Below are 57,671 nucleotides of genomic sequence, written 5' to 3'. Positions count from 1 at the left end.
GAAATAACCTCCTAGTGGGACTTTCACCCCTTGGTGAAATATAAGGGACTCGTACCCTGACCATCCCATAACTGTTTATATGTCCCAACGTTTGGTATAGAAATATACAAAACAAGGCAGGGAACTCAAGGTCAAAACGCCCAACTGGAAATATTAATGATTCCTTAACAATTGCGTTGAGAGTAACGGCGATAGCCACCCCCAGTTTTGGGAATCATAACCCCAGGATTGAAGCGGGGAACGGAAGGCGTGAAGTAGAACCTACTACCAAATGCGACCACTGCCAACCATCCATGATTAGGGAAACCGAATGTCCGGCTTGAACCATCGTAATGATTTAGCAGCGAAACAGGTTGATACGCTGCGTTCAAAAGAGCAAGGGGAAAAGTAGGGTAATCATGACATCACCTACACAGACTTTTAAAAGTACCCCGGTGGAGAGGACAAATCTAAAGATGGAATGCCCGTATAAACGGAACGTTTAAACCCCTTTTAGGCTCTCAAGTGGCAGGATGTACCTGCGGAGTAGTGAAAGTGTAAGCGTATACCTTTAAGGGGAAAGGATGTGACTGAAAGCCAATGCCTAACTGTAATGGTTAGGATATGCCCACTAGTCACGGTGTGGATATAGAGACTGCGACAATTAGGAGTGTTTACGACGAAAGCGAGTTTAAACACTACGATGTTGTATTTAGCTCCAAAAGTTGAAATCACAAAAGCAGGGAGTCGTTACCCTGTTCCCGATGTCAAAAGGGGTATCCACATCAGGAGCCGTGTGATGTGAAAGTATCAAGCACGGTTTTGAATTGGAGTTGGGGAAGGCGACTTCCCTTTCGACCATAACCGTGCGAGACGTTTAGGAGTGAAATAGGGATGCAATGCCCGAAATAGCCTCCTAGTGGGACTTCCACCCCTTGGTGGAATATAAGGGACTCGTATCCTGACCATCCCATAACTGTTTATATGTCCCGACGCTTGGAGAAATCTGAGCAAGGCAGGGGACTCAAGGTCATAAACAAACTGAGAAATCAGGGAGTAGAGAGTAAAGGCGATAGCCACCCCCAATTTCAGGATACACGATTCTGGGATTGAAGCGGGGAACGGAAGGCGTGAGGTAGAACCTACTACCAAATGCGACCACTGCCAACCATCCATGACTAGGGAAACCGAATGTCTGGCTTGAACCATCGTAATGATTTAGCAGCGTAATAGGTTGCCACGCTGCGCTCAAAAGAGCAAGGGGAAAAGTAGGGTTTTGCATAAAACACCTACACAGACCTTTTTAAGTACCCCGGTGGAGAGGACAAGTCTAAAGATGGAATGCCCATATAAACGGAACGTTTAAACTCCTCATTGGTTCTCCTTATAAAAAAGTGAACAATATTACTCACAAGGAGTAGTGAAAAGTGTAAGCGTATACCATTGAGGGGAAAGGACGTGACTGAAAGCCAATGCCTAATTGTAATGATTAGGATATGCCCACTAGTCACGGTGTAGATATAGAGACTGCGACAAGTAGGAGTAATATGACGAGAGCGAGTTTAAAGACTACGAGTTGTATGCCAAGCTCCCAAAGTTGGAATCATAAAGCGGGGGTTCGTAACCCTGTTCCTAGTGACAAAAAGGGTATCTACATTAGGAGCCGTATGAGGTGAAAGTCTCAAGTACGGTTTTGAAGTGGAGTTGGGGAAGGTGACTTCCCTTTCGATCATAACCAATCAAAGCTTTCCGGACAAAACTAAAACTCAATGACCGTCATCGCACCTTCATGGCCAAACACGCGGGGTATGCTCGATTTGTGTTCAATTGGGGATTACACTTATGGATGTCAGCTTATGAAGAGGGACTCAAGCCTAACGTCAACTCCATCAAAAAGGTTTTTACTCATTATGTGAAACCTCAATATCCTTGGATGTCCGAATTGTCTTCTAGAGTTTATCAATATGCCTTCATTAATCTAGGGGATGCCTTTAAGCGCTTCTTCAAAGGAATAAGCAGTTATCCTAAATTTAAGAAGAAAGGCCACCATGATAGTTTTACGCTTGACAATTCCGGAAAGCCATTCAATCTGTCAGGAACTCGCCATAAGCTGCCTTTTGTGGGCTGGGTTTCTACATTTGAGGCTCTACCCGAAAGTTGGGTTAAGAAAGTCACCCTAACACGCCAAGCAGGGGACTGGTATATTAGCTTTTTCGTAGAAATCACGCCAGAAATTACACCGAAATTCCGAGAGAGAATCGGGGTAGACCTAGGAATTAACAATTTGGCGACTTGCTCCGATGGGACCCAATTCTCTAATCCCAAGGCTTATAAAGCAGCCACCAAAAAATTAGCTCGATTACAACGCCATTTAAGTCGCAAAGTCAAAGGCTCAAAAAATCGGGCCAAATGTCTCTTAAAAGTTCAAAAGCTACATCAAAGAGTAGCAAACATTCGGCGGGACACCATTCATAAAATCACTACTTTTTTGGCTAAAAACCACAGCCAAGTAGTCATTGAAGATTTGAATGTGTCAGGTATGCTGAAAAATCATTGTTTGGCGGGTTCGATCGCGGACGCCTCATTTTATGAGTTCCGTCGGCAACTCGGTTACAAGGCAGAACGTTATGGTTCAAAGTTGATTATTGCCGATAGATTTTATCCATCCAGTCAACTGTGTTCTAATTGCGGTTATCGTCAAAAAATGCCCTTAGTCCGTCGGACTTTTGAATGTCAGAACTGTGGCCTGAAGATTGATAGAGATTTGAACGCCAGTATAAATTTAGAAAAATCGCCTGGTTCCGACGATTACACTTGTGGACGGGGTGCTGCCGACAGTCCCGGACGAAGCCAGAAATAAACATCAAGATCCGGCTATGTCCGGTTTTGTTTAAGTTTTATAGAGCAGTTTCATGATTCACCGCGACACCACATTAACTTTATCGCCATCTTTAAGATAACTTGCCCCAGCGATCGCAATGCGATCGCCTACATTTAAACCCTGTATAATTTCTATACTCGCCTCCGATAAATCGCCTGTTAAACGGCCTTGAAGTCTTCCCACTTCCACAGTTCGCGCTTCCACCGTATCATCAGGTAAGAGACGATAAACAATAGAACTACCGTCAGCCTGGGGAACGATAGCCCTAGCGGGAACCTTCATTCCTTGTACAGTAGTAGTAGTTATCGCCGCCCGCAGAAACATTCCCGGACGCAAGAAAGAATCACGAATAGCCCCCAAGGGAGGCAGGTCAATTTTCACAGTAGCTTGTCGGCTTTGAGGATCAATCAGAGGCGCAATTTCTCGCACCACCCCTCGCACCAGCAAATTTTGATCAGCATCAGAAGTCACAGTAACAGCAGCACCAATTCTCACCTGTGATAACTGAGTTTCTGGAACCTTAGCGTGTAGTTCTAACTGATTTTCCGCAATAATCGAAAACAGTTGTTGATTACCAGTAACATCCCCCACTCGCGCTGTCCGTTGGGCGACAATGCCACTCATAGGCGCACGGACTACAGTTTGTTCCCGTTGAGTTTCCAACTGGCGAACCCGCGCCTGGGCGCTACGCACCTCAGCCTCTGCACTACGGATATTAGACTCGGCGCTTTCCACGTTAGCCTCTGCACTGCCTATATTAGCCCTAGCGCTGCTAATGGTAGCCCTAGCGCTAGAAATATTAGCCTCTGCGACTCTCACCCCTTCTTCGGCCGTTTTTGCCGTGGTAATGCGGGTTTCTAGTTCCTGGCGACTCACCACCCCTTGGCTGCTTAAATCTTCATAGCGTTCTACTTCTCGGCGGGCTTGATCTAAATTAGCCTTGGCTTCCGCTAACCTAGCTTGATTTTGAGTCAGTAATGACTCAGCCTCCAATAGACTCGCTTGCGCTTGCGCGAGACCTGCTTGGGCTTGTCCGAGGTTAGCTTCCCGCTGACGGACGAGGGAATTGGCGGACTCTACCTGGGCGTTGGCTTGGTCAATTTGCGATCGCAAAACCGAATCATCCAACACCGCCATCACCTGTCCCTCTGTTACCATTTCCCCCTGATTTACTAAAACCTGTTGAATTTGCACTCCGCTGGCTTGGGGTAAAACTGGGAGTAGGTCGTAGGCTTCTACAGTCCCCGTTACATCAAGGGTGCGCGCCACAGTCGTCATTTCCACTGGCGCTACTGTCACCGTTTGGGTGGCGCTGGGACTAACTGCTGGCGCTACTTCTACCCCTGGGCTTTCCTCCGTTACGGGTTCGGAACTGTTGTTAGAGGAAAAGTGTAGAACTCCCAGAGTCGCCACAATTCCTATGGCTACCCCTATCACCATATTCCGCCAACCGCCCCCCTGGGGAGGTACAGCTTCCTCGGGTTCTTCCTCTAGGTCTTCAAATTTAACGCGATCGCCATTTAGTGACAATTCAGGGTATTGATCGTCATCAATATCTGGTAATGTATCTTTATGAACCACGAGTAATCCTCCCCCGGCACTCCTTAAATATATTGTAAAGAAAAGTTGCGTAAATTTGTCTTAAAATTCACAATTTCCAGGAGTCCCTGGGAACTGAGGGGAAAAATATCTGAGGGAGACCGTCGCCAAAGCCTGATTTTACAGGGATTTGGCTCCTTGACAGTCTGTGGCGCGATCGCTCCTCTAGTCACATCTATTTACATAGATTAACTCAGCTTTACAAATTCTGATTTTTCTCCGCTACCAGTCTGGGGGCGATCGCTTTTGATAATTCTGTTTCGTAGATTAGGATATAGGCTGAGTGCTATAGTACATACCTCGTCAGTAGTTTATCTATAATCAAAACATAGCCAGGACGGGCCTATATGGTTTTTAATGCCACGGAATTTCTAATTGATGCCTTTGTTGAACTAATTCGGGAAGGTTACCGCCGCACCCACGGAGGTTATAAATCCAACTATGAGGAGATTATTGGCTGGGCTGGAAACATGGCCCTAGAAAACATTGCCAATAGTGATGCGCTTTATCATGATGTCGAACATACAATTATGGTCACATTAGTGGGACAGGAAATCCTGCGGGGAAAACATATCCGCGAGGGTGGCGTGTCCTGTGAAGACTGGCTACACTATATCATCTCCCTAGTGTGTCACGATATTGGTTATGTCAAAGGGGTTTGTCGTCGCGATCGAGAAAATACCTTTGCTACCGGACGCGGAACCATGGTAGAACTACCAGACGGATGTACTGATGCTAGTCTCACCCCTTTCCATGTCGATCGCGCTAAATTATTTATTGAAGAACGCTTTGGCGGCCATAAACTGATTGATGCTGAAGTCATTAAGCATAATATCGAACTGACCCGGTTTCCAGTCCCCAAAGAATCCGATCATCAGAATACCATGAACTATCCCGGTTTGGTTCGGGCGGCTGATCTCATTGGTCAACTCTCAGATCCTCGTTACCTGAAAAAAATCAGTGCTTTATTTTACGAATTTGAGGAAACTGGCTTTAATCAAAGAGTTGGCTACAAAAGCCCAGAAGACCTACGCAAGAACTATCCTAAATTCTACTGGAATGGTGTTTATCCTTATGTCAAAGATGCCTTAAATTACTTGTCTCTTACCCAACAAGGTAAACAAATTGTTGCCAACCTTTACTCTAATGTGTTTATGGTTGAACATGATCAGGTGTCTCAGGCTACAGTAGAAGTCTAATTACTGGGGTTTACCATCGAATTTGCCTCCGTACAATCTGAAAGTATACAGTTAAAAATCAAGCCCTAATGAATTCCATATTTTCACCTATACAGCAGTTCTTAATCTCTTGGATATTAATTCTGATTGCTGGAGGTCTTACCCTACAAACTATGAATTATGTGGGGGAGTTGGTTACTATTTTAATAGTCGCTGCATTAGTTGCATTTATTCTCAATGCACCTGTGGCTAAGTTAAAACGATTTATCCCTAGGGGAGTCGCGGCGGCACTGGTTTATTTGGTGGCGGCGACCGTCGTTGTAATTGTGGGTTTAACCGTGCTTCCTCCTGTGTTAAATCAGACTAGACAATTTATTACCAAATTACCAGAATTGGCTGAGTCTGCACAGCAGCAGTTAGCCCTATTTCAAGCCTGGAGTTATGAACATAATTTACCCTTTGATGTGGGCATTTTACAGCAACAACTCCTCAATAAAATACAAGGACAAGCACAGGCGATCGCCAGTAAAAGTCTGGGGTTGGTTTTGGGAACTTTTAACTGGTTAATTGACCTAATTTTAATTGTAGTTCTCTCCTTTTATATGCTGCTTGATGGCGATAAATTATGGTCTACTTTAACCATAATTATCTCCCCCAAAATCCGGGTAGTCTTAACCGAATCATTGCAGAGAAATCTCCAAAAGTTTTTATCTGGACAGTTAATCTTAGGACTATTTATAGCCTTAACTTTGGCTCCAATGTTCTTTTTTTTAGGGGTTCCATATTTCCTATTATTTGCCGTGTTTATTGGTTTCATGGAGATTATCCCCTTTATTGGAGCGACTTTAGGAATTGGCACCGTCGCTATTATTGTCGCCTTTCTGGACTGGTGGTTAGCCGTGCAATTGTTAATAATTGCCGTAGCTGTTCAACAGGTAAAAGATAATATAATTGCTCCGAGAATTATGGGAAATCTTACCGGATTAAGTCCGGTAGTGATTTTATCAGCCCTCTTATTAGCAGGAAAAGTTAGTGGTTTATTAGGAGTAATTTTAGCCATTCCTATGACCGGGGTAATTAAGAGTATTATTGAAATTATCCTTAACCCTGAGTTACCACCTCAAACAGGTTCCTTTTTTACTAATCTTCCCCAAGATATCGACAACTCTCCTAACTTACAGATTTCCGAAATTACAAATGATGGGAATTGATACAGAGATTTGTGGGATTGACCTGTCATGTCATTAACCCCGGAAACTGGTAATCTATTATGCTAATCTATGATGTTATAGATAGGAAAGTGAGGTTAACAAGTTTATGAAATGGTGGCAAAGACTACAAAAAAATCCCTTGGCAAAATTGGGCGCGGGAATACTGATTCTGTTTTATATTATGGCGATCGCTGCTGATTTTGTTGCTCCCTATAATCCCTATAATTCCCAATTAGACGGATCCCTATTACCCCCCACCCCAATTCATTGGGTCAACCCTCAAGGAGAATTTATCGGACCCCATGTCTATCCCACAACTCAAGGACCCGTTGATATTGAAACAGGTCAAAGACAAACTATAGTAGACTGGGAACAACCTTCTCCCCTGCGGTTATTCGTTAAAGGAGATCCCTATAAAATTTTAGGTTTCATTCCCTTTGACCTTCATCTTTTTGGCGCAGTGGGTCCAGCCTATATTAACCTCATAGGAACCGATGAACAAGCCCGCGATCAGTTTAGTCGCTTAGTTTTTGGTAGTCGTATTAGCCTCAGTATCGGTTTAGTCGGAATTGCTATTGCTTTCCCCTTGGGTATGTTGGTTGGGGGAATTTCTGGCTATTTTGGTGGCTGGATTGATACTATATCCATGCGATTAGTGGAAGTTTTAATGACCATTCCCGGACTTTATTTATTAGTAGCTTTAGCAGCAGTCCTTCCTCCCCAACTTTCCAGCGCCCAAAGGTTTTTACTAATTGTAATTATCATTTCATTTATTAGTTGGGCGGGACTAGCTAGAGTCATTCGGGGACAGGTTCTCTCTATTAAAGAACGCGAATTTATCCAAGCGGCTAGGGTAATGGGGGCTCAACCAATTTATACTATTATCCGTCATGTACTCCCCCAAACAGCTACCTATGTGATTATTTCGGCTACCCTGACCATCCCCAGTTTTATTATTTCTGAGTCCGTGCTTAGTTTAATTGGCTTGGGTATTCAACAGCCAGATCCTTCCTGGGGGAATTTACTTTCTTCTGCTACTAATGCTTCCATTTTGGTGCTACAACCTTGGCTAATTTGGCCGCCAGCATTGTTGATTATTTTAACCGTTTTAGCATTTAATTTACTGGGAGATGGTCTCCGAGATGCCCTCGATCCTAGAAGCATACAACGGTAAGAGTGACCGCCGCTGAATTAGCCTAAAAATTGACTCAGATCAAATTCTGATTCCGGTTTTTTGAAGCGATCGCGTTCCGACATCAGCAATAATAACAGGCGATCACTATAATCTACCGCCCCCCTAAATTCTTCTCGTAAAATCTCCAGCCCACCATTCGCAAATTCTTCAAAAATTTTCACTCTTTCTACTTCCAATTCTGGGTCAAAAGGTGAGATGATTTTGCTGTCCTTAGTATGGGCGATCGCCATCAGTTTAATTACCCAATCATAACCCCTCGAAATGAATATCTCTAGGGAAATAGGCGCGGGATCTCTCTGAGAAACAGCCTCAATCGGTACTCGCTTTTGGTGGCGCATACCTACAGAGGCGGCGAATACTATTACATCTGCATAGGTCTGAAACGGGCCGCTTTTGTTTTCGGATTCGGTTAAATCTCGCACTAGGTCTGCTTTATCTTTAGCGACTCTAACCCTGTTAATAGCCATTGTTTAATCGAATGTGAATTAATTTTAACTATAGTTTAAGCTAAAACTAGCACCAATCAACATCATTTCTTGACCCTGGCTACACACTACTGTATTTTCCCTTCTCGCTAACTCACCCTCCCCTCACCATTATCGAAGCTATGACCACTGAAAACTCTTTTAATCTCATCATAATCAGATGATATTCAAGGTTTAGCAATATATCCATATTTACCCCCGCGAACAATTCTAAAAAATTCTGGAGGCATTCCTTGGCTTGCTTCCCCCCAGCTTCCTCCATCATAGTGACCGTTTAACTGTACTACAGCCAACCCCTCCGAAAAAGGTTCAGCCCCATAAAATTGAGGTTGAATAATTTTTTTTCCCGTAGTATCTACATAACCATAACGCAGAGGTTGAATCAAATTACCAACCTTCCCTTCTCCAGTTCCCCAGGGGGCTAATCCCTCAGAAAATTGTAAAGATCCTAACCAATTTGGTACAATTAACGTGAGATTTCCACTGGTATCAACCAGATAATATTTTTCACCTTTAACAACTTTAGCAACTCCATCAATAAAATTTTCAGCCCGCCCAAATTCTGGCTGTATTACCCAATCACCATCCACATTAATATATCCCCATTGATGATTGAATTTAACTGGGGCTAGACCCTCGGAAAATTCCCCAGCTTCTGAAAATTTAGGTTCAATAATCGAGTTACCTTCCCGGTCAATATATCCCCATTCAGATCCGATCTTAGCTTTTGCCCGTCCTTGGGAAAAGCTACCCCCACCATCAAATTTAGGTAGAATTTGCCAATCGCCTGATTGATTAATATATCCCCATTTTGTCTGATCATAAAGTTTAGCCAATGCCAAACCTTCCGCAAAATCATAGACCGGATTAAAACTAAATTTGGCAGGAATTGCTAGTCTACCCTCCCGGTCAATATATCCACTTTTATCATCTATTTTCACACTAGCCATTCCCTCGGAAAATGCCCCCACAGACATCATCTCACTTGCCAAAGTTATCACTATATTTCCTTCCGTATCAATGAAGCAATTTTGACCATTAATGATGACATTAGCTAATCCTTCTGAAAATTTTGCCGCATAGTCAAATTTAGGGGGAATTGCGAATAAATTACTATAGGCGATATATTCCCAAGACACCACATCTTTCGGACGCAAGGCTTGGCATAAAAAAGCCGCTATTTCACCCCTAGTAGCATTTTGATTAGGCTTGAGTTGTCGAACTTCTGGATAATTAACCACTAAATTTTCAATCGCCCCGGCGGCAATTCTTTCCCTAGCATAATTGGGGATTTCCGCCGCATCATCAAAATATTGTGTGAGAATTTCTGCCGGGTTTTCAGGGATTCTATGGTGTAAATGTGCCGCTAAAACAATTAAGGCTTGCACCCTAGGAATAGGTTGTTGTGGGCGAAATGTACCGTCAGGATAGCCGGCAAAAAAACCTCGGCGAGTCGCTTGTTCAATATTCGATTTTGCCCAATAGTTATCGGCAACATCTTTATAGGCGATCGCCTCCTGAATTATCGGTGCATCATCAAACATCCTACACATTAACGTAGCAAACTCAGCCCTAGTTACAGGTGCATTGGGGCGAAATGTACCATCTGGATACCCTAAAATAATGTTTCTATTAACTAATAAGTTAATGGCTTGAATCGCCCAGTTATTTTCTATGTCTGATAGCATTTATATATCTCAAATTATGGTGTGATAATAGCTGACTAATTATCCGAAATTTATTCAGTCCATAATAACATTATTTTCTGTTCAAAACCACCTCGTTGGGCTCGTTTTTCATCAACTTTTAATTGTATCTGCTCATCGGATATGTTATAACTTTTCCTCAACGATTCAACCACCTCTAAAATATCTGCTAATTCCTCCAATAGACTAGCATCATCGCTTTCTTGAACTTCCTCGGCTTCTTCCCTTAACTTATTTCGTAAAGCTATGCGATATTCCGCCTCAGATAAAACCTTGATTTCCGGCTTACCTCCAGATTGTCGGATCATTTCAGGAATGCGATCGCGCACCAGTTTATAATATTCTTTACGCATTAAATTATCCCCTCACTCCACCAAATTATGCTGATTATATTACCGATAATTTCTCGCTTCCGACAAAGCGATTTCCTGATTTCGACGATACAAAGCCACCCGATTTTGAGCCGTAGCATAGCGAGGATAGCTAGGAGATACAGCCTCCATTAAATCAGCCGCCGCCCGCCATTTGTCCGCAATTTCTAACCATTCCCTCTCAGTCATTGCATCTTTCCCTAAAGCCGCAGCATTTTCAGCCAATTGGACAGCCTGTTTAAACAACTCTTCATCCGATAATACATCATCAGAAATTGTCGGATTGGGAGTAGGTGTCACCGATGTAGAATCCGAGTTAAACCATTGAGGAACCGCTAAAGTTAGCCATTGATAAACAGCAAATCCCCCCACAATTAATAATACAATTATGCTGATTATAGCAATTAATATACCCCGGTTTACTTGTTGCTTTTCCACCAATTCCTGAGATGGATAACTATCAATTAGTCCCCCACTAGGATGACCCGGTAATCCCGCCCATATATGTGGTTTTTTTAGGGTGATATTTTCTGACCAAAGCAGTTCACTATCTGGACTCTCCAGAATATCCTCTAACCACAGTAATTGATGTTGATTAAAGACACGACTATGGATGCTAACTCGGCGAATCTTCCGGGGAGCAATTGTCTCTAAAACTTCCTTAATCTCACGGACTAAATATGATTTATCCAGATATTCTGCTTGCTTTCCTTCACAAAGTAATTGCAGAATACCCCCCACAAAAACAGCCCTAATTATTACCTGACTTTCCGCCAGATAATAATTAAGTACCTCAACTATGGCGACCACACTACCTTGGTGAGCCTGTTTGATCAAATCATTAATTGCATCCATCATTTAGCAGCCGAAACTATAGCTATTGACTGACTTCCCGAAAAAATTGCCCTAATTGACGACTCATTGACTTTACCAGTCCTTCGGATTTTTGAAGTTGAGCGTCAACTGTTGCTTCTAATTCCTTAACCCGGGCTTCGGGAAGATTAAGCAATTCTAGCAATTTTTGATAGGCGCGTGCCTCTTCATCATTAATCATTGGCTCCTCTGGAACCCTAGCACTAGAGCTAATCACCTGATAACCCAAAGCCAAAACCAATTCCCGTTCCTCTGGAGTTTGCAGTTTGGGAATCAACTCGTCAAGGGGAATATTCTGCATCAGATAATCTTGTAATTCCTGAGCGATCTGTTCCTGTTGAGGTCCGGTTGCAAATAGACTGCTAAACTCCCGCAGCATCACATCAACTTCTTCTTTAGCCAGTTGTCCATCAGACCAAGCCATAGAAGCGACAACCCGCAAGAGGTTCATCTGACGGGGGGTAATAGACGGGGGTGGGGGTGGTTGCATAGACATAAAGCGATTTTACAGCGCATCATCCCCCATCATCGCACATAGCGCCCCAAGAAAAGTCACAGCATAATAATTAACATCATTAACTATTAGCTTGCTACTTATAGTCTGTTGACAACTATAGTATGTCTACTTATAGTCATCATAGTTTAACATCCCCTGATTTATGGAAATTGTAAAGCTATTTGGTAATAACGTCAGATACTTTCGGAAACTTAGACAAATTTCACAGGATCGACTAGCCGAACTTTGTGGCTTACATCGTACATATATAGGGTCTGTTGAGCGAGGCGAAAGAAACATAACTTTAGTGAACGCGCAAAAAATAGCTAATGCTCTTTCAGTAAGTTTGTGTGATCTGGTTACAGACAATGAATGAACAATCTTTAGATAAGATTTTAGAACAATATCAAAATTATTTTATTGATAAGGTTTATTCAGAAGAAAATGATCAACATGATCCATTAATGGACGTCTTCAGCTTATCTCCTCAATTAAAGAGAGAAAATCGGCAGTATTGGGGACGAGAACTAGGAATGTGTTGGCAGTTATTAGTTATGGAAGTATGTCGCACTTATTCTCCTAATTTTCAACCCCCATTAAAACTAGGTAATGATCAGCCCTGTGATTTAATAGTCGGCTCTTTTGCGATCGACACTAAATATAGGATTGGCTCTGGTGATTCAGGAACTCTAAAAAAATTAAAATCTTATGGTCTACTATTACGAGAAAATAGCTATGATCCGATTTTATTAATACTTAGAAATGATAACCTACCGGCTGCTATTAACGCTTGTAAAACTGGAAGCTGGCAGGTTTACACTGGTGATGAATCCTTCAAGTTTTTGCATGATTTAAGTGGCTTTGACCTGAAATATTTTCTGACTGATAGAGCGGGAGCTTACCCTGTAAACCGCTAAAATTATCAAGTCGCTTTTTAATGATTTCAACATAATCAGGGACTATTTCAATGCCAATGTAGTTAATCTTAAATTCTTGGGCTGCCACCAAAGTAGTTCCTGAACCCGCAAAAGGATCTAATAAAATAGAACTTTCTGTTCTCGGTACAAAAATTTCTACTAACCTCCTCATTAAAGCTAGAGGTTTGACTGTACAATGTATATTAAAATTATCACTTTTTTCTCTGGGAATATTTTCGATTATGTTTGACTGAAATCCTCCGCAATTGTCTGGGGTGTAAAAAAGACCTGTTTCATATTCCATTAAGGTCTCTAAATAGTTATTAACTAGAGGTTTTTGTAAAACACAAACAGCTTCCCATTCATTTCTCAGACAACTATGCCACCCATCCCATAATTCAGGATTTTGGTGTCCTTTCTTCTGTAGCTGTTTTTTGATATTGACCCCTTTGGGGATACCACTAGATCTTCTATAAACAACTATATCTCTTGCATAAAAACCAGCCGATTCAAGAGCAACTTGTACATGAGCCACTGTGCGTGTACTGTTAAAAACAAGCACTGTAGCACCAGGCTTACAGATCCGAAACAGTTCTAGACCCCACTCACCACACCATTTTTGATAGTCTAAAATGTTTTGACGGTTTCGCTGATACCATCTTTGATTCCTAACACCGCCAGCTAAACCACTGCCATAAGGTATATTTTTGACTAATGTTTTGCTATCTTGGGCGTTAACTTTATCTATGCGCCTTTGTATTTCTGTATTATCCCATTTATGTCCTATTAACTCGTAGTTATAGGGGGGATCTGTAATGCAGGCAGATATATAGTTGCTTGGTATATTAACCATAACTTCGCGACAATCTCCAAGCATTATTTGATTAATTGGAAATCCTCTCACAGGTAAGTAATACTCCTGACGAATCACCTTGCTTAATGATTTGAGCATTAATTGGCTTTAATGTCAACCATTTCTCACATCAAATTCTCATAATTATATAAGTATTGACAGGGTTTTTATGATTAATTAATAGCTACTGATAACCTATAGTATTGAGGTGCGTCAGTTCAGTGGTATCTGTCTTCAATTATTATTAATTGGTCTGACGCACCCTACAATATATTAAGTCATGTAATTACCTAAAACCCAATTTTGAATTAGGTTGTTGACCTGTTCGGGTATTTCATCATGGGGACAGTGACCAGCATTTAAAAAATATTCCGTCAGTTGGGGGTAATATTCACGAAAGCGATCGCTTCTCGCGCGACAGTTCATCCAAGGATCTCCTTCTCCCCATAACATCAACAGTGGACAGCGAAGACGCGATAATAAAACATCTACCGGATCTCCCTGACGACTCTTAAACACCGATGCAAATACCTTAGCCGCGCCGGGAGTGCAAGAAGGTCGATATATTTCCTCCACCAGGCGATCGGTAACAGCACTTTGATCCAAATAAACTTTTCGCAGAGTTTTCCGAATTACCGAACGTCGCCTAGTCCACTGGAAAACCAAAAAAGTCGTCCAGTCCTGAATTAGCAGCGATCGCATCATTTTCGAGGTCTTTTGTTTCCAGGTAGGCGGTTCTATCTTAGTCTGAGTATCCGAAAACGGACCCGCACTATTCAATAAAATCAACCCCGCCACTTCATCAGGATAATCCGCCGCCACACAAAGACTAGCATAACCCCCCAAGGAATTACCCGCCAAAACCGTTGGTCGTCCGATCACCTCCGTCATAAAATCATGAAGCTGATCGCGCCACAACTGTCCAGTATATTCCCAGTTAGGTTTAGCCGATCGCCCAAACCCTAGCAAATCAATAGCCCACACATCAAACTCAGAACTTAATCCCTCAATATTCTTACGCCAGTGGTCTGTCGATGCGCCGAACCCATGCACCAACAATAAAGAGGGGCGTTGGTCAACCTTTGTCGTTGCCACATCCTCACCCGCTGAACCCCCTCTGACATAATAAATCAATTGATCGCGCCACTTCCAATAAGTCCCCTCATAGGAGTTCGAGTCAGTTACTAAAGTAGTTTGCATTTTACTTAAATTCGTTGATATTATTGGATGTTATACAGCAAAGATTGATTAATAACCACTTATTGATCCTCTCCAGGTAATCCACCCCAAGGCTGGTATTCTTCCAAATCAATATCATCAAGAGTTGGTCCCTCTGAAGGCTCAACCGTCATATTTGGATGTTGCACCACACAAGCCAGATGAGCCCCTTGTAAACCCCGTTTAATCCGTTCTGGAGTTTCTGCAAACAGCACAAATAGGGGGTAAATATTTTCAGCCTCTTGGGAATACACATAACTGTAATGATGAGGCATAACCCATTCATAGCCACTATCTAAGTAAACCTGAGTTAATCTCCAGCGCCTCAGCAAATCCGAAAGATCTTCGTGGGGTTTATGAATAAAAATCAAGATTTCCGAGCCGACTTTAACCTTCCATTCTGGATCGCACATCAACACCGCAATATCACAGGGAAGACAAACAGCTTGCTCCGGGCTAATGGTAATATGATCATGCCCCGCATAGGAAACACCATTGCGTAACCTGACAATGGGTAGCGGCAGAGTGATCAAACTTTCTTCCGGGCGGCGCAGACTGGGAATCATTTCCCAATAAGGTCGATGCTGTTGCAAAAGATTAATCATTGTATTTGCATAGCTGTATTCAGCCAGCAAAGTTTCATAATGGGATTGTTGAACTGGCATTTTTTAAAAACCTGGTAACATCTTTTCCGACCACAGGAGAAATTAATTTCCCCGGCGATTTGGTGTCGTAGCACTTATAAACTCTCAAACACCTTAAACATTGGCAGATACATCGACAGTAGTACAGAAGCCACAATACCCCCTACTACTACAATCATTAAAGGTTCTAGCGCACTGGTTAGAGATTTTACCGCCTCCTCAACTTCCGTTTCATAGAAAGCGCCTACTTTCATTAACATTTTATCAAGTTCCCCAGATTCTTCTCCGATCGCAATCATCTGAATCGCCAAACCTGGGAACACATTTTCTTCCTGTAAAGCCAGACTGATCAATCCCCCCTGTTGAATCTCATTTCTGGCGTACTCAATGGCATTAGCGATCGCCTGATTACCAGCTACATCACGGACAATTTCCATAGAGTTCATAATCGGCACACCCGAACGAGTCAGACTACCAAAAATAATACAGAAACGCGCCACCGCCGACTTTTCCAGAATCGCACCAAATAGGGGCAGTTTTAAGTAAATCTTATCAAAAAATAACCGCCCAGAGTCAGTTTTATAAGCCACAGTATAGGCAAAATAAATACCAATCAATGAGCCAATTACTATAGCTTGGGGAATAGGCGGCCAAGTCGTACAAAAATCACTAATTTTCAGCATGAACACCGTAAACAGAGGTAACTCCACCCCAATTTGCTCAAAAATACCCGAAAAGGTAGGTAGCAAAAACGTAGCCATACCAAAAAACACAGCGATCGCAATAAACAATACTGTTTTCGGATAAGAAGTTGCCGACTTAATCTCACTCTGAGTTTTATGGTTTTTTTCCATCATCACCGCCAGACGTTCTAGAGTTTCATCCAAAACCCCCCCAGTTTCTCCTGCCGCCACCATACTCACAAAAAGCTGGTCAAACACATCAGGAAACTTTCTCATTGACGATGATAATTCCTCCCCTTCTTCCACATCAGCACGTAGAGTATTAATCGCCCTTTTTAGCTTCGCATTTTCACACTGTTCTCCCAGCACACTTAAACAGCGAGCCATCGAGATACCCGCATTAAACATAGCCGCAAACTGACGGGCAAAGATCGCGAGATCTTTCACCGTAATCGATGCCATCGCTACATTAAGATCTTCCTCGAATTTCTTGAAGTCAAAGCCTTGTTTCCGAGAGTGGCTTTTGACCATTCTATTAGTTGTCATATCTCACCTCTATTTATATAGATATAATTGTCAGTCTCCCATAGCACACCAAGTTCGCAACTATAGCAACCCTAAAAAAGGTAGTGACCAACCCCACTTGTATGAGAGACTACAAGCAGGGGGGGTCTGAAAAACTCTCCTTTTTAAGGATGCTTACCTACCTAACTTGGTGGGATTATGCTTTCACCTTCTGACCCTTACCTGCCTTGGGCTGAGGACCAATGAGCCGTTCAAGTTCATCAGGCTTAGAGCTCTTACTCATAGCAGCCTCCCAAGTAGCCTTACCTTCTTGATAAAGTTGTGCTAGGGACATTTCCATCGTCCGCATTCCCAATTTAGCCCCCATTTGGATCTGGGAGTAAATTTGAGAAGTTTTTCCTTCCCGAATCAAGTTACCCATAGCCGGAGTATTAAGCATAATCTCCATAGCCGCACAACGACCGCCACCAATTCGCGGTACCAGGTTTTGACTACAAACCCCCACCAGAGAACCGGACATTTGCGCCCGCACCTGCGGTTGTTGAATAGGGGGGAATACATCCAGCATCCGGTCTACTGTTGCTGAAGCCGAGTTAGTGTGCAGAGTTCCAAATACCAAGTGACCCGTTTCTGCGGCCGATATCGCCAGACCGATAGTTTCCAAGTCCCGCATTTCCCCCACCAGAATAATATCTGGGTCTTCACGCAAAGCCGCTTTGAGCGCATTAGCAAAACTCTTGGTATCCTCACCCTTTTGGCGTTGGTGAAACAGACTCTTGATATTAGGGAAAACATACTCAATGGGGTCTTCCACAGTCAGGATATGTTCTGAGCGTGTGCGGTTGATCAAGTCAAGTAAAGCGGCCATTGTGGTAGTTTTACCCGATCCTGTCTGTCCCGTCACCAGAACCATACCACGAGGTCTTTCGGTCAAATCCCGCAGGATTTGGGGAACCCCCAACTTATCAGCATTGGGAATTTGAGAAGCCAAAGCTCGCATACAAGCGGCCCAGCAACCCCGTTCCCGATAGACATTCACCCGGAACCGAGCCAGTCCCTTAACCCCATAGGCGCAGTCTAGTTCCCAGTTTTGCTCCAACTGCTTACGCTGCATATTATTGAGCATCTGGAAAATCAAAACCTGCACCTCTTCAGCAGAGAGAGTTTCTCCAAATTGGGGTTGTGGAGTCAGTTTCCCGCTGACGCGGTAAAAGATAGGCGCTCCTGCTTGAATATGAATATCTGAGCCTCCTTGTTCAACCAAAGACTCCAGAACATCCTCAATCATCAAACCACGCATAGATAAACCTCCAATGGAATTTTGGTTGTTAGTTGAAATCGATCGCTTGCGCGCGTCCCAACACACGGAAGGGGGAACATAGCCAGAATTTTTCTAAACTTTCATCCCACCTGATACATTTACGCGACATTTATCCGGCTATTCCCGGACAATGCAACGATAGCACTATTACCCGTTAAGGTAACAGAGGCGGTATCCCGCAAAGCTTTTAGAAAGATTCCAAAAGCACCGTTCCAGTCCCGTGGTAGAGTGAACCCGCACTCAGGACATCGGAACACTTTTGAGCCACCTAGCTGGGAATGGACATGACCACAGTGAGTACAGGTTTTGCTGGTGTATTCTTCGGTCACATCTACAACTGTTCAGTTATTTCCGCGCTTATGTCTCAGGGTTAGTTTGAATCGATAATGCGCCCATTTCAGCATGGCGCGGGCAGTCTTAGACCTGATTAGACGCTTCACCTTGGCAACCATATTGGAAGTCTCGAAGGGGGGCAAAAAAATCAGGCTGTGTTATGGGATGGCCAGGGATGCGACCCAATCAACCAGGGGGTTGAAGTCCTCACCGGGTAGTCCCCACGCCCATTTCAGCTCTATTTCATACCCGAAGGTCTCGCACCATACTTGGTATTATACCGTATTGCCGTAAAATGTTAACCTAATTTGAGATTAAATCATGCTCCTTCTATTGTGAATGATTTTTTGTCCGGGTGGGTTCATAGCGTGATCTCAAGTTCCCAGCCCCAGACCACTCAAAGGCTCCCTACATAGCAAACCGAGGAGTCAAACAATAGGGACAGTCCAACCATTCCGGCTTTAATTCCGCCGCACATCCTTTACAGGTCAAACCCTGCTTCCGTTTAGCCTTCAACTCCGATTCCAGAGCCGAATCTGTAAAGGTTACCCGTTCCACCTCCTCAAAAGTTGTATGGCCTTCACGCACCAACTGTAAACTGTAGGCTAAGAGAGTTTTCATCCCTTCCTCAACAGCAGCTTCCTTAATTTGTTCAGTGGGAGCGCCCTTAGTAATCAGAATTTGCATCCGCTCCGTTACTTTAAGGAATTCATAAACCCCAACCCTGCCCTTATAGCCTAGACCACCACATTTTTTACATAACTCGCCGCGATCGGTCAGTTCCCGGCGTTGATCTGCTGGAATAGTATTTGCCTTATAGAAAGTAATACCCACCTCCCCAGAAGCAGCAAGACCATAACGACCCAATTCTTGGGGAGTAGGGGTATAAGGTATACGACATTCAGTGCAGACCCGTCGCATCAAACGTTGAGCCAGGATACCCAACAGAGCCGCAGATACCATGAACGGCTCAACTCCCATCTCATCCAAACGAGCGATCGCTCCCGCCGCGTCATTAGTGTGAAGAGTAGTTAATACCAAGTGTCCAGTCAGAGCCGCTTCAATAGAAGTTTTAGCCGTTTCCAAATCTCGCGTTTCCCCCACCAGCAAAACATCAGGGTCTTGTCGCAAGAAAGCCCGCAGGATATTAGCAAAAGTCAAATTTTTCTCCCGAATCACCTGACATTGGGTAATACCAGGTAGAGCATACTCAATCGGGTCTTCCGCCGTACTAATATTAATACCCGGATCATTGCGCTCTGCCAAAACCGAATACAAGGATGTAGATTTACCAGAACCCGTAGGTCCTGTTACCAAAATCAACCCAAAAGGACGACTAGCAGTTTCTCGGACCATTTCCAAAGTTTCCTGGTCAGAGATCAACTTATCCAAACCCAATTGAGTCGAAGAACTATCAAGAATCCGCAGAACAATCTTTTCCCCATAGCGACTCGGCAGGCTATTGACCCGAAAATCCACCGTCCGGCCCTGATAAATCCGACGAATCCGGCCATCCTGAGCTTGGCGACGTTCAGCGATATCAAGATCGGCAATAATTTTAAAGCGGGAGGTAATAGCAGAAATCACCTTTTTGGGGAAAGTAAAATACTCCTGCAAAACCCCATCTTTACGCATCCGAATCCGCATATCATGCTCTTGAGGTTCCACATGGATATCGGACACCCCCTCCGACAGAGCTCTCGCCAGAATCACATTCACAGCCTTAATAACTGGTGCAGTTTCCGCCTCTTGCAGTTGTGCATCGAGGTTCATGTCTCCCACGTCCTCGGAGGCTTCTACCAGTTCTACATCCTCAAACTCACCCTCCCCAAACTGGAGTTTTCTCTCTTCCTCCCGAGCCGCTTCTACTTGCTTGCGCTTAACTTCCTCCTCACCGTAGGCTGTAATCAGTTTGTCATAATCTTCTTGAGTAATAACCCGCCGCTGTAGTTTCCATCCTACCGGACGCAGGATTTGGTTTCTCAACTCATCCAAAGCACTCAGGTTATCTGGATCGACCATTGCCATCATCACGCTAGGAGTTGGCTCCGACTCGATGATTTTCAAAGGCACAAAACGATGTCGTTTGCAGGTCTCAATAGAAGTTTCCAGCTTTTTGATGATTTCTTCTAGTTCAGCCACCGAAATCTGATCTATTTCTAGGTCAAAGGCCTCAACCCCATAGACAATTTTTAACTCAAATAGCTGTTGTTTTTTATAGTGACGGGCTAATTCCGGGGGTAGAGGTTGACCGGTAATCGATTCGAGAACCTCCGTTAGAGGTTTTCCGCCACGAGAGTCCTGAATAGCCTGCTGTAGTCGCTCAGGGTCAATATACCCTGACTGAATCAATTTATTACCAAAGGGAGTTGCACTTTGAGCAACAAGAGCAGTTCGCCGGGGGGATGATGTATTGGTCATAGCTGCAGTCAAGTCCTTATGTCTAGGCTTCCCCAAAAAGTTGGGAAAGTTTCTTAGGTGAGTATGGAAGTATCACTGTTGATTTACAGTTTAACCGCTGGTGCTATATCCACAACTAGGGACTGAGGACTTTAGCCCTATTTACCTGGTGCTAAAGCTCAACTTACCAACGGGTGAATATGTTTTCCTGTCGCCGTGGGTGATAGGTTTATTTTGACACTTCTCGTCCTAAAGGGTGGAAGATTCTTCGTTCATTGGCTCTGGAAGGATTACTCCAACCCAAGTCAAGTATAGGTCAAATCTCCCGAAGCGTTTGGATTGATCATCCAAGTTCCCACTTGCCCCGTGGTACTCAAGACAATTTCTTTGGTAACCGATCGCCGAATTAAGTTGATTATATGCAGCCGAGGGCATGAAAGTGTTACTATGGGATGATTTTAGGTATTTGAAGCCTATTGGATGCCTGAACGAATCGCGCCTGTAGTATTAAAATGGATCAAGATCACGAAAGCACGTTAACGGAGAGCGGAGTTTTCCCTAGGCTATAGGCTTAGGGATGCCGTCGCTCGATTTTCTATTATGGACGATAACAAGCAGGAAGACATGGTTCCTAATTCGACAAGTGACAAAACGGATGAGACTACAGAACCTGTAGCATCAGATCCGGGTTCTGTTGAGTCTGAACAGATTGATCAACAGACGGATACTGAATCTGATTTAACATTGGAGCAAGCAACGATCGCTGATGATGGCGAGGAAGCTACGGACGCGGAACTGAGTTCCGATCCGATTTATATTGCCAATGAACAGCTTAATGAGCAGTTGCAGACCATAGCCCAAGCGCGAGAGTCCCTTCAGACTCAACTGATGGATATGACCAGTCAATATCAGCGACTAGCTGCTGATTTTGAGAACTTCCGTAAGCGCACACAGAAGGAAAAAGAAGACCTCGAACTCAATATCAAGTGTTCCACGATCGGGCAGCTTTTGCCAGTGATCGATAACTTTGAGCGAGCCAGAGCCCATATTAAACCCCAAAATGATGGTGAAATGAACATTCACAAAAGCTATCAGGGGGTTTATAAACAGATGGTGGAGTGTCTTAAACAAATTGGAGTATCCCCCATGCGCCCGGAGGGTGAACCATTTGATCCTAATCTCCATGAGGCGGTGATGCGCGAACCGACCAGCGAGTATCCAGAGGGAACAGTGATTGAAGAACTGATGCGGGGGTATATACTAGGCGATCGCGTCTTACGTCATGCCATGGTGAAAGTAGCTACAGAACCAGAACTCTCAGATACCACAGAGGAGCCACCAGCAGAAGGTTCTGAGGATTAATCGCCTAAATCAACTCAATGGGCGCAACTACTGCGCCCTAAGTGTTATACAGCCAGGGAAAGGGGGTAGACTTATGTAGTAAGTGGGTCTAGCTTCTAGGCTCTTATGTTAGAACGGGGATGGCTCTACCATTCATTGCACAAATTTATCGATGAGGAGCTATGGGAAAGGTCATTGGCATCGACTTAGGTACGACTAATAGTTGTGTGGCGGTTCTGGAGGGGGGTAAACCTGTAGTTATTTCCAGTTCAGAAGGGGGACGGACTACACCCAGTATTGTGGGTTTTGGTAAATATGGCGATCGCTTAATTGGTCAGCTTGGTAAACGACAAGCCGTGACTAATGCTGAGAATACCATATTTAGTATTAAGCGATTTATTGGCAGACGCTGGGAAGATACGGAAGTGGAGCGATCGCGAGTTCCCTATAAGTGCGTCTCTGGTAAAGATAATACAGTAGATGTCAAAATTCGTGATCAGGTCTACACGCCGCAAGAAATATCGGCGATGGTGTTGCAAAAACTCAAAGAAGATGCCGAAGCCTATTTAGGGGAAACTGTTGATCAAGCGGTGATTACGGTTCCGGCTTACTTCACAGATGCTCAACGCCAGGCCACCAAGGATGCGGGGACTATTGCGGGTTTAAATGTGTTGCGTATCATCAACGAACCCACAGCAGCAGCCCTATCTTATGGTTTGGATAAACAAGACCAAGACCAAACCATTCTGGTTTTTGACCTAGGGGGAGGCACTTTTGATGTATCTATCCTCCAGTTGGGAGATGGAATTTACGAGGTAAGATCCACATCTGGGAATAACCACCTGGGAGGGGATGACTTTGATAACTGTCTGGTGATGTGGATGGTAGAAACCTTTAAAAAACAAGAAGGGATTGATCTAACATCGGACAAAATGGCTCTGCAACGGATGCGCGAAGCAGCGGAAAAAGCGAAGATCGAACTTTCTAATCGCACCAAAACCTCGATTAACTTGCCATTCATCAGTGCTGATGACTCAGGACCAAAGCACCTAGAACTAGAACTGAGTCGCTCGGAATTTGAAACTTTAGTGGGAGACCTGGTAAAAAGTACCCTCGAACCAGTAACCCAAGCCCTCAAAGATGCCAGTTTAGAACCCCAGGATATTGATAAAATCATTTTGGTGGGAGGTTCAACCAGAATTCCCGCAGTACAGCAAGCAATTAGTAAACATTTTGGCGATCGCAGTCCCGATCGCTCTGTTAACCCCGATGAAGCGGTAGCCCTAGGAGCAGCAATCCAAGCCGGGATTTTGGGAGGAGAAGTCAAAGACCTACTGCTTTTGGATGTCACCCCTTTGTCCCTGGGTTTAGAAACCCTAGGGGAAGTGTTCACCAAAATCATCGAACGCAATACTACCATTCCCACCAGTCGTTCCCAAATGTTCTCCACCGCCACCGACGGACAAACCTCTGTGGAAATTCATGTGCTGCAAGGGGAACGAGCCATGGTTAAAGATAACAAAAGCCTGGGTAAGTTCCTACTGACTGGCATTCCTCCCGCTAAACGGGGTGTGCCACAAATTGAGGTATCTTTTGATATTGATGCTAATGGGATATTGAAAGTATCTGCTATAGATCGTGGCACAAGCCGAGAGCAAAGTATTCAAATCACCAATACCGGAGGACTGAGCGAGACCGAAATTGAGCGAATGCGACAGGAGGCAGAGCTTTACGCCGAGGAAGACGAAGCCCACAGACTGATTGCCGAGTTGAAAAATCAATCCCAGACCCTGTTCTATAATTGTAAGGTGACATTAAAGAACAATGCCAAAGCAATTAGTAATGAACTTAAAGAGCGAACCCGAACCGAAGCAGCCGCTTTAAAGAAAGCAGTTAACGACCCCAAAATCTCTTTAGGGGATATGCAACGACAAGTTGAGAGTTTCCAAAATTTGCTCTATGAGCTAGGTTCTGCGGTTTATGCAGCACATGAGCAGGGAGATAGGGGGAATGGGTCAGCGACTGAAGAACCCCAGATGCTAGACTCAGAAGAAGATGAAAGCACAGACTCTGACATGGACTCTGAAATCGGCAATAGTGACGAGACAGAATCTAAAGAATTAGAGGGCTCTGAGAGCCAAAGTCTGGGTGGTTCATAGAGATAAGTTGACCGCTAACGGTTAAATGGTCCCATTAAAGGTTGGGATGTGGGATGATGTAAAATAGGGGTTTCCCTAAACGGTGGGGTTGGTAGTTTATGCTTAATCCAACCCCTAGTTAAGGAAAGACCTAACTCTAGGTTTGTTCTGTAGTTTTAGTAATTAATTTTTAGAAAAAAGCTTTATGGCAGGCGATTACTATGATGTCCTCGGTGTCTCCCGCGACGCAGACAAGGAAGAAATTAAACGAGCTTACCGTCGTCTGGCTCGTAAATATCACCCGGATGTAAATAAGGAGCCGGGGGCTGAAGAAAGGTTTAAGGAAATCAACCGCGCCTATGAGGTGCTTTCGGAACCGGAAATCCGCGCCCGTTATGATCGCTTTGGGGAAGCTGGGGTATCTGGTGCTGGTGCAGGGGGCTATGGTCAGGACTTTGGCGATAGTTTTGCTGATATCTTTGAAAGTTTTTTCAGTGGCTTTGGTGGGGGTATGGGCGGCCCTACGGCAGCCAGACGACGCACGGGACCCACGCGAGGGGATGACCTGCGCTTAGATTTGCGCTTGGAGTTTAAAGAGGCTATTTTTGGCGGGGAAAAGGAAATCCGTATCCGTCACTTAGAAACCTGTGAGACTTGCAATGGGACGGGGGCGAAGCCGGGAACTTCTCCTAAAACTTGTTCTACCTGTGGGGGTAGTGGTCAAGTGCGACGGGCGACTCGTACTCCCTTTGGTAGCTTTACTCAGGTTTCGGTTTGTCCTACCTGTAATGGTACTGGACAGATGATTGAGGAAAAATGCGTCAGTTGTGGTGGAGAAGGCCTGAAAGAGGTAACTAAAAAGCTGAAAATTACGATTCCGGCTGGGGTAGATAATGGCACGCGGTTGCGGGTATCTAATGAGGGGGATTCGGGAAAACGAGGTGGCCCGGCGGGGGATTTGTATGTATTTCTGTCGGTGGACTCAACACCGAATTTCAAACGTGATGGTATTAATATCCTGTCAGATGTGAAAATCTCTTACCTGCAAGCGATTTTAGGCTGCACTTTGGAGGTGGAAACGGTTCAGGGTACGACTTCTTTAACTATTCCGGCGGGGACACAACCGAATACGGTGCTGACTCTGGAAAATCAGGGTGTCCCTCGTTTGGGAAATCCGGTGAGTCGGGGAGATCACTTGATTACAATTTTGATTGATATTCCTACCCGGATTACTAATGAGGAGCGAGAACTTTTGGAACAGTTGGCCCAAATTAAGGGAGAACGTACCGGAAAAGGAGGCCTGGAAGGGTTCCTTGGTAATTTGTTCCAAAAGTAAAACATTCGATTGATGGCTTGGATTGATTGTTCCTTTTGTGTGAAGAGTCTATGACTGGTTCAGATACTTATTCGGCTGATGCTAAACTTGATTTGCGCGGCACCCCCTGTCCGATTAATTTTGTGCGGACTAAGTTGCGTCTGCAACAAATGACACCGGGGACTTTGCTGGAGGTGTGGTTAGATGGCGGCGAACCTATTGAACAGGTTCCTGATAGCTTGGTGATGGAAGGATATGCTATTGAGGAGGTTTGCGATCGCGGAGAGTTTTTTGCGATTATGGTTCGTTGTCCGCCTGTGAAGAGTTTATGACGGCTGATCGCATAATGGGAACGGTAGTTGCTGGTCAGGCTAATTTTTATCAGGTTTGTCTGAGTCCTGACCAGTCTCCGTCTGGGAATGGGGCCGGGGGGGAAGCTAAACGGATGACTTTGCTTTGTACCTGTCGCGCTCGTTTAAAGAAAATTGGTCAGAAGGTGATGGTGGGCGATCGCGTGGTGGTCTCCTGTCCGGACTGGCAGGGGGGTAGAGGGGTGATTTCTGAGATTTTACCCCGTAAAACTGAGCTGGCGCGCCCTAGTATTGCTAATGCAGACCATTTATTATTGGTGTTTGCAGTGGCTGAACCCGACCCAGATCCGGTGACTCTCAGCCGCTTTCTACTCAAGGCGGAGTCTACTGGGTTGGAGGTGAGTTTGTGCTTTAATAAGTGCGATTTACTGCCCCCTGATAGCCTCCGACAATGGTACGATCGCATGAGAGGCTGGGGATATGACCCTTTGATGATTAGTGTCTATCATGGGGTTGAATATCGCTTTGAGGGCGATCGCATGGAAATTTCGCCGACTCTGAATTTATCATCAAATTCGGCTGGGTTGGACAAACCCGGTTTCGGGGAAAGTTCGCCTTCCCTCACTAGAGATGGTGATAGAAACCCGGTTTCTGGCACTGCTAATTCTCTGCTGGATCGCTTGCGCCTGAAAACTACGGCTATTTCTGGTCCGTCTGGTGTGGGGAAGTCTAGTTTGATTAATAAACTGATTCCTAATAGTCATTTGCGGGTGGGGGAAGTGTCGGGAAAATTGGGGCGAGGACGGCATACTACCCGCCATGTTGAATTGTTTGAATTACATAACGGGGGTTTCCTGGCTGATACTCCGGGGTTTAATCAACCGGAATTGCAATGCGACCCTCACCAGTTGGGTGATTATTTCCCGGAAATTCGCGATCGCTTAACTAAGGGTAAGTGTCAATTTGATGATTGTTTGCACCGCGAAGAACCATCATGTGTGGTGCGTGGAGACTGGGAAAGATACCCCCAATATCTCCATTTTCTTGAGGAGGCGATCGAGGCTTGGGAAACGTCTCAACATCAACCACTAGAGGAGGATCGCCTCAAATCTAAAAGTAAATCTGGAGGGGGAAAACAATATGAACCTAAATTGCAGTCTAAAAAATATCGCCGCTCTTCCCGTCGCTTAGAACACCAAAATTTACAACAACTTTGTGAAGATTTGGATGAGGTCTAAAACAACTTATCTATTAAATGGAGTAGCCGAGCCATGTCAGATTCTCCAACTACTACAGGCGCAATAACCACCGGATTAGTGATTGGTTTATTGTTTATGGGGGGCTTTTTTTGGGTAGGCTATTCGCTGCCATTTAGTCTGCTGTGTAGCTTTTTGGGTGGTGTATCTGCTTATCAATTAATAACTTGGTGGCATATAGACTCTCTGCCAAAGATTGAGGAGTCTAATTCCTCTAACCCAGAAGTTGGCAAGGTGTACAAGTCGATTCATAAATTTTTGTTTAAATCTCAGTATAATAAACAATCAAAAAAACTTGCCAATGAGCCAGTTTCTAAAGGTCCTGTGTCTCTGATGGGATGGGTTTTAAAAGAACATTCCAAAGGCAATAAAGATAATTAATCATCAGGAGAAACCGGGTTGTTTGGTTGCTATGGCAGGAAAAACCCGGTTTTAATAATTAATGATGTACCCTCCCAGCGGAGGTATTTAGACGGGAATAGTTGGGTTGAGTTGTTGTTGGTTAGGTTGGGTTTGTGAAGTTGGTAATAATTCGGGGTTAACTATTGATAATTGTACGGCACAGGCTTTTAATTCTGGTTGTTTAGACTCCGGACAACATTCAGGGTGAGTCATGGCGTTGGCTTCGGTATTATCTCCCCATAAAGCGCCCCAGTGCATGGGTACAAATACAGTTCCCGGTGCGATCGCTTTAGTAATTTGAGCGGGAAAATAAGCCTTTCCACGGCGCGATCGCACTTGCACTAAATTGCCGGATTCAATGCCTAATTTCTGGGCATCTTTGGGGTGAATTTCCATAAAAGGAGTGGGGTGCATTTTGCGGATTTTCTCAATTCTCCCGGTTCGTGTTTGAGTGTGCCAATGACCGTATAATCTCCCCGTTGTCAACACTAAAGGATAATCTGGATCTGGGGGTTCAGCTAATCCTTTGGAGTAATAAGCCGCAAATTGTGCGCGACCGTCAGGGGTATTAAATCGTAAATCAGTATATAAACGTTTAGGGGTGCGATTAATTTCGGTTTCCGTCTCAGGACAAGGCCATTGAATAGGACCAGAAACCATTAAACGATGATGACTCAACCCAGATAAATCGCAGGGACGGTTACGAGTTAAGCGGACAAATTCCTGGTAAACTTGAGCGGAATTAGCGAAATTAAATTGTTTTGGAAAACCTAACCTCCGCCCTACTTCGGCGAAAATTTCCCAGTCGGCTTTAGCTTCTCCTAGGGGTTGACGAAAAGCCTGACATAAAGTGACGACCCGTTCAGAATTAGTCATAGTCCCGGTTTTTTCTCCCCACTGGGCGGCGGGTAGTAAAATATGGGCATATTCAGCGGTTTCTGTAGGATAATAAGCGTCCTGATAAATGGTAAAAGGCGATCGCATTAAAGCCGCTTTAGTCCTTTCTAAATCCGGCATACTGACTGCTGGATTAGTCGCCGCCACCCATAATAACCCCACGTTACCAGTTTCTAATCCGGTAATCATTTCCCAAGCATTCAAACCCACTTGGTCAGAAATCTGACCGGGTTCTAGTTCCCAAAATTGCTCAACTTCTCTCCGGTGTTGGGGATTTGTGACAACTCGATAACCGGGTAAAATATGGGCAAGTCCTCCCGCTTCTCTACCTCCCATAGCATTAGGTTGACCTGTTAAAGAAAAAGGACCCGCCCCAGGTTTACCAATATTTCCAGTCATCAAATGAAGATTAATCAGAGTCCGCACTTTCGCAGTCCCTTCGGAAGACTGATTTATCCCCATTGACCACATAGATAAAACTCGTTTAGACTCACCCCACCACCTAGCAGCTTGTTCAATATCATCCAGACGAATACCACAGGTTCTGGCTACTAATTCCGGGGGATAAGATTGGATTACCCGCATATAATCAGGGAATCCTTTGGTACATTCATCAATAAATAAAGAATCTATAAAACCCCAACGCATTAAGAGGTTGGCTATACCATTAAGTAGGTCAATATCGGTTCCGGGACGGATGGCTAAATGTAGGTCTGCGGCTTCAGCGGTTTGGGTGCGGCGAGGGTCCACCACAATCATTTTGACTTGGCGATTTTTCTTATGGTGAACCCGCAAACGATTAAAAACTATGGGGTGACATTCAGCGGTATTAGTGCCAATTAAAAAGGCACAGTCGGTTTTTTCTAGGTCGTCATAACAACAGGGGGGACCGTCTGAACCGAAACTTTTGATATAACCGGAGACGGCTGAAGACATACACAGGCGGGAATTGGCATCAAAATTATTGGTTCCCAAACAGCCTTTAATTAGCTTTTGGGCGATGTAATAGTCTTCGGTTTGGAATTGACCTGAACCATACATACAGATAGCATCAGCCCCCATGGTGTGGCGGACGGTTTGAATGCGGTTGACAATAAGGTTATAGGCTTCATCCCAGGTGGCGCGACGAAAAGGTTGATCGAGGGTCTCTCGGATCATGGGATATTTCAGGCGATTTTTGTCTATGGCTTCGGCAATTGTTGCGCCTTTGACGCAAACTTTCCCGAGGCTTGAGGGGTGAGTGCGATCGCCTCTAACTTGCCAAATTGGATTTCCTTGGGAGTCTCTATTTGTCGCTTTTCCGGGTTGTGCGGGGGGTAAAACTTCTAAGCCGCAACCAACACCGCAGTAAGGACAAAGAGTTTTTGTTAATTGAGTCATTGTTAGATTAATGGGTGGTAATTGTGGCAGTTTTTATTATAGTATATCAGCCACCTATTTGCTGGCAATTGGGGGGAGTTTACCGTGATTAATTATCTGCTCAAATCAGCCGATTAATTAATCAATCCACCCCAACCGGAAGTTAATCACCGTAACCACGGAGGATAGTCATCTAGGAAGGATAGGGAATTATTGGCGGTTCAGGGGCGAGTAGCTAATTTGATGCTAGTTAATAACCCGCCCCTATTTTGGGTTATTTGGCGACAGGGATAAGGTCTTCGTTGGCTTGTAATTCTCCTTCATGATGGTCAGCAAAAGACCCTTGAGGTTCCTTGAGGAAAAACCAACAGAGGAAAGCGACAATCATGCTAGTTACTCCTAACATCTCGAAGAAAATTCGGTTGCCGATATCACCTTCTGGAAATAGGCTAAATAGTGTTAGATAAACGACTGCACCCACATTTCCATAAGCCCCAACATTTCCGGCAATTTGTCCAGTAACACGGCGTTTAATGAGGGGAACGATCGCAAAAGATGAACCTTCCCCGGCTTGTACAAAGAATGAACAAGTCATGGTTAAAAGTACCGCCAAAGGTAGCCACCAACCACCATGAACTCGACCCATAATTAAATAAGCAAATGCCATTCCCGCAGTCAGAACCGCCATGGTATTTTTACGGCTACCTAATTTATCAGAAATTAGACCTCCACCGGGGCGAGACATTAGGTTCATGAAAGCATAACTAGCAGCTATCATTCCAGCGGCTGGTTTACTGAGTCCAAAAGTATTCTCAAAGAAAGCGGGAAGCATTGACACCACAGCTAATTCTGAGCCGAAGTTGACAAAATAGGTCAATTCCAAAATAGCAACTTGGGAAAAATTGTAACGGTCTGCGGGGGGATAGTGTTTGTGACCAAGGATTAGTTCTTTATTCGCTTCCCAGCAGTTATAACCTTGGAAAAGATATAAACCGAATAAGGCTACCCAAACGATATAAAGTTGCGGTGAGGTCAAGAAACCTACTTTACTTAAACGCCAAGCTAGGATACCCAACACACCTACTAGGGGAATATTCATGAGCATCAAAAACCAGAAGTCTTTGGGGGTGGTTACTTCTAAACCTCTGGCGCGTTGGGGTTTTTGATAGACTTTTCCTGGGGGGGTATCTTGGACGTTAAAGAAGTAGAAAGCACCATAAGCAGCGGCGATAATTCCTGTTAATGCTACAGCTACTCGCCAGTTAATTACCCCCCCAGAACCGAAGGTTAAAATTGCTGCTAGAGTGGGTAAGCTAAAGGCAGCGGCGGCGGAACCAAAATTACCCCAACCGCCATAAATTCCCTCGGCTAAACCGATTTCTTTGGGTGGGAACCATTCGGCTACCATGCGGATACCAATTACAAATCCTGCACCCACTATGCTGAGGGCTAAACGGGAAATTACTAATTGATTAAAGTTTTGGGCTAAGGCAAATGCTGTACAGGGAATTGCTGCATAAATTAGCAGTAATGAGTAGGTGATTCTGGGGCCGTATTTGTCTAGCAGCATCCCAATAATAATCCGGGCGGGAACTGTGAGGGCAACATTACAAATGGCGAGGGTACGAATTTGACTTATTTCTAAGCCCATATCTTCTTGAATGGCTGTGGCTAAAGGTGCGAAGTTGAACCAGACGACAAAGGAAAGAAAGAAGGCAAACCAGGTTAGGTGTAGGATTTTGTATCGGCCTTTTAAAGACCATAATTCGGTTAGCATTTTGATTAAATTGTGGGGTAAAACAACGGTGGAAATTGGCGGGGTCAGGACTTGATTAATTGGGATAATTACTCAATCATCAATGCAGATAATTGATGAGGGAATACTATTGGGCAACCCAAGGGTTGACTTGTAAAGTGCCACTGGGAGTCATGACTACGAGAAATTCAGCCTGGGGTTGGTTGTCGGTGGTGGCTTGACTTAATTGGGGAATGGGAGTCTGATTAAGATATTTGGCGGCGGCGAGGTTGATGGTTTTGTATTGGGCGATCGCACCTGTTTGATTGACTGAGACCTGATACACTAGGTTCTCGGTAAAGGTAGGGTACTGTTGCCAGTTTTGGTCAATTTGGGTGTATAATTGGGTGGTTAAATCAGCGATCGCATTCGGATCGGTGATGGGGGTTACGGTGGCCTCTACTGTTGGGGTTTCTACGGTTTCTGGGACAATTTCGACAGCAGTTACAATGGTTTCGGCTTGGGGTTGCTGTTGTGCGTAGTGGTTGGATAGTAGTTGCTGCCAACTGTTAAGATAAAATCCTGAAAAGGCAATTAAGCCAATGACTGACCCGATTTTCACACCGATAGAAGAGGTTAAGGAGTTGGGGGTAGTTTGAATGGATGTCATGGAGATTTTCTGATAGTAAAGTTGACTAGCACCGGACTACATTTCCCTGGCTTGATGAGCGATCGCCTCTTTATTTGATAATAACTTTTATTGCTTGAGCTATATCAAAAATGAGGATAAGCACATCAAAACTAACCCTTAATTTAGGATAATTGCATAAACAACAACCTAAATATGGGTGATTGGGGAATGATAACCGGAAATTAAACTACTCCTAAAGCCGCCGAAAATTTGAGCGATGACTTTAAGAATTAATCAGTAGGTTAAAGCTGAAAAATCAGTTAAAGTGTAGCTAATATTACAAAATCCTAAGTTTGATGAACTTTTTGCATATTAACAATGTTATTTTTGCATGATGGGGTAAATTGTAGTCATGATTAGTATTCCCAAAAGCGATCGCTACTGGCTAAAAAATGCCCATATTCCCTACTGTTTACTGGAAGTAAGCCAACCGGACTGGTTAAGCCAACAGACGCGGGAGGGGCTAATATTAATCGATGTGGAAATTACATCGGGGAAAATTAGCCAACTGCGACCCGCTGGAAATACAGACACGGCTGATATCCCCTGGGTAGACCTGCGGGGGGGACAGGTTTGGCCCTGTTTTGTGGACTTACACACCCATTTAGATAAAGGCCATATTTGGCAGCGATCGCCTAATCCCGACGGGACTTTTACCGGGGCGCTAAATACTGCTATTTCCGATAGTGAAAAATACTGGACCCCTGAAGATATCTATCAGCGGATGGAATTTGGTTTAAAATGTAGTTATGCCCATGGGACTCAGGCTATCCGCACCCATTTAGACTCAGCCGGAAAACTCACAGAAATTAGCTGGGAAGTATTTAACAGTCTGCGGGAAAAATGGTGCGATCGACTATTTTTGCAAGCTGTATCCCTGGTATCTCTGGACTATTACTTAACCCCCCAAGGAGAAAAACTAGCCGATAGAGTAGCAGAAATGGGCGGCATTTTAGGGGGTGTCGCTTATATTAACCGTGACCTTGATCAACAAATTGAGCGAGTATTTGACCTAGCCAAAGACCGGAATTTATCCTTAGATTTCCATGTCGATGAAAATGGCGATTCTGATTCTAACACCCTATATAAAATCGCCGAATATGCGGTTAAATCTCAAATTGAGAATCCCATAATTTGCGGACATTGTTGCAGTTTATCCGTCCAGAGTCCCGAAGTAATTAACCATACCATTAATCTCCTCAAAGCATCTAATATAGGGATTGTCAGCTTGCCCATGTGCAATTTATATCTGCAAGATAGACAATATTCTAACCATTCAAATACACCCAAAACCCCTAAATGGCGAGGGGTCACACTTCTGCATGAATTAAAACAAGCCGGAATCCCCGTAACAGTCGCGAGTGATAACTGTCGTGATCCCTTTTATGCCTTTGGAGATCATGACGTTTTGGAAGTCTTCAAAATGTCAGTCAGAATCGGCCATTTAGATCATCCATCAGGTGACTGGCCCCAAATCGTCACCAAAACCGCCGCCGATCTAATGGGATTATCAAATCTAGGAAGGCTGAAGGTAGGCATTTCCGCCAATCTCATCGCTTTTAAAGGCAGAAATTTCAGTGAATTATTATCGCGATCGCAGCATGATCGGGTTATCATCAGAAACGGTGCATCAGTATCAGCTTCTATCCCCGACTATTCTGAGTTAGACGACTTAATAACTAGCCACTTCACAGAATAGCCGTTACCATGAGGAAGAAACCCTCAGCCTTCAAGTCATTGTCAACTGTATATTCCATGTTTCATCTGTCAGTGTCTTGACTCTCACCTATGACTGAATTTCAAGCTAATATAACTAATGCTGTCAAATCTGCCCAGGCGACAACCCTGATGAGTTGGGGGTTGATGTCCCTATTGATATGGCATAGCAGCACACCTATCAGCCTAGCGCAAACTCAACCTTCTATCCCCACTATTACCCCCGCCTCAATTCGTGTTCCTGATGCCTATACCCTCGGTCCAGGAGATTTGCTAAAGGTAGATATTCTCGATGTTCCTGAGTACAGTGGCGAATACCTGATTTTGACTGATGGGACACTCAATCTGCCTCTAATCGGTCAAATTACCGTAGCTGGTTTATCAGTTTCTCAACTGACCGAGAAAATTTCCGCCGCCTATACTCCCTTTGTACAACAACCATTCCCCAGCGTGAGAATTATTACACCCCGTCCCATTAGCATTGCCGTTGGGGGGGAAGTACAAAGACCGGGAACATACATTCTCCCCCTTTCCACATCTAACACCGTTGAGCGACAATTTCAGTTCTATACAGTAACTCAGCTTCTCCAGCAGGCGGGTGGGATTACTCAATCAGCAGATATTACTCAGGTTAAGGTGCAGCGACAAGAACCCACCAGGCTAAATATTGTCGTCAACCTCAAGGAATTGTTGGAAAATGGAGATTTAAGTCAAGATCTGGTTTTGCGCGATCGCGATACAATTGTAGTACCCACCGCCGAAAGTCTTGATCCTGTCGCTATTCGACAGATTAATTCCGCTAATTTTGCCCCCGAGGAAGTCCCCCCTTTTCAAGTAGTTATCGTCGGGGAGGTATTTAATCCGGGAACCCATATTATGGGGGAAGGAATGGCGAATTTGCCGGAATTACCGACTATTACTCAAGCTATTCAAAGGGCGGGAGGTATTAAGCCTCAAGCTAACCTGCGTCGCATTCAATTACAAAGACTGACTCAGGCGGGTGAATTAAAGACTATAACTGTTGATTTGTGGCAATTACTGACCACTGGTGATGCTACTCAGGATATTAGTTTACAGCCGGGAGATTCTATTATAATTCCTACCGCTAGTGCCGTGCCACCCGATGAGATTATTTCCCTCGCCAGTGCTAGTTTTTCACCCAGAACTATGATGGTTAATGTGGTGGGAGAAGTGACACAACCAGGGGCGCTGCAAGTACCGATTAATACAACCCTTAATCAAGCCATCTTAGTGGCGGGGGGGTTTAATCAGCGGCGGGCGAATACTGGCTCCGTGCAACTGCTGCGTTTGCATCCTGATGGTACCGTTTCCCGTCGTCAAATTTATATTGATTTTCAAGCCGGACTAAATGCACCAAATAATCCCGTTTTACAACGAGATGATGTGGTCGTCGTGAACCGTTCAACTTTAACTGAGGCTGCTGATACTTTTGAAGAGGTTTTAAGACCTGTGGGTGGTCTGATTGGTGTATCGGCTTTACTCAATATAATTCATGTTTTAACAGAGGATAGAGATAATAATAATTAAATTTATCAGATGGTGGTTTTGTATATAATAGGGAATGGTTATGGATTTTAGTAATATTGAACACCGAGAATCGATTGATTTGGATTTGGGTAGATATTTACAAACATTGAAACGCCGATGGTTTTGGCTGCTGGGAGTTTTTGTGCTAACTGTATCTGGGGCTGTATATGCTACCCGATTTTTGAGTACCACCTATGAAACATCGGGAAAAATTTTGTTTAAGGTAGACCGCACTTCCTCTTTAGCTGGTATTGGTGAAGGGTTAGGGGAACTGAAAGCACTATTGGCGGATCAGACTCCCTTGAGTACCCAGATAGAATTAATGTATTCTAATCCTTTGTTAGAAACCGTGATTGAGCGCTTGAATTTAACTAATGAGGATGGTGATCCAATTTATCCAGAGGATATTAGACGCAATTTAGATATTAGAATTATTGGTGGCACGGATATTGTTCTGTTAACCTATAAAAGCCAAAATCCTCAAGAAGTTGCTGATGTGATTAATACGGTTATGGAGGTTTATATTGAGGCTAATGTGTCTAGTATTCGACAAGAAGCCTCCGGCGCAAAAGAGTTTATTCAGGAACAGCTACCTAGGGTACAACAGGAGTTGTTTATGGCGGAACAATCTATTCAAGATTTTAAGGAAAGAAATTATGTAGTAGATCTGGGAACGGAGTTTGCGATATCCGTACAGGAAATGGCGCAGTTAAATCGCAATATTACTACCTTAGAAGCCGAATTGAATGCGGTGCAATCTTTGGTTAATTCCTTGGGAAATCAAGTGGGGTTGAACTTGGAAGAGGCTATAGCTGTAAATACTTTAAGTCAGTCTCCGGTAGTGCGATCGGCTTTACAAGAGTTGGAGAATGTTGAGGGAGAATTAGCCCAGGAACAAAGACGTTTTCGAGATGAAAATCCCCGGATTATTTCTTTGAAGGGAAAGCGAGATAATCTGGAGAGCGTGTTACAGAGAGAAATTGAGGTTTATTTGGGTAGTAGCAGACCCTTTTCTCGCGGGTTGCTCAGGGTTATGGATGTCAAAAATAATCAGATTGAAGAGTTTATTAATGCGGAAATTCGGCGGATGGATTTGACTAAGCAGCTTGACTCTCTCTATGAGGCGCGTGATGGCTTGGAAAGAAGAGCTAGGATCTTGCCACAATTAGAACAACAACAGCAGGAACTTGAGCGCAAAGCTGAGGTGGCTCGTCTGACTTATCGGACTTTACTACAAAATCTTGAGGAAGCGCAAGTGGCAGCCAATAAGATTACCAATAATGCCAGAATTATCGAAACGGCTAACGTTCCAGATGAGGGAAGAACGGCAAAAATACAGTTGTTGGCTTTGGGGGTAATGGGGGGATTAGTCGCCTCAACTACTTTATTGCTGTTGATGGAAATGGGAGATAAATCTCTGAGGACGGTGGCGGAAACTAGGGATTTATTTGGATATACTTTGTTGGGTATTATTCCTTCTTTTGCCGCGCCGCCTTTTTACCGCTATTTGACGGGAGGCGATCGCTCTTCTGTACAGGTTCCGGTGGTGGATACACCCGGTTCCTTAATTAGCGAAATTTATCGGATGATTCAGGCGAATTTGAAGTTTTTGGGTTCCGATCGCAAAGTGCGGGTAATTGTGGTCACCAGTTCCGTACCACAGGAGGGAAAATCAACGGTTTCCGCTAATTTGGCGGCGGCGATCGCCCAGCTTGGACATCGGGTGATACTCATTGATGGGGATATGCGACAACCGATTCAACATCATATCTGGGGTTTAACTAATGCGGTGGGATTAAGTGATGTACTCGTGGAAGAGGCCACTCTTTCCGAAGCCGTGAAGCCGGGAATTGACCAACTCGATATTTTGACGGCTGGGGTGACACCACCAAATCCGTTAGCACTTTTGGATTCTCGACGCATGACTTCCTTAATTCGGAATTTTTCGGAGGAGTATGATTTTGTAATTATTGATACACCACCATTGGTATTAGCCGCCGATGCTTTAACTTTAGCTAATATGGCTAGTGGGGTGTTAATGGTCGCTAGACCCCGAATTCTTGACCGCGATAGCGCTAAAGCCGCTAAGGAAATATTAGCGCGATCGGGTCAGCGGATCTTGGGGACGGTGATCAATGGGATTAGCAAGAATGAGTCCACTAAGTATTTCTATCATGCTCAACGCTATTTCCCTCTCCAAAAATCCCATCGGCGCGATCGCTCCGCACCCCCGAAAATATCTTCTAGGAGTTCTTCTTAGATATCAAACTATCCCTATACCAGGTTAATTAAGCCTGGGTACTCCCTGACAGCAACAACTTTACCAAAACTTTACATAATCTACATTAATTTTTACATTTCTATCTGGGTTTCACTGATAAAAATGCTATGATGCACAACAGGTTACCGGGTGTATATTTGGACCAAAAGCATCAATATTTTAATGGAAAAATACTTAAAATATTTGGAATCTAGTTTTACGGTTTTTGCGATTATTCATTATAGCGCTAACTGGTTGCCTCTGATTTTATCTGGCGGCGCAAGCGAGGGCGATGGTACAGATATTAATTCCTTTGATTTTAGATTAAATGTGCTGCTGTTTCTGCTGACTTATTTGGTTTCGGTAGCTTTACTATTGCTACGGTGGAAAAAGTGCTTGATTTCTGTTAAAAGAGGTCCAGTTATCTGGGTGATGATTTTGATTGCGATCGCTTCCTATTTTTGGTCGGATTTTCCGGCTCGTACCCTTAAAAGTTGTATTGGCTTAATTGGAACTACACTATTTGGTGTTTACCTAGGTAGTCGTTATAGCCTCAAAGAGCAACTTAAACTTTTAGCTTGGTCCTATGGAATTATTGCTGTCCTTAGTCTTATTTTTGCGATCGCATTACCTCGTTATGGCATTGAACAGGCGGTTCACTATGGAGCTTGGCGAGGCATATATAACCATAAAAATCTTTTGGGAAGAGGCATGACATTAGGTGGTATAGTATTAATCTTATCACCGGGTCTTTTTGAAAAAGAAAAACGCTGGATTGCTTATATAGCGATCGTCATTGCTTGTTTGCTATTAGTGATGGCAAAATCATCAAGTTCCCTGATTAATTTTACAGTTTTATTTACCAGCATCATAGCCTATCGAGTGCTGCGATTTCGGTATATTTTACTAATTCCTTCACTCCTAGCAATTGTCACTTTGGGAGCCACTATTTTTTATATCTATATAGAAATGGCTGATGAATTATTAGGATTAATTGGCAAAGATCCAACCCTTACTGGTCGCACCGATATTTGGTTATGGGCTAGAGAGATGATTGATAAACGTCCCTATTTAGGATATGGTTACACTGCATTTTGGCAGGGTTTAGATGGTGCATCAGCCTATATTATTAGAGCCGCCAGATGGCCTGTACCTTATTCCCATAACGGCATACTTGATTTATGGTTAGATGTGGGTTTATTAGGCGTAATTACTTACTCTATTGGCTTTAGTATTAACTTATTAAGGGCAGTTTTTATAGCTAGATTTGGCACAGGTATCGAAACATTTTGGCCATTAATATTTTTAACCTATTTAATTCTAACCAATGCCACAGAGGGAGGCATACTGTCTCAAAATAGTATATTTTGGGTATTATATACAGCCCTATCAATTTCGATGATGACACCCATTCAAAAACCATCTCATCATCAACCAGTATCAGCATCAATTTCATCAAAATTACTTCCTGAAAAATTATAACTATGAACTTTAATAATTTGAAACATAAAATAGCTGAAATGTTTAATCAGCCCTTGTTCAGGGGAATTTTATGGATGCTTGGCGGTCGATTTATAGGTATTTTTATGCAGGCTGGGTATTTTGTTATTACTGCTAGAACTCTAGGAGTTAATAATTTTGGTATATTTATGGGAGTCAGCGCTTTAGCAGTAATACTCAATCCTTTTTCTACCCTGGGTAGTACAGATATTTTAGTTAGAGATGTGTCTCGAAGTCGGTCATTATTTCCCGAATCTTGGGCTAATGCTTTATTCACAACAACAGTTTCAGGAAGTTGTTTAATTATCTTAGCGCTATTAATATCACTGTTAATTTTTCCCCAAGCTATTTCTCCTGTAGCAATACTTCTAATTCTTGCCTCTGACTTAGTAGGGTTAGCACTATGGAATCTGTCTTCAGGAGCCTTAATTTCAGTTGGTTTACTACTCAAAGCTGCTCAACTTCAAATTGTTTTAAACTTATCCAAGTTAGTGGCTGCTATTATATTAGCAATTGGTTGGACAAACCCTGGTGTTTTAGATTGGGCTATATTATATTTTTTAGGAAATGTCACCGCCGCTATAGTCTCAATTTTGCTAGTTCATAAAATGATAGGCTTACCAAGCAAACCAAACTTATCAAAAATTAAATCGAATTTTAATCAAGGAATTTATTTCTCAATTGGAGCATCTGCAGATGTAGTTAACTCAAGTATTGATAAAACTATGCTAACAAGTTTAGATACAGCTAATTCAACAGGTTTATACGCTGCAGCTTATCGTTTAATTGAAGTAGCATATTTACCGCTACTATCAATTTTTTCCTCAACTTATGCCAAATTTTTTGAACACGGTAAAACTGGTATTTCTGGCAGTTTTGGTTTTGCTAAACGTTTAGTGCCTATAGCAATTATTTATGGTATTATTGTCGGAATTGGCTATTGGATTTTTAACCCATTTATACCATTTATCTTAGGAGAACAGTATCAAGAATCTATTCCCGTATTACTATGGTTATCCCCTATGCCATTGTTAATTGGATTACAATTTATTGCTGCTGATACACTGACTGGCTCTGGAAATCAAAAAACTCGAGGATTTATTATCTTAGGAACTGCTGTGTTTAATGTAACAATGAACCGATTATTGATTCCGGTTTATTCTTGGCGAGGAGCGACTTGGGCAACTTTAGCTTCAGATACGATCAAAACTTTATTTCTATGGTGTGCTGTAGCATTTTTATATAAACAGCAGGCTCGTCAAGCCACCTTTAAGTAACTCATTTTTAGATTGAGAAATAACTTGATTTTTTGTCAATTATTAAATATAATTATCGTAGGAGTTTATTGATTAAGATGATGAATGTCAGCCCTGAAACCAATTCCTCAGAATACAGCTTTTGTTTAGTTACACCGAGTTATGCACCGGACTTTGAGAGATGCCAATTTTTGTGTTCTACAGTTGATAAGTTCATTCCTTCGTCAACAAAGCATTATATTATTGTTGATCGAAAAGATTTATCAATGTTTAAGTCACTCCAAAATAATCGCACAGAAATTTTAGTTGTTGAAGAGGTGATTCCTAAGTGGATAAAAAGGATACCTTTTGTCAAAAATGGTTGGTTTAGCTTTAAAAGTCCTCCTATTCGGAACTGGCTGCTTCAGCAAATTATTAAGCTGTCAGCGGCTAAATTTGTGTCTGAAGATGTTTTGATGTTTGTAGACTCAGATGTTGCCTTTGTGCGTCCTTTAAATCCACAGGAACGATTTGTTAAAGATGGGAAAATTCGCTTTTATCGAGAGCCTAACTCAATTCCTCGCTCTTGGGAGTCTCATTATAGTTGGTATAAAACGGCTAGTAAATTACTGATTACCCCTATGGTGGATTTTCCGGCTCCCAATTATATTGGTGACTTGATTACCTGGAAAAAGGATAATGTTTTAAAATTATATGAACACCTAGAAAAAGTGTCTGGACGTTCTTGGGTGGAAACCATCTCTAATACTTGGAATTTATCTGAGTATATCCTCTATGGAATGTTTTGTGATTATATTCTAGCCCATGAAGCCAATCATTATATTGATGAAACATACCCCGGCTTACGCTATTTTGGCACAGAAAATTTATCAGAACAACAAATCAAGGATTTTTTATCTGAAATTGAGCCGGATTATGTAACAGTTATGATTTCAGCCAAAGCTGGTATTCCGATTAAACGCTATCAAAAATTACTGGAAAATATTAATTAGTGTAAAAATCAAGCCAACATTTTTTTATAGCATAATTTAAAGGCTTTCAACTATTTTTCTAGGATTAAATTAATTGTAATGGATAACGACAATCAAAAACCTAAGTTAAAAGCAGCAGTTATTGGCACCGGGTTAATTTCTAAAGAACATCTCAGTTTTTTATCTAACTCGGAAAGGACTCGTTTAGTTGGAGTTTGTGATATTTCCCAAGCTGCTGCTAACTATGCTGTTAGAAGATTTGGTGCTGAAGCTGCTTATACAGATTATCATCAAATGCTAGAGCAAGCCAAGCCGGATGTTGTGCATATTTTAACACCTCCTCAAATCCATAAAAAAATGTCTATGGATTGTCTGAGTGCAGGGGCTCATGTGATTTGTGAAAAGCCGATAACTCCCACTTATGATGAGTTTAAAGAACTATGGGATTTTGCTCAAAAATGCGATCGCCATTTAATCGAAAATCAAAATTATCGCTTCAATCAGCCAATTCTAGCACTGCAAAAGCTAGTTGAAGATGGAACCCTAGGAACCATCGGCGAAGTAGAAGTCCGTATGGCATTAGATATCCGTAGTGGTGGACGATACGCAGACGAAAATCTACCTAGTCCAGTCCATAAACTTCCGGGGGGTGTGATTCATGACTTTATTACCCACTTGTGTTATCTTGCCCTATTATTTATGCCAACTTTTGATTACGTCAAAGCCGGATGGAATAATCATGGTGGCGGTGATTTATTTAAGTATGACGATTTAGATGCACTGATTTTTTCCGGTCACCAACATACTCGCATTCGATTTAGTGCTTATACTCAACCCGACTGTTTTTCCGTCACAGTTCGTGGTTCTTTAGGTTATGCAGAAGTTGATTTATTTCAACCCTATGTTCGCTGTGTAGTCCCTCGTGCCGTTGGTAAGCAGCTTTCTCCTTTGGCTAATCAGTTTGCTAATGGTTGGACTTTCATGAATGCCAGCTTTACTAACTTTCGTCGGAAACTGTTACAAAAAACTCCCTATGAAGGTTTACATAGTTTATTAGGTCAGACTTATCAAGCCTTACAAGAAGATAAGCCACTACCCATTAGCTTTGAAGATATGGATAAAACCAGTCGTTTAGTTAACGCATTAATTGCAGAGGAGAATCATCTATGAAACTGTTTATCACTGGCGCATCTGGATTTTTAGGACAGTATATTGTAGCGGAAGCCTTGCGACGGGGACACCAAGTAAAAGCCGTACTTCGTCCTCAAACTGATGAGACTAAATTCTCTTGGTTTAATCATCCTAATTTAGAAATTGTCCGCCTAGATTTAAGGCAATCATCAGGCTTGGTAGAAAGTCTGCAATCTGTGGATGCTGTCATTCATTTAGCCGCCTCTAAGTCTGGGGATTTTTACACCCAATTTGCTGGCACAGTCATAGCCACCGAAAATATTTTAATTGCTATGAAAAAAGCCGGGATTTCTAAACTCATAGCCATTAGTACCTTTTCAGTTTATGATTATGTCAAAATGCGATCGCATCAAATTTTAGACGAAGATTCTCCCATCGAAGCTGACCCCTTAAATCGTGACGAATACGCTCAAACAAAGCTAATTCAAGAACAACTTTATCGAGATTTTGAGCGAGATGGTGGACAAGTTTCTATTATTCGTCCGGGGATGATTTACGGTCGTGATTATCTTTGGAATGCCTGCTTAGGTGCCGAAATAGGGGATAGTGCCTGGTTAAGAATAGGGGGTAATGCAATTATGCCTTTAACCTATGTAGAAAACTGTGCAGAAGCCATTGTCATCGCCGCCGATAAAGAAGCAGCCTTTGGACAAACCTTAAATATTGTCGATGACAATTTACCTACTCAAAATGCCTATGCTAAAAAACTCATAGAAACCATGGATAAAGTACCCAAAATATATTTTATCAACTGGTTTTTTATGAAATTAATTGCCAATATGGCTTGGCTGTTTAACCGGCTATTTCTTGAGGGTAAAGCTCGTTTACCAGGTATTTTAGTCCCTGCCAAACTTCAAGCTCGTTTTAAGCCACTGCGATATACTAATCAAAAGGCTAAACAGATTCTAAACTGGCAGCCTACCTATTCTCTAGATCAAGCCTTTCAACGTTCCTCTGGCACCGAAGATTTATTGGTAGTTTCTGAACCTCAATCAATCGCAGATACAGTTTCTTAAATCAATGCTGGCTAAGGTTTAATTTTGAACTGATGTTTATACGTTTGATCAACTAAACCCAAATCATAATGCACTTAATTGCTTTAGAAAATGAGCCATCATCCACTCTTGGCGGTCAAGAGTTAAATCTACTAGGAATTTGTGAAGGCCTTGCTAATCGTGGACATCAGATTAGTTTGGTTTACATCAAAGAAGGAGACCTCCTAGAAATCTATGGCAAATTTTGCCAAAATTTAATTCCGGTTAAACGCTACCAAGCCCACCGCAAAAATCCCCTGGATATGGTGAAATTTGCTGTGGATTTTTTGAATGATATTTCTCCCATAAAAAAAACTTCAGATTCCATTGTTTTTTCTAATGAGTTTAGTTCGATATTTTGGGGCTATGGTTTATCCAATATTCACAAAGTACCTTTAGTCTGTTATTTACAATTGCCGGGAACTCCATTTAAGTTCAAGTGGCGACCTGGGTTGTCAGGGGTGAATCAATTTATGACGGTTTCTCAAGCCAATAAAGACACATGGGTTAATTTGTGTGGTATTGATGCTAATAAAATTGATATAGTTTATAATTGCATCGACCCGGAAAAATTTAGTCCCCACTCCGTTGATAATCATCAGCAATTATCCCTCCGTCGTGATTTCAATATCTTAGGAAACAGGCGAGTTTTTTCGTTTTTAGGGAGACTCAACCCTAATAAAGGAATAGAAGTCCTGATTAAAGCCTTTGCATTACTGGCCAATCATCAACCAGATATTTGTTTATTAATTGCTGGAAATGTTATTTTGGAACCTAAAGAAGATTCACCAGAAGCGCGTATTAACTATCTTAAATTTTTAAAAGATATGGTGGATGAACTAGGGATTAAAGAATTAGTCCAGTTTATGGGTCATGTTCCCAATACACCGGATCTTTATCGGGTTAGTGATGTTACGATTGTTCCTAGTATTTGGCCTGATCCTTGTCCGAGGGTGGTTTTAGAATCTTTATCAACTGGTACGCCTGTTGTCGGTAGTAGAGTGGGGGGAATACCTGAAATGATGACAGGTGAATTAAGCCGTTATCTGGTTGAACCTGGTTCTCCTGAACAATTAGCAGAAGTTCTTAACCAGGTTGCTAATTGGCGAGATGATGACCCGGAACTTGGCCAGCGTTGTCGTGATCATGTACTGGATAATTTTAGTCCTAAAGTTATGATTGATCAGATGGAGATGGTCTTATTGAGAACGATTAATCAATACCATCAACATTAATGATTGTGGGTCTTTTTTGATGGTCAAGTTTAAATGGGTTCCTATTTGGGGGTTTTATTGGAGGTAAGCAGAGAGTCAATTTGAGAGAGAAAATTCTCAATGACGGGAGATCCAAACATTGATTCTAGTAAAACTCGATCTGGGATGTTAGGTTGCTGTTCAGCCAGACAATTTAAAATTTCATTAGTGTATGATGACGCATCAGATGCTACTCGGAAATATGGTTTCGCTGCTTCTGGTAAACCTGACAATCCTTTGGGTCGAGAAACAATGGGTTTACCGATCGCCAACATATCAATAGATTTGATACTCACACCACTTCCGGTAGCCACAGGGTCGATTAACACTCGACCAGATCGGTAAATTTTGGCAGCAGATGGGGGGTTAATTATTAATTCTAATCCGGGTTTATTTTGACAAATATCTTTGATTTTTGGCACGGGGTTGGAACCGGAAATCAGAACTTTAATACTAGGCGATCGCTCTTTTAACATTGGCCAGACTTCCTCCACAAACCAAGTCACACCCGCCACATTATTTTCCGAGTTCAAATTCCCCAGGAACACCACATCATAGACAGGTGTTTCTAACTCAGAATCAGTTAAGTTTTCCGGTTGATGATCGTCGGCACTAAATTCGATTAAGGGAGGCAAAAAGTAGCCATTATCAAATCCTTGTTGTTGCCAAAATTGTAAGTCATCTCGGGAAATATCATAAAATGCTAAACTTTTTTTTAATAAGGATTTCTCAAATTGTTCTAAGTGATTAATAGATAATAATCTCACCAGTTTTTTACTGCCTTTTGCACATTGAAAATAATAGCGATAATGCAAATGTTCAATATCATGCGATCGCACAATCATCGGAATATGCAGAGAGTCACTCAATTTAGATGCTACCCAACCACTATGAATCTGATCACAGAGAATCACATCAGGCTTAAAAGACCCAACAGATGTCAAAATCTCCCTCCATTTCTCACCTCTAACTATTCTCGATGTCACTTCTAAAGGGTATGATAATAAAGCGATCGCCCGCCGCAGAGAAGAACCGACACCACGCTGATAAATAATCAGATGAAAGTCTTTCACATATTGATTAATAACCTGCAAGCTATCCCCATCTACAGGTGTACCAGACCAACAGATTAACTGTATCTCCGTTCCCAATTCTGCCAACATTTTCAGCCGTCGCCAGACATCAACTCTGCCGCCATGAATTGGCGGATAGGGAATTTCCATCGCGACAATAGTAATTTTCATGTGGTATCCTCAACTCATCATTACCCTATCAAAGTATTGTAGCATATTTTAACGGAAACTCCTAGTTTTTAAGACCTGCCAAGATGATAAATTTAGAAGGCGATCGCCTTAATTAATTATAGAAAAATAGTGGCTGATGATAAATGGGGCTATATCCCGGCAAAATTTTGACAGTATCTTGGGCAAATCTTAAAGTCAAAGACAGACGCACCTTCCCACTGCTATTGTAAACCGAACGATGGATAACTTGGTCAGTAAATAAAACAAATTCTCCCGCCTGCAAAACCACGGGAATCACTTGGTTTTTCACGGAATTAGGAACCTTGTAGAAATGATTACCGCTGAAAGGGTCAGTAATTTGCCGGGGACAATTTTCTGCCTCAGTTTTGGGGATATATTCAAAGCCATTTCTGGCGGTCACTTCTGTTAAAGCAATATAGATATTAATAGTTTTGCCTTCCCCAGACAATAATTTGGGGTAAATATCTCTATGCCAAAATGGGATTAATTGACCCGATGGATAATTCACCCATAACTCCGAACGCCATAGGCAGAAATTATCCCCTAGATGTTTTCTGATAATCGCCAATAAATTATCATTTTGACACAACTGTAATAATGGCGGCGAGTCTAAATGTCTTTCCATGTAAAACTGTCGCTTATAGCATTGCACAAACAGCAACATAATCGACCCAAAATGTAGTTTTAATAAAGCCGTTAAGGCGGAGACCAATAAAACTTTAATCGGTGGCTTAGGTAAGACTTCTTTAAAAATATGTTGGCGAATTGTAGCGATTTCCTCCGGGGTTAAATTTAAGCTATAGGGTCCCCAAACTTCATCAGTACCATCATAATTAATTCTCTGGTTTTCCACAGGTTTATTACCACCAGTCCAGTCTAAACTTTGTTCCCACAATTGTTGACATAACTGATTATTTAAAGCTAAGGGGGGCAAAGGAATTTCCTTCCCTTTGGGGTCAAAAAACTTGCCCGTGATGAATTCACAGTCGGGAGAAGTTGCACAGAATAAGCTACTATAACAGCCTTTTTGGGGGCTAATTCCGATACCCAAAAACTTACTCAAACGATGACCGATGGTAATATTAGATTGGACAAAACCGGGATGCACCGCGTTAACAGTGACATGGCTTGATTGTTGATAAAGTTGTCGGGTTAACAGTAATAAACAGAGTTTAGATTGATTATATAATTCGATAAAGTTGAAGGGGGTAGATTTGACAAATAGATCCCATTTAATTGTCGTGGGTTTTAATGCGAGGTCTGAACATACCATAACCACTCGACTAGGGGCAGATTTTTGTAATTTATCCCAGAGTAAGTAAGTCAGCAAAAAATGTCCCAAATAGTTAGTTCCCCAAATCAACTCAAATCCTTCTGGGGTGACACCGCTACCATTGAATATTCCGGCATTATTGATTAAAATATTTAGGGGTAAGTTTTTGGCTAAAAACAGTTCAACACATTGACGCACCGACTCCAGAGAAGCCAGATTTAAGGGCAAATATTCGATGTTCGGGTTGCCAGTTTTTTGAGAGATATAAGCAATGGCTTTGGTGGCTTTGCTGTGGGAACGACAAGCAATAAAGACATGATAGCCTAACTTAGCTAAACCCACGGATGTCATTAACCCGACACCGGAGTTGCCACCGGTAACAATACAGACTTGCATAAATTTATAATTTTTAGTAAGATAATCAGGTAAAAATAGGGGAGGGGAGCGATATCCTCCCACTAAATTATGGAATTAAATTTTGGTGTTAGCGTAACTTTAAATCTACGGCAATGCGGTGGGCGCAGGCGAACCCAGAAAAGGCGACAGCATTTAATCCTTGACCAGGAAAGGTGCTATCTCCGACGCAATACAGACCAGGAATAGCAGTGCGGTTAAAAGGCATTCCTAGGAGTCCCCGCAGTTGTCGGCTAGGAATAGGTCCATAGGTGCCGTCATCACGGTTAAGAAAACGACGGTGCGATCGCGCTGTTCCCACTTCCATATAATCCAAACCCGCATCTAAACCGGGAAAAATCTTTTCGAGACGGTCTACAATTACCCAGGCTGCCTCCTCTTTTTTTTGTTCATATTCTGTGGGTGGTAAATCTTCCCAATTATCAATCCAACTCGGGGTAAAAGCATGGATGATATGATAGCCTTGCGGGGCCAAATCCGGGTCAAGGAGGGTAGGAATAGAGACAAAAATCGTCCCTTCTGGCTCCTCCATTTTTTGCCAATCTTGAACTATAATGTGGTGACAGTCGGTTTCTGGTGTTAAAACCGAGGCTTCTACCCCCAAATGTAAGCTGAGAAAACTCGGCGATTTCTGATAGCGTTTGCGCCATTTTCGCTCAGAAGGCGGCATCATTGTTTCAGGGATTAGTTTCCCAAAAGTATCCCAGCGGGTAGCATTGGAAACTATACGGCGAGCGCGGTAAACTGTACCGTTAGTGAGTTCGACCCCCACAGCTTGCCCATTTTCAATTAAAATCTGTTTAACCCTGGCTTTGTATTTAATCGTTCCTCCGGCTTTCTGTAAGCCTTCAGCCAGTTTTTGGGCGATTTGACCTACTCCCCCCTTGGGGTAGTTGATCCCACCGTAGTGGCGGTCAGAAAAGACCATCCCAGCGTTAATCATGGGAGTTAAGTCAGCGGGAACCACAGACCAGCAGTAACACTCAATATCAATAAATTTGAGTAATTCCGGGTTGCTGATGTGTCGTTTAGCGACTTCGCCCACATTTTTGGGTAGGTATTGGACCAGTCCCAGACAAGCGCCTGGGTTTTGGAAGAAAACCCGCATCAGATAACGGGGTTCCTCCAGGGACAGGAGTTCCATGGCGTTCAAGCAGTTAAACACCTGCCAACATTCGTCATAAAACTTACGAATTCCGTCTCGTTCGTCGGGGAACTTTTCCCCTAGTTCTTGCAAAAATTTCTCATAATCTCGGTGAACCCTAACTTGGAGTTCCCCAGGTAGGTGGTAGTGAATTTGAACTGGGTCGGGGATAGTTTCTAATTTGACGTTAACAGCTTCTAGGGCGCGGGTGAGCAGGTTAGTTGTGCCTTGGTCACCAAATCCAAAAATCATTGATGCTCCGACATCAAATCGATATCCCTCTCGCTCAAAGTAACCAGAACTACCACCGGGGATGATGTAACTTTCTAGGACAAGTACATTCGCGCCTTTGGCTGCCAGTTGGGTGGCAGTGACTAAGCCTCCAATACCGGAACCGATGACAATTACATCAAAGTCTTGAGTCGGTCGGGGTTCATCAGCAAAGGACTGGTGGGTAATAACAGGCATCGGATCAACTCTCTTCCAGAATTTCCTGACTCTACAGTGTAACGCCTCACCATGCTTGTATAACGTTCACAAGCGACAGTTCTGGGGGCAAAATCATGAGAATGCCCCTCCCACAGCCATTTTCACAAGAAATGCGGGAACGGTTTTTTTCATCAACCGCCCCCGTCTGCCGATCCTTTTATTTGAGAGGAGAACACTGAGAATCTACTTTAGACTTGTTAAAAATAATTGTCAATAAGTCTGTAACATTTCTTAAAACTATGCGGGGGTAGTCTGACTGGGTAGCTGGGGGAGTATGATGGAAGGGAAAAGCCGAATTTGGTTGACTATCCCCCTAATGACTCTGCAACTGCGCGTTTACGTCCCCCCCCATCCCCTAATTAAGCATTGGTTGGCGATCGCCCGTGATGTCTCAACTCCGCCCGCCCTATTCCGCAGCGCTATGACGGAACTGGGACGGTGGCTAACCTACGAAGCGACTCGCGATTGGTTCACCACGGTGGAAACTACGGTACAAACTCCCCTGTGTGAATGTCCAGCTACTTATATCAACCCAGAAGCGCCGATGGTGGTTATACCCATCCTGCGGGCGGGATTAGCTCTAATGGAAGGTATCCAAAGCGTGGTGCCTTTAACATCGGTGTATCACCTGGGAATGGTCCGCGATGAGGAAACCCTACAGGTGAGTTGCTATCTGAATAAACTTCCTGATAGTTTTGACCCTCAAACCCGGTTAATCGTTAGTGAGCCAATGCTGGCTACTGGGGGAACCATTATGGCGACTATGGGTGAACTGACCAAGCGCGGTATTGATCCGGGGTTGATGCGAATTATCTCCGTGATAGCCGCCCCCCAAGCCTTACAGTCCCTTAGCCAAGAGTATCCTAGTCTACAAGTTTATACGGCTATTATTGATCAGGGTCTCGATGAGCGAGGTTTTATTGTTCCGGGGTTGGGAGATGCGGGCGATCGCACTTTTGGAACTTGAATTTTTGATGATGAGGTGAATCTAAAACTATGGCTAATCGAGAAGGCTTTACCAGCGGACTGATATTAGGGGCTACTTTAGGGGGTATCGTGGGTGGTGTGTTGGGGGTTGTCCTCTCCTCGCGACTATCTGCGGATAACTCCGAAAACCCTAATTCCCTAGGAGACAATAAGCGCAACCGCAATAAAGGCGATCGCCTAACCCCCGAAAATGTGGAAACAGCGCGTTTGAACCTAGAAGACAAAATTTCTCAACTCAATCAGGCGATCGATGATGTACGCCATCAACTTGGGGGAGTGAATGGGACTATCTCTGCTGAGGTTCACGACTCACCCTCAGCCGAAGATATTTAGCATCAACTAGCGCCCAAAGTATGATATAATTAGCTGCTAGAGTTTACTCTTTCATAAACCCCAGTTAAAAGTCAATCATACTAAATCACTCTCAGGGAAACCGTCGAACCCGCCCAGACTTTAGGTAGTTGACTATTCCCAGACCCTTGAGGTCTCACCATAAGCCATTTCCCAGTTATCGGAGATATTGCATGAGTTCACCATTGTTTCTACTTGCTAATACAGTTGCACAATTCCTGAACATTTACATGGTTCTAATTTTTATTAGAATCCTGCTGAGTTGGTTCCCCAATGTGAATTTATACGATGGTCCTTTATCGGTTATTAGCCAACTAACTGACCCTTATCTTAATATTTTCCGTTCATTTATTCCCCCCTTGGGTGGCATTGACTTTTCCCCCATTATTGCCATTTTCCTGCTTCAGTTTGTGGCTCAAATTGTGCCGAGTTTACTGTACAGCCTAGCCTAAAGTTCCACACATCTGTAATCTGCCGGCATTTGTAGTGTTGTGGTTAACCAACTAACTACAAATGCACAGGCTTCGCCCTTAGTTATATCAGCCCAAATTCAGGGTAAAAAGTGGTTATGAACCCAGCATAATTCCCAAGAATGCCACCACCCCTAAAATCGCCAAAATCACAGCCACAGTCAGGGCTTGAGATATTCTAGGAGTGTATAAATAATCATCTCTACAGATACGTTTGAGTTCTTGGCGATGGTCAATCGAAGCCGCTATTAGTGCTAGAGTTCCCAAAGCGATAAACGAAAGACCGAGGAAGCGAGAGAGACGCAGAGGATTAAGGTAAGTGTCTCCTGTTTCTTCGTAGATAACCGTCACAATTTGGTCAATACCAAAGCCAAAGCCTATCAGTGATAAACAGGTACGAATCCACGCCATTAAAGTCCGTTCGGAAGCGGCGCGGTTGCGTTCTTTCGCCAACTCATTATTCAGATTTTTAGGCGGCGGGTTAGGGTCAAGTGAGGTCATACTAGGGAGACAATCAAAATAGGTCATATCCAAGTAAATTATAACGGTTACCCATACATCCCGGCTGTGATTGAGAGCCTGATCAGCCCTAATTTTCAGAGATTTAATTATCCCAGAGGCTACTACTTGCAAAGCCTGACTAATTGATGCTAGAATAATCTTATTTTTTGTAATATTTTGCCAAGCCATAGTGAACAGATAAAGTGAGGTAGCGGCGGGTTAAGACCGAAAATCCCTTAGATGGTTCCCCGATCTGAGGGGAAAGTGGTATAGTTAAATTGAAGCCGGAGTCAAGATATGTAATCAGTTAAGTATTTTAGCTGATGAAGTTAACAGACGATCGCAATTTAATCGAGTTCTCATTTGTGCAAATGGGAATACATAAGCCGATATTTGACTAGGCTGATGCCAATATAAGACGGTGATTTTTAAGATAACACAATCTGATTTTTCTCAGTATAGATGCTAATATAGGAGCCTCGCCGATGACCACGATCCATGACCAGCGCCAAGAAATCCATCACTTAAAAGGATTAACTCCCCCAGAGGTAGAGACAAGTCGCCAAACTAACGGTAGTAATGTCATGACTCCCCCACCAAGGGAAGCAGCTTGGCGGCAATTTTTGGGAAAGTTTGATGATCCGGTGATTCGGATTTTGATTATGGCGGCGGCGATCGCCATTAGTTTAGGAATAGTTAATGGCAATTATGTAGAAGGAATTGGTATTATTGTAGCGATCGCCTTAGCCACTACCCTAGCTTTCTTAAACGAGTATAAAGCCAATCAAGAATTTGATATTCTCAACCGGATGAATGATGAAGTCCCCATCAAAGTAATCCGAGATCATAGTTTTACCACCATTCCCAAAAAAGATATAGTAGTCGGTGATATTGTGATCATCGAATTGGGGGACGAAATCCCCGCCGATGGTCAATTAGTCGAAGCCGTTTCGCTGCGGGTAAATGAAGCCAGCTTAACCGGAGAATCAGAAGCCGTCAAAAAGTTAGGCAAATCGCAATTAGAAGCCAGTGGCGAACTTCCCGATAGCGCCTATCCTCCCGATCGCTTATTACGAGGAACAGTAGTTACAGACGGTCATGGCACCTTTGAAGTCACCGCTGTTGGCGATAGTACAGAAATCGGTCAAACCGCGCAATTAGTGTGCGAAATCACCAATATAGACACCCCCCTAAAACAGCAATTAGACCGCCTCAGTCGCTTAATTGGAGTCCTAGGGTTAGCCATTGCCGTTTTAATTGATATAGCCTTAGTGGTGCGCGGTATCCTCACCGGAAACCTTAACCTAAGCCTAGGACAGTGGTATATAGTCGCCCTAGCTGTTACCAGTTTAATCATTACCCTAGTTAGGGTATGGTTACCCATTGTTTATGATGGTTTAGAAATCTCAGGTTATGAGGCGACTGTGCCAGAATGGTTAGAAGATGATCACGCCATTGGCTGGGTGAAATCAACCTTAATAGGTTTGTTAGTTTTTGGGGTGGGAATTGCGATCGGTTATGGAGGCAATTTTATTCCCGATAATGTTAGTGATTGGATTCCCGCATCAGCCGCCACTGAGTTTGTCACCTACTTTATGATTGCGGTGGCGGTGATTGTGGTCGCTGTCCCGGAAGGTCTGGCGCTAAGTGTCACCCTCAGCCTCGCCTATAGCATGAGGAAAATGACCAAACAAAATAACCTCGTGCGAAGGATGCACGCCTGCGAAACCATTGGCGCGGCTACGGTTATTTGTTCTGATAAAACCGGAACTTTAACCATGAATAAAATGCAGGTACAAGAGATAAATTTCCCCAGTTTCAGCCACGATATTCCCAGTGATTTATTAACCGAAGCCATAGCCGCCAACAGTACCGCCAACTTAGAACAACATGAGAACCAAAAATCTAAGGCGATCGGGAATCCCACCGAGGCGGCGCTGTTGTTATGGTTAGAACAAAATCAGATTGATTATCTCTCCGAACGCAATAGGTTTGAGGTTAAACAACAACTAGCTTTTACCCCCGATCTGAAATATATGGTGACCCTGGGAATATCAGCTATCAATAATCAGGAGATAATGCACATCAAAGGCGCTCCCGATATTGTCCTAGGTCATTGTTCCTCCTATTTGTCGGAAAAGGGCGTAATTACCCTCACCCCAGAATCCAGAAGATTGATTTCTCAGGAGTTAAAAAACTGCGATGCGGGAGGAATGCGAACCCTGGGATTTGCTTATATCCCTCAACCGCAACTCGAAGGGGATGATTTGAATGTAGACGATCGCCAAGATGTAGTATGGTTAGGATTTGTGGCGATCGCCGATCCGGTACGTCCAGAAGTTCCCGAAGCCGTCCGCCAATGTCGCCAAGCCGGAATTGATATTAAAATGATTACCGGCGATAGTCTGCTAACCGCCGCCCAAATTGGTAGTCAAATTGGGATTATCGATGAAAACGACACCAGCGAGGCTTATATTACCGGAAGCCAACTCCGAGAAATGGATGATGAACTCGCCAGCAAAACCCTCAAAAAAGTGCGGGTAATAGGTCGCGCTCGTCCTCAAGATAAACAGCGCATCGTCCAACTATTACAGGCTCAAGGAGAGGTGGTAGCCGTTACCGGAGACGGAACCAATGATGCGGCGGCTCTCAATCAAGCCCAAGTCGGTTTAGCCATGGGTAGCGGCACTTTTGTGGCCAAAGAAGCCAGCGATATTATCCTGTTAGATGACTCTTTTCGGAGTGTCAAACAGGCAGTTTTATGGGGGCGATCGCTCTATCAAAACATCCAAAAATTCATCTTGTTTCAACTCACAATTAATGTGGTCGCCTGCATTATTGCCCTGTTAGGACCTTTTATCGGCATTAACCTACCCTTTACCGTAATTCAGCTTTTGTGGGTAAACCTAATTATGGATACCTTCGCCGCCCTCGCCTTAGCCACAGAACCCCCCAGCGAAAGGGTGATGGAAGTACCACCCAGAAACCCGGAAGACTTTATTATCTCCCCAGCCATGTCATCCTCAATCTTTACTGTGGGGGCAGCTTTTTTAGTGATTCTGGTCGGGTTTCTACTGTATATCCAATCTGATCATCAGGTAACAGCCTATGAACTCTCACTATTTTTCACCAGTTTTGTGATGCTGCAATTCTGGAATTTATTTAATGCCAAATGCTTCGGTTCCAAGGATTCCGTCTTATCCCAACTCTGGCAAAATCCTAGTTTTTTGGTGATCGCCGGAGTCATTTTCATCGGACAAATTCTGATTGTTCAATTTGGCGGCAGCATTTTCCGAACTGTTCCCCTGTGTCTGACAGACTGGTTATGGATTATAGGCGGAACCTCCCTCGTCCTGTGGATTGGTGAATCAAATCGGGCGATCGTCCGCTGGAGAAAAGGTTAATCAACTCTGAGAAACCGGGTATCTTATCTACATCTTAGGTACAGCTTGTTTACCAGTCGCTTAATACATTGCCCCTCACCCTAAATCCCTCTCCCTTTGTGGGAGAGGGACTTTGAGAGGTGATAATATGATTTCTGAACAGGCTGTAAGATACCAAAGCGATCGCCCTAAACCTGGCTCCCACAGAGGGAGAGGGACTTGGAGAGGTGATAATATGATTTCTGAACAGGCTGTAAGATACCAAAGCGATCGCCCTAAACCTGGCTCCCACAGAGGGAGAGGGACTTGGAGAGGTGATAATATGATTTCTGAACAGGCTGTAAGATACCAAAGCGATCGCCCTAAACCCCCTTTCTTTTGCTGCCCAAAATTTACGATCGCACATCCATCGGATGCACTGCCGTCACTTCCCCATAGCGGGCAAAATCCCTGATATTAAAAGTCAGAATATGAGTCAATCCATGTACAAGCATTGCTGCCACCAACCGCGCATCATGGACATTAACTCCCCTCACCCCATAAGTCAGCACCAACCTTTCCCACTCCGAATAAATGGCTAACCTATCCGGTAATAGCAAAAAAAGCCCTTTTAATCGATTGACTTCAGCAGCCGCTTCCGTTGGGGTATGTCCTAAACCATTCTTATCTACAGGGCGGGTGTAAACATTCCAAAACTCGATTAAATTTTGGGGAATGATACAAACATCTCCCCCTTGTGCAAGCAGAATATTTGTCGCTGTTACTGCATCGGCGTACATGGAATGATTAGCGTCTGCGCTCCGCAACAGAATATTAGTATCAATCAAAAATGACATTAACCCCTTTCTCCATAAATGCTTTCTCGGCTAATCGCTTCATCGGATAAAGAGGGCTGGTTGCGCGGGTGACTCGCTGCCCATTCCCGAAACGCTTTCGCCCTTTCTTCTGGAGTCGCCGTTTCATAAAAAGGACGATCTTTCCCCGCCGCTGAGGTTTCCTGCTGGTGTGCTTTCAGCTTCTCCTCTAAAAGCGATCGCTCTTCTGGGGAAAGCGATTGAACCACTAGGGCTAAAGATTCGACTAATTTAATATTCATAAACTTTCCTATCCCTGAGAAACCCCGTTTTTTATCTACATCTTAGCTAAAGTAGGTTGGTGTAGGTTGGTGTAGGTTGGGTGAAGCATAGCGAAACCCAACACCCCCTGGGTCTGGTGAACCATCGCGAAACCCAACACCCTGTGGGAAACATATACCCGTTGTTGGGTTCCGTTGCACTCCACCCAACCTACCCAGAGCGATCGCACCTACCTGGGAGAATCCCAAATTCACTGTGGGAAACATATACCCGTTGTTGGGTTCCGTTGCACTCCACCCAACCTACCCAGAGCGATCGCACCTACCTGGGGGAATCCCAAATTCACTGTGGGAAACATATACCCGTTGTTGGGTTCCGTTGCACTCCACCCAACCTACCCAGAGCGATCGCACCTACCTGGGGGAATCCCAAATTCACTGTGGGAAACATATACCCGTTGTTGGGTTCCGTTGCACTCCACCCAACCTACCCAGAGCGATCGCACCTACCTGGGGGAATCCCAAATTCACTATTCCATTTTTTCCTCATATCGGCTGCACAACCTGAACTAACTCATCAACCAAACCAGCCTTGTCTAACTCTTTCCGCACTACCCGCAGCACCAGCATATAAGCATCATCATCTGTAACCGCCAACCTGTAACCATTTACCCGCAAAAAAACATCCATAACGGCAAAAGCCGTGCGTTTATTACCATCAACAAACGGATGATTCATCGCCAGATGATAAAGATAAGCCGCTGCTTGTTCTGTGATCGTGTTATGCAGCAGCTCCCCAGCAAAGCTAACTTTAGGTTGTGCTAAAGCCGAGTCTAATAGCCCCTCGTCCCGTAGTCCAAGGGTGCCGCCAAAACTCTCAATTTGGTCAGCATGAATCGATAACACATCATCGCGAGTAATAAAATTAGGAGTTAGCAAGGCGACGATAAACCTCCTGGCGCTCCTGTTTGGATTCTAAATAAGCCTCCCAGACAGGATTGCCAGAAATCTGGCGTTTTACCAGCTTCGTTGTATGGCTAATCACCTCCAATTGTTCCTCTGGGTTCAGTTGCTCAATTTCCCGTAACACTTGCGCTAATAACGGACTCATAACCCCAACCTCCTGAGATTTTCCTAACGGGTTGCTTCTAGTGTAGTTGGTGTAGGTTGGGTGAAGCATAGCGAAACCCAACACCCCCTGGGTCAACATATACCCCTTTCCCCAGCCAAGAAACCCGGTTTTTTGGAAAAACCGGGTTTCTGAGAACCTCCTTGGG

At 43.5% G+C, this 57,671-nt stretch carries 52 protein-coding genes and 1 pseudogene; 26 read left to right on the top strand and 27 right to left on the bottom strand.

The window, feature by feature from the left end; all coding sequences use genetic code 11:
- Nucleotides 1-789 precede the first annotated feature (789 nt).
- Entirely contained in the window at nt 790-1,188 is a 399-nt protein-coding gene (locus NLZ44_RS14945) for a hypothetical protein (protein WP_006623292.1), read from the bottom strand.
- Nucleotides 1,189-1,768: 580 nt separating this feature from the next.
- Here NLZ44_RS14945 and NLZ44_RS14940 point away from each other — a divergent pair.
- A complete protein-coding gene (locus NLZ44_RS14940) occupies nt 1,769-2,839 on the top strand; it encodes an RNA-guided endonuclease InsQ/TnpB family protein (protein ID WP_493750300.1) in 1,071 nt (356 codons plus the stop codon).
- A 57-nt stretch (nt 2,840-2,896) separates the two neighbouring features.
- On the opposite strand, the gene NLZ44_RS14935 is transcribed toward NLZ44_RS14940, so the two are convergent.
- Both NLZ44_RS14935 and NLZ44_RS14930 read right to left on the bottom strand, forming a co-directional pair.
- Entirely contained in the window at nt 2,897-4,441 is a 1,545-nt protein-coding gene (locus NLZ44_RS14935) for an efflux RND transporter periplasmic adaptor subunit (RefSeq protein WP_493750299.1), read from the bottom strand.
- Nucleotides 4,442-4,464: 23 nt separating this feature from the next.
- Nucleotides 4,465-4,632, bottom strand: coding sequence for a hypothetical protein (locus NLZ44_RS14930; protein WP_493750298.1), 168 nt, complete (start codon nt 4,630-4,632; stop codon nt 4,465-4,467).
- A 174-nt stretch (nt 4,633-4,806) separates the two neighbouring features.
- Between NLZ44_RS14930 and NLZ44_RS14925 the strand changes: the two genes are divergently transcribed.
- The 3 genes from NLZ44_RS14925 to NLZ44_RS14915 all read left to right on the top strand — a co-directional run bounded on the left by NLZ44_RS14925 (nt 4,807) and on the right by NLZ44_RS14915 (nt 8,022).
- Nucleotides 4,807-5,658 carry an Npun_R2479 family HD domain-containing metalloprotein gene (locus NLZ44_RS14925; RefSeq protein ID WP_317270780.1) on the top strand — a complete coding sequence of 284 codons (852 nt, stop codon included), beginning with the start codon at nt 4,807-4,809 and terminating at the stop codon, nt 5,656-5,658.
- 68 nt (nt 5,659-5,726) lie between these two features.
- Nucleotides 5,727-6,848: an AI-2E family transporter gene (locus NLZ44_RS14920; RefSeq protein ID WP_493750297.1), complete on the top strand. Its 1,122-nt coding sequence runs from the start codon at nt 5,727-5,729 to the stop codon at nt 6,846-6,848.
- A 106-nt stretch (nt 6,849-6,954) separates the two neighbouring features.
- Nucleotides 6,955-8,022, top strand: coding sequence for an ABC transporter permease (locus NLZ44_RS14915; RefSeq protein WP_493750296.1), 1,068 nt, complete (start codon nt 6,955-6,957; stop codon nt 8,020-8,022).
- 17 nt (nt 8,023-8,039) lie between these two features.
- Here the strand turns inward: NLZ44_RS14915 and NLZ44_RS14910 are convergent, their stop codons facing one another.
- From NLZ44_RS14910 to NLZ44_RS14890, 5 genes are all read right to left on the bottom strand, one after another.
- Nucleotides 8,040-8,510, bottom strand: a complete 471-nt coding sequence (locus tag NLZ44_RS14910) for a DNA phosphorothioation-associated protein 4 (RefSeq protein WP_493750295.1) — start codon at nt 8,508-8,510, stop codon at nt 8,040-8,042.
- Nucleotides 8,511-8,695: 185 nt separating this feature from the next.
- Nucleotides 8,696-10,216: a WG repeat-containing protein gene (locus NLZ44_RS14905; RefSeq protein WP_493750294.1), complete on the bottom strand. Its 1,521-nt coding sequence runs from the start codon at nt 10,214-10,216 to the stop codon at nt 8,696-8,698.
- A gap of 50 nt (nt 10,217-10,266) precedes the next feature.
- Nucleotides 10,267-10,587: a nucleoside triphosphate pyrophosphohydrolase gene (locus NLZ44_RS14900; protein ID WP_493750293.1), complete on the bottom strand. Its 321-nt coding sequence runs from the start codon at nt 10,585-10,587 to the stop codon at nt 10,267-10,269.
- A gap of 39 nt (nt 10,588-10,626) precedes the next feature.
- Nucleotides 10,627-11,463, bottom strand: coding sequence for a hypothetical protein (locus NLZ44_RS14895; RefSeq protein WP_493750292.1), 837 nt, complete (start codon nt 11,461-11,463; stop codon nt 10,627-10,629).
- A gap of 19 nt (nt 11,464-11,482) precedes the next feature.
- Nucleotides 11,483-11,968 carry a tellurite resistance TerB family protein gene (locus NLZ44_RS14890; protein ID WP_493753005.1) on the bottom strand — a complete coding sequence of 162 codons (486 nt, stop codon included), beginning with the start codon at nt 11,966-11,968 and terminating at the stop codon, nt 11,483-11,485.
- Nucleotides 11,969-12,137: 169 nt separating this feature from the next.
- Here NLZ44_RS14890 and NLZ44_RS14885 point away from each other — a divergent pair, with 169 nt between their 5' ends.
- Both NLZ44_RS14885 and NLZ44_RS14880 read left to right on the top strand, forming a co-directional pair.
- Entirely contained in the window at nt 12,138-12,350 is a 213-nt protein-coding gene (locus NLZ44_RS14885; protein WP_493750291.1) for a helix-turn-helix domain-containing protein, read from the top strand.
- A complete protein-coding gene (locus NLZ44_RS14880; RefSeq protein ID WP_493750290.1) occupies nt 12,343-12,891 on the top strand; it encodes a hypothetical protein in 549 nt (182 codons plus the stop codon). The genes NLZ44_RS14885 and NLZ44_RS14880 overlap by 8 nt, the downstream gene beginning before the upstream one ends.
- Here the strand turns inward: NLZ44_RS14880 and NLZ44_RS14875 are convergent.
- The 7 genes and pseudogenes from NLZ44_RS14875 to NLZ44_RS14845 form a co-directional block, all read right to left on the bottom strand.
- Nucleotides 12,809-13,843, bottom strand: a complete 1,035-nt coding sequence (locus NLZ44_RS14875) for a DNA-methyltransferase (RefSeq protein WP_493750289.1) — start codon at nt 13,841-13,843, stop codon at nt 12,809-12,811. The two genes, NLZ44_RS14880 and NLZ44_RS14875, sit on opposite strands and share 83 nt — an antisense overlap.
- 174 nt (nt 13,844-14,017) lie before the next feature.
- Entirely contained in the window at nt 14,018-14,944 is a 927-nt protein-coding gene (locus tag NLZ44_RS14870) for an alpha/beta fold hydrolase (RefSeq protein ID WP_493750288.1), read from the bottom strand.
- A 59-nt stretch (nt 14,945-15,003) separates the two neighbouring features.
- Nucleotides 15,004-15,627, bottom strand: a complete 624-nt coding sequence (locus NLZ44_RS14865; RefSeq protein ID WP_493750287.1) for a hypothetical protein — start codon at nt 15,625-15,627, stop codon at nt 15,004-15,006.
- 74 nt (nt 15,628-15,701) lie between these two features.
- Nucleotides 15,702-16,835: a type II secretion system F family protein gene (locus tag NLZ44_RS14860; RefSeq protein ID WP_493750286.1), complete on the bottom strand. Its 1,134-nt coding sequence runs from the start codon at nt 16,833-16,835 to the stop codon at nt 15,702-15,704.
- Between the two features lie 175 nt (nt 16,836-17,010).
- The gene (locus tag NLZ44_RS14855) at nt 17,011-18,114 is read right to left on the bottom strand and encodes a type IV pilus twitching motility protein PilT (RefSeq protein ID WP_493750285.1); all 1,104 of its coding nucleotides are present in this window, start codon (nt 18,112-18,114) and stop codon (nt 17,011-17,013) included.
- 119 nt (nt 18,115-18,233) lie between these two features.
- Nucleotides 18,234-18,626: pseudogene (locus NLZ44_RS14850) on the bottom strand (zinc ribbon domain-containing protein); the annotation flags it as partial.
- Between the two features lie 250 nt (nt 18,627-18,876).
- Complete coding sequence (locus NLZ44_RS14845) at nt 18,877-20,889, bottom strand: GspE/PulE family protein (RefSeq protein WP_493750284.1); 2,013 nt, start codon at nt 20,887-20,889, stop codon at nt 18,877-18,879.
- Nucleotides 20,890-21,468: 579 nt separating this feature from the next.
- Between NLZ44_RS14845 and grpE the strand changes: the two genes are divergently transcribed.
- The 6 genes from grpE to NLZ44_RS14815 all read left to right on the top strand — a co-directional run bounded on the left by grpE (nt 21,469) and on the right by NLZ44_RS14815 (nt 27,610).
- Nucleotides 21,469-22,230, top strand: a complete 762-nt coding sequence (grpE, locus tag NLZ44_RS14840) for a nucleotide exchange factor GrpE (RefSeq protein WP_008049500.1) — start codon at nt 21,469-21,471, stop codon at nt 22,228-22,230.
- Between the two features lie 161 nt (nt 22,231-22,391).
- Nucleotides 22,392-24,368 (top strand): molecular chaperone DnaK, encoded by a 1,977-nt coding sequence (gene dnaK, locus NLZ44_RS14835; protein ID WP_493750283.1) that lies wholly within the window; start codon nt 22,392-22,394, stop codon nt 24,366-24,368.
- Between the two features lie 184 nt (nt 24,369-24,552).
- Nucleotides 24,553-25,683, top strand: coding sequence for a molecular chaperone DnaJ (gene dnaJ, locus NLZ44_RS14830; RefSeq protein WP_008049499.1), 1,131 nt, complete (start codon nt 24,553-24,555; stop codon nt 25,681-25,683).
- 50 nt (nt 25,684-25,733) lie between these two features.
- A complete protein-coding gene (locus NLZ44_RS14825; RefSeq protein WP_006620077.1) occupies nt 25,734-25,994 on the top strand; it encodes a sulfurtransferase TusA family protein in 261 nt (86 codons plus the stop codon).
- A complete protein-coding gene (gene rsgA, locus NLZ44_RS14820; RefSeq protein ID WP_493750282.1) occupies nt 25,991-27,211 on the top strand; it encodes a ribosome small subunit-dependent GTPase A in 1,221 nt (406 codons plus the stop codon). The genes NLZ44_RS14825 and rsgA overlap by 4 nt, the downstream gene beginning before the upstream one ends.
- Nucleotides 27,212-27,244: 33 nt before the next feature.
- The gene (locus NLZ44_RS14815) at nt 27,245-27,610 is read left to right on the top strand and encodes a hypothetical protein (RefSeq protein ID WP_111893662.1); all 366 of its coding nucleotides are present in this window, start codon (nt 27,245-27,247) and stop codon (nt 27,608-27,610) included.
- An 87-nt stretch (nt 27,611-27,697) separates the two neighbouring features.
- Here NLZ44_RS14815 and NLZ44_RS14810 read toward each other — a convergent pair whose 3' ends face one another.
- The 3 genes from NLZ44_RS14810 to NLZ44_RS14800 all read right to left on the bottom strand — a co-directional run bounded on the left by NLZ44_RS14810 (nt 27,698) and on the right by NLZ44_RS14800 (nt 32,292).
- Entirely contained in the window at nt 27,698-29,908 is a 2,211-nt protein-coding gene (locus NLZ44_RS14810) for a molybdopterin oxidoreductase family protein (protein WP_493750281.1), read from the bottom strand.
- Nucleotides 29,909-30,161: 253 nt separating this feature from the next.
- Entirely contained in the window at nt 30,162-31,664 is a 1,503-nt protein-coding gene (locus NLZ44_RS14805) for an MFS transporter (protein WP_493750280.1), read from the bottom strand.
- 106 nt (nt 31,665-31,770) lie between these two features.
- On the bottom strand, nt 31,771-32,292 hold the full coding sequence (locus NLZ44_RS14800; protein WP_493750279.1) for a hypothetical protein: 522 nt from the start codon (nt 32,290-32,292) through the stop codon (nt 31,771-31,773).
- A 373-nt stretch (nt 32,293-32,665) separates the two neighbouring features.
- Here NLZ44_RS14800 and NLZ44_RS14795 point away from each other — a divergent pair, with 373 nt between their 5' ends.
- From NLZ44_RS14795 to NLZ44_RS14755, 9 genes are all read left to right on the top strand, one after another.
- Nucleotides 32,666-34,012, top strand: coding sequence for a cytosine deaminase (locus NLZ44_RS14795; RefSeq protein WP_493750278.1), 1,347 nt, complete (start codon nt 32,666-32,668; stop codon nt 34,010-34,012).
- An 89-nt stretch (nt 34,013-34,101) separates the two neighbouring features.
- Nucleotides 34,102-35,577 carry a polysaccharide biosynthesis/export family protein gene (locus NLZ44_RS14790; protein ID WP_493750277.1) on the top strand — a complete coding sequence of 492 codons (1,476 nt, stop codon included), beginning with the start codon at nt 34,102-34,104 and terminating at the stop codon, nt 35,575-35,577.
- A gap of 40 nt (nt 35,578-35,617) precedes the next feature.
- Nucleotides 35,618-37,837, top strand: a complete 2,220-nt coding sequence (locus tag NLZ44_RS14785) for a GumC family protein (RefSeq protein ID WP_493750276.1) — start codon at nt 35,618-35,620, stop codon at nt 37,835-37,837.
- Nucleotides 37,838-38,020: 183 nt separating this feature from the next.
- The gene (locus NLZ44_RS14780) at nt 38,021-39,319 is read left to right on the top strand and encodes an O-antigen ligase family protein (protein WP_493750275.1); all 1,299 of its coding nucleotides are present in this window, start codon (nt 38,021-38,023) and stop codon (nt 39,317-39,319) included.
- 2 nt (nt 39,320-39,321) lie between these two features.
- A complete protein-coding gene (locus tag NLZ44_RS14775; protein ID WP_493750274.1) occupies nt 39,322-40,614 on the top strand; it encodes an oligosaccharide flippase family protein in 1,293 nt (430 codons plus the stop codon).
- A gap of 77 nt (nt 40,615-40,691) precedes the next feature.
- Nucleotides 40,692-41,585, top strand: coding sequence for a DUF6492 family protein (locus NLZ44_RS14770; protein ID WP_493753004.1), 894 nt, complete (start codon nt 40,692-40,694; stop codon nt 41,583-41,585).
- A 78-nt stretch (nt 41,586-41,663) separates the two neighbouring features.
- Nucleotides 41,664-42,734, top strand: a complete 1,071-nt coding sequence (locus tag NLZ44_RS14765; protein ID WP_493750273.1) for a Gfo/Idh/MocA family protein — start codon at nt 41,664-41,666, stop codon at nt 42,732-42,734.
- Nucleotides 42,731-43,771 carry an NAD-dependent epimerase/dehydratase family protein gene (locus NLZ44_RS14760; RefSeq protein WP_493750272.1) on the top strand — a complete coding sequence of 347 codons (1,041 nt, stop codon included), beginning with the start codon at nt 42,731-42,733 and terminating at the stop codon, nt 43,769-43,771. Before NLZ44_RS14765 ends, NLZ44_RS14760 begins: the two co-directional genes overlap by 4 nt.
- A gap of 68 nt (nt 43,772-43,839) precedes the next feature.
- Nucleotides 43,840-45,024 carry a glycosyltransferase family 4 protein gene (locus NLZ44_RS14755; RefSeq protein ID WP_493750271.1) on the top strand — a complete coding sequence of 395 codons (1,185 nt, stop codon included), beginning with the start codon at nt 43,840-43,842 and terminating at the stop codon, nt 45,022-45,024.
- A gap of 41 nt (nt 45,025-45,065) precedes the next feature.
- Here NLZ44_RS14755 and NLZ44_RS14750 read toward each other — a convergent pair whose 3' ends face one another.
- From NLZ44_RS14750 to crtH, 3 genes are all read right to left on the bottom strand, one after another.
- Nucleotides 45,066-46,286, bottom strand: a complete 1,221-nt coding sequence (locus tag NLZ44_RS14750) for a glycosyltransferase (protein WP_493750270.1) — start codon at nt 46,284-46,286, stop codon at nt 45,066-45,068.
- Nucleotides 46,287-46,398: 112 nt separating this feature from the next.
- A complete protein-coding gene (locus NLZ44_RS14745) occupies nt 46,399-47,976 on the bottom strand; it encodes an SDR family NAD(P)-dependent oxidoreductase (RefSeq protein ID WP_493750269.1) in 1,578 nt (525 codons plus the stop codon).
- 88 nt (nt 47,977-48,064) lie between these two features.
- Nucleotides 48,065-49,606, bottom strand: coding sequence for a carotenoid isomerase (gene crtH, locus NLZ44_RS14740; RefSeq protein ID WP_493750268.1), 1,542 nt, complete (start codon nt 49,604-49,606; stop codon nt 48,065-48,067).
- Between the two features lie 337 nt (nt 49,607-49,943).
- Between crtH and upp the strand changes: the two genes are divergently transcribed.
- The 3 genes from upp to NLZ44_RS14725 all read left to right on the top strand — a co-directional run bounded on the left by upp (nt 49,944) and on the right by NLZ44_RS14725 (nt 51,417).
- Nucleotides 49,944-50,594: a uracil phosphoribosyltransferase gene (gene upp / locus NLZ44_RS14735; protein ID WP_493753003.1), complete on the top strand. Its 651-nt coding sequence runs from the start codon at nt 49,944-49,946 to the stop codon at nt 50,592-50,594.
- Nucleotides 50,595-50,623: 29 nt separating this feature from the next.
- On the top strand, nt 50,624-50,947 hold the full coding sequence (locus NLZ44_RS14730) for a ssl2009 family thylakoid membrane protein (RefSeq protein ID WP_493750267.1): 324 nt from the start codon (nt 50,624-50,626) through the stop codon (nt 50,945-50,947).
- A 191-nt stretch (nt 50,948-51,138) separates the two neighbouring features.
- Complete coding sequence (locus NLZ44_RS14725; RefSeq protein WP_493750266.1) at nt 51,139-51,417, top strand: YggT family protein; 279 nt, start codon at nt 51,139-51,141, stop codon at nt 51,415-51,417.
- Between the two features lie 114 nt (nt 51,418-51,531).
- Here NLZ44_RS14725 and NLZ44_RS14720 read toward each other — a convergent pair whose 3' ends face one another.
- Nucleotides 51,532-52,125: a DUF202 domain-containing protein gene (locus NLZ44_RS14720; protein ID WP_233497897.1), complete on the bottom strand. Its 594-nt coding sequence runs from the start codon at nt 52,123-52,125 to the stop codon at nt 51,532-51,534.
- Between the two features lie 296 nt (nt 52,126-52,421).
- Here NLZ44_RS14720 and NLZ44_RS14715 point away from each other — a divergent pair, with 296 nt between their 5' ends.
- Nucleotides 52,422-55,340 carry a calcium-translocating P-type ATPase, PMCA-type gene (locus NLZ44_RS14715; protein WP_493750265.1) on the top strand — a complete coding sequence of 973 codons (2,919 nt, stop codon included), beginning with the start codon at nt 52,422-52,424 and terminating at the stop codon, nt 55,338-55,340.
- 49 nt (nt 55,341-55,389) lie between these two features.
- Here NLZ44_RS14715 and NLZ44_RS14710 read toward each other — a convergent pair whose 3' ends face one another.
- The 3 genes from NLZ44_RS14710 to NLZ44_RS14700 are packed head-to-tail and all read right to left on the bottom strand — an operon-like array spanning nt 55,390 to nt 56,415.
- On the bottom strand, nt 55,390-55,725 hold the full coding sequence (locus tag NLZ44_RS14710; RefSeq protein ID WP_493750264.1) for a hypothetical protein: 336 nt from the start codon (nt 55,723-55,725) through the stop codon (nt 55,390-55,392).
- Entirely contained in the window at nt 55,712-56,155 is a 444-nt protein-coding gene (locus NLZ44_RS14705; protein ID WP_493750263.1) for a type II toxin-antitoxin system VapC family toxin, read from the bottom strand. Before NLZ44_RS14705 ends, NLZ44_RS14710 begins: the two co-directional genes overlap by 14 nt.
- On the bottom strand, nt 56,155-56,415 hold the full coding sequence (locus NLZ44_RS14700) for a hypothetical protein (RefSeq protein WP_493750262.1): 261 nt from the start codon (nt 56,413-56,415) through the stop codon (nt 56,155-56,157). Before NLZ44_RS14700 ends, NLZ44_RS14705 begins: the two co-directional genes overlap by 1 nt.
- A 174-nt stretch (nt 56,416-56,589) precedes the next feature.
- Here NLZ44_RS14700 and NLZ44_RS14695 point away from each other — a divergent pair, with 174 nt between their 5' ends.
- Nucleotides 56,590-56,967, top strand: coding sequence for a hypothetical protein (locus NLZ44_RS14695; RefSeq protein WP_493750261.1), 378 nt, complete (start codon nt 56,590-56,592; stop codon nt 56,965-56,967).
- On the opposite strand, the gene NLZ44_RS14690 is transcribed toward NLZ44_RS14695, so the two are convergent.
- Together NLZ44_RS14690 and NLZ44_RS14685 are read right to left on the bottom strand one after the other, a co-directional pair.
- Complete coding sequence (locus NLZ44_RS14690) at nt 56,941-57,333, bottom strand: type II toxin-antitoxin system death-on-curing family toxin (protein ID WP_493750260.1); 393 nt, start codon at nt 57,331-57,333, stop codon at nt 56,941-56,943. The two genes, NLZ44_RS14695 and NLZ44_RS14690, sit on opposite strands and share 27 nt — an antisense overlap.
- The gene (locus NLZ44_RS14685; RefSeq protein WP_493750259.1) at nt 57,320-57,505 is read right to left on the bottom strand and encodes a DUF2281 domain-containing protein; all 186 of its coding nucleotides are present in this window, start codon (nt 57,503-57,505) and stop codon (nt 57,320-57,322) included. Before NLZ44_RS14685 ends, NLZ44_RS14690 begins: the two co-directional genes overlap by 14 nt.
- Between the last annotated feature and the right edge of the window lie 166 nt (nt 57,506-57,671).

It is taken from the genome of Arthrospira sp. PCC 9901 (assembly GCF_059013425.1).
The sequence above is the reverse complement of the archived record's forward strand: the minus strand, read 5'-3'. Positions and strand labels throughout refer to the sequence as shown.

Coding starts and splice junctions, on each gene's coding strand:
- NLZ44_RS14945 (WP_006623292.1), bottom strand. CDS start 1,188: ATGGTTCAAGCCAGACATTCGGTTTCCCTAGTCATGGATGGTTGGCAG.
- NLZ44_RS14940 (WP_493750300.1), top strand. CDS start 1,769: ATGGCCAAACACGCGGGGTATGCTCGATTTGTGTTCAATTGGGGATTA.
- NLZ44_RS14925 (WP_317270780.1), top strand. CDS start 4,807: ATGGTTTTTAATGCCACGGAATTTCTAATTGATGCCTTTGTTGAACTA.
- NLZ44_RS14920 (WP_493750297.1), top strand. CDS start 5,727: ATGAATTCCATATTTTCACCTATACAGCAGTTCTTAATCTCTTGGATA.
- NLZ44_RS14915 (WP_493750296.1), top strand. CDS start 6,955: ATGAAATGGTGGCAAAGACTACAAAAAAATCCCTTGGCAAAATTGGGC.
- NLZ44_RS14910 (WP_493750295.1), bottom strand. CDS start 8,510: ATGGCTATTAACAGGGTTAGAGTCGCTAAAGATAAAGCAGACCTAGTG.
- NLZ44_RS14905 (WP_493750294.1), bottom strand. CDS start 10,216: ATGCTATCAGACATAGAAAATAACTGGGCGATTCAAGCCATTAACTTA.
- NLZ44_RS14900 (WP_493750293.1), bottom strand. CDS start 10,587: ATGCGTAAAGAATATTATAAACTGGTGCGCGATCGCATTCCTGAAATG.
- NLZ44_RS14895 (WP_493750292.1), bottom strand. CDS start 11,463: ATGATGGATGCAATTAATGATTTGATCAAACAGGCTCACCAAGGTAGT.
- NLZ44_RS14890 (WP_493753005.1), bottom strand. CDS start 11,968: ATGCAACCACCCCCACCCCCGTCTATTACCCCCCGTCAGATGAACCTC.
- NLZ44_RS14885 (WP_493750291.1), top strand. CDS start 12,138: ATGGAAATTGTAAAGCTATTTGGTAATAACGTCAGATACTTTCGGAAA.
- NLZ44_RS14880 (WP_493750290.1), top strand. CDS start 12,343: ATGAATGAACAATCTTTAGATAAGATTTTAGAACAATATCAAAATTAT.
- NLZ44_RS14875 (WP_493750289.1), bottom strand. CDS start 13,843: ATGCTCAAATCATTAAGCAAGGTGATTCGTCAGGAGTATTACTTACCT.
- NLZ44_RS14870 (WP_493750288.1), bottom strand. CDS start 14,944: ATGCAAACTACTTTAGTAACTGACTCGAACTCCTATGAGGGGACTTAT.
- NLZ44_RS14865 (WP_493750287.1), bottom strand. CDS start 15,627: ATGCCAGTTCAACAATCCCATTATGAAACTTTGCTGGCTGAATACAGC.
- NLZ44_RS14860 (WP_493750286.1), bottom strand. CDS start 16,835: ATGACAACTAATAGAATGGTCAAAAGCCACTCTCGGAAACAAGGCTTT.
- NLZ44_RS14855 (WP_493750285.1), bottom strand. CDS start 18,114: ATGCGTGGTTTGATGATTGAGGATGTTCTGGAGTCTTTGGTTGAACAA.
- NLZ44_RS14845 (WP_493750284.1), bottom strand. CDS start 20,889: ATGACCAATACATCATCCCCCCGGCGAACTGCTCTTGTTGCTCAAAGT.
- grpE (WP_008049500.1), top strand. CDS start 21,469: ATGGACGATAACAAGCAGGAAGACATGGTTCCTAATTCGACAAGTGAC.
- dnaK (WP_493750283.1), top strand. CDS start 22,392: ATGGGAAAGGTCATTGGCATCGACTTAGGTACGACTAATAGTTGTGTG.
- dnaJ (WP_008049499.1), top strand. CDS start 24,553: ATGGCAGGCGATTACTATGATGTCCTCGGTGTCTCCCGCGACGCAGAC.
- NLZ44_RS14825 (WP_006620077.1), top strand. CDS start 25,734: ATGACTGGTTCAGATACTTATTCGGCTGATGCTAAACTTGATTTGCGC.
- rsgA (WP_493750282.1), top strand. CDS start 25,991: ATGACGGCTGATCGCATAATGGGAACGGTAGTTGCTGGTCAGGCTAAT.
- NLZ44_RS14815 (WP_111893662.1), top strand. CDS start 27,245: ATGTCAGATTCTCCAACTACTACAGGCGCAATAACCACCGGATTAGTG.
- NLZ44_RS14810 (WP_493750281.1), bottom strand. CDS start 29,908: ATGACTCAATTAACAAAAACTCTTTGTCCTTACTGCGGTGTTGGTTGC.
- NLZ44_RS14805 (WP_493750280.1), bottom strand. CDS start 31,664: ATGCTAACCGAATTATGGTCTTTAAAAGGCCGATACAAAATCCTACAC.
- NLZ44_RS14800 (WP_493750279.1), bottom strand. CDS start 32,292: ATGACATCCATTCAAACTACCCCCAACTCCTTAACCTCTTCTATCGGT.
- NLZ44_RS14795 (WP_493750278.1), top strand. CDS start 32,666: ATGATTAGTATTCCCAAAAGCGATCGCTACTGGCTAAAAAATGCCCAT.
- NLZ44_RS14790 (WP_493750277.1), top strand. CDS start 34,102: ATGACTGAATTTCAAGCTAATATAACTAATGCTGTCAAATCTGCCCAG.
- NLZ44_RS14785 (WP_493750276.1), top strand. CDS start 35,618: ATGGATTTTAGTAATATTGAACACCGAGAATCGATTGATTTGGATTTG.
- NLZ44_RS14780 (WP_493750275.1), top strand. CDS start 38,021: ATGGAAAAATACTTAAAATATTTGGAATCTAGTTTTACGGTTTTTGCG.
- NLZ44_RS14775 (WP_493750274.1), top strand. CDS start 39,322: ATGAACTTTAATAATTTGAAACATAAAATAGCTGAAATGTTTAATCAG.
- NLZ44_RS14770 (WP_493753004.1), top strand. CDS start 40,692: ATGATGAATGTCAGCCCTGAAACCAATTCCTCAGAATACAGCTTTTGT.
- NLZ44_RS14765 (WP_493750273.1), top strand. CDS start 41,664: ATGGATAACGACAATCAAAAACCTAAGTTAAAAGCAGCAGTTATTGGC.
- NLZ44_RS14760 (WP_493750272.1), top strand. CDS start 42,731: ATGAAACTGTTTATCACTGGCGCATCTGGATTTTTAGGACAGTATATT.
- NLZ44_RS14755 (WP_493750271.1), top strand. CDS start 43,840: ATGCACTTAATTGCTTTAGAAAATGAGCCATCATCCACTCTTGGCGGT.
- NLZ44_RS14750 (WP_493750270.1), bottom strand. CDS start 46,286: ATGAAAATTACTATTGTCGCGATGGAAATTCCCTATCCGCCAATTCAT.
- NLZ44_RS14745 (WP_493750269.1), bottom strand. CDS start 47,976: ATGCAAGTCTGTATTGTTACCGGTGGCAACTCCGGTGTCGGGTTAATG.
- crtH (WP_493750268.1), bottom strand. CDS start 49,606: ATGCCTGTTATTACCCACCAGTCCTTTGCTGATGAACCCCGACCGACT.
- upp (WP_493753003.1), top strand. CDS start 49,944: ATGACTCTGCAACTGCGCGTTTACGTCCCCCCCCATCCCCTAATTAAG.
- NLZ44_RS14730 (WP_493750267.1), top strand. CDS start 50,624: ATGGCTAATCGAGAAGGCTTTACCAGCGGACTGATATTAGGGGCTACT.
- NLZ44_RS14725 (WP_493750266.1), top strand. CDS start 51,139: ATGAGTTCACCATTGTTTCTACTTGCTAATACAGTTGCACAATTCCTG.
- NLZ44_RS14720 (WP_233497897.1), bottom strand. CDS start 52,125: ATGGCTTGGCAAAATATTACAAAAAATAAGATTATTCTAGCATCAATT.
- NLZ44_RS14715 (WP_493750265.1), top strand. CDS start 52,422: ATGACCACGATCCATGACCAGCGCCAAGAAATCCATCACTTAAAAGGA.
- NLZ44_RS14710 (WP_493750264.1), bottom strand. CDS start 55,725: ATGTGCGATCGTAAATTTTGGGCAGCAAAAGAAAGGGGGTTTAGGGCG.
- NLZ44_RS14705 (WP_493750263.1), bottom strand. CDS start 56,155: ATGTCATTTTTGATTGATACTAATATTCTGTTGCGGAGCGCAGACGCT.
- NLZ44_RS14700 (WP_493750262.1), bottom strand. CDS start 56,415: ATGAATATTAAATTAGTCGAATCTTTAGCCCTAGTGGTTCAATCGCTT.
- NLZ44_RS14685 (WP_493750259.1), bottom strand. CDS start 57,505: ATGAGTCCGTTATTAGCGCAAGTGTTACGGGAAATTGAGCAACTGAAC.